Source organism: Acidimicrobiales bacterium (genome assembly GCA_022452035.1).
Taxonomy (GTDB): domain Bacteria; phylum Actinomycetota; class Acidimicrobiia; order Acidimicrobiales; family MedAcidi-G1; genus UBA9410.
In genome coordinates this window covers 1-54,669 of sequence record JAKURV010000015.1, presented here as the reverse complement: position 1 = coordinate 54,669, position 54,669 = coordinate 1, and the positions used below count along the sequence as shown (strand labels likewise).

59 protein-coding genes, 1 other RNA gene and 1 pseudogene are annotated in these 54,669 nt (G+C 66.8%); 45 read left to right on the top strand and 16 right to left on the bottom strand.

Annotated features, from left to right (window positions below):
- The 4 genes from MK181_06940 to MK181_06925 form a co-directional block, all read right to left on the bottom strand.
- Window positions 1-821 (bottom strand): FAD-dependent oxidoreductase (locus MK181_06940; protein MCH2419535.1); only part of this gene is annotated, 821 nt, incomplete at its 3' end.
- Between the two features lie 4 nt (window positions 822-825).
- A complete protein-coding gene (locus tag MK181_06935) occupies window positions 826-2,055 on the bottom strand; it encodes a 2-oxo acid dehydrogenase subunit E2 (protein ID MCH2419534.1) in 1,230 nt (409 codons plus the stop codon).
- A gap of 11 nt (window positions 2,056-2,066) precedes the next feature.
- Entirely contained in the window at window positions 2,067-3,056 is a 990-nt protein-coding gene (locus MK181_06930) for an alpha-ketoacid dehydrogenase subunit beta (GenBank protein MCH2419533.1), read from the bottom strand.
- A complete protein-coding gene (locus MK181_06925; GenBank protein ID MCH2419532.1) occupies window positions 3,053-4,054 on the bottom strand; it encodes a thiamine pyrophosphate-dependent enzyme in 1,002 nt (333 codons plus the stop codon). The genes MK181_06930 and MK181_06925 overlap by 4 nt, the downstream gene beginning before the upstream one ends.
- Window positions 4,055-4,360: 306 nt before the next feature.
- On the opposite strand from MK181_06925, the gene MK181_06920 reads away from it, so the two are divergent.
- The 4 genes from MK181_06920 (at window position 4,361) to MK181_06905 (ending at window position 6,680) form a co-directional block, all read left to right on the top strand.
- Window positions 4,361-4,834 (top strand): pyridoxamine 5'-phosphate oxidase family protein, encoded by a 474-nt coding sequence (locus MK181_06920; GenBank protein ID MCH2419531.1) that lies wholly within the window; start codon window positions 4,361-4,363, stop codon window positions 4,832-4,834.
- A 65-nt stretch (window positions 4,835-4,899) separates the two neighbouring features.
- On the top strand, window positions 4,900-5,604 hold the full coding sequence (locus tag MK181_06915; GenBank protein MCH2419530.1) for a hypothetical protein: 705 nt from the start codon (window positions 4,900-4,902) through the stop codon (window positions 5,602-5,604).
- Between the two features lie 15 nt (window positions 5,605-5,619).
- The gene (locus tag MK181_06910) at window positions 5,620-6,105 is read left to right on the top strand and encodes a hypothetical protein (GenBank protein ID MCH2419529.1); all 486 of its coding nucleotides are present in this window, start codon (window positions 5,620-5,622) and stop codon (window positions 6,103-6,105) included.
- Entirely contained in the window at window positions 6,105-6,680 is a 576-nt protein-coding gene (locus MK181_06905; protein ID MCH2419528.1) for a histidine phosphatase family protein, read from the top strand. The genes MK181_06910 and MK181_06905 overlap by 1 nt, the downstream gene beginning before the upstream one ends.
- 6 nt (window positions 6,681-6,686) lie before the next feature.
- Here the strand turns inward: MK181_06905 and MK181_06900 are convergent, their stop codons facing one another.
- Together MK181_06900 and MK181_06895 are read right to left on the bottom strand one after the other, a co-directional pair.
- Window positions 6,687-7,769 carry an ecdysteroid 22-kinase family protein gene (locus tag MK181_06900; GenBank protein ID MCH2419527.1) on the bottom strand — a complete coding sequence of 361 codons (1,083 nt, stop codon included), beginning with the start codon at window positions 7,767-7,769 and terminating at the stop codon, window positions 6,687-6,689.
- A gap of 76 nt (window positions 7,770-7,845) precedes the next feature.
- Window positions 7,846-8,541, bottom strand: a complete 696-nt coding sequence (locus MK181_06895) for a pentapeptide repeat-containing protein (GenBank protein ID MCH2419526.1) — start codon at window positions 8,539-8,541, stop codon at window positions 7,846-7,848.
- A 32-nt stretch (window positions 8,542-8,573) separates the two neighbouring features.
- On the opposite strand from MK181_06895, the gene MK181_06890 reads away from it, so the two are divergent.
- On the top strand, window positions 8,574-9,488 hold the full coding sequence (locus tag MK181_06890) for a hypothetical protein (protein ID MCH2419525.1): 915 nt from the start codon (window positions 8,574-8,576) through the stop codon (window positions 9,486-9,488).
- 129 nt (window positions 9,489-9,617) lie between these two features.
- Here the strand turns inward: MK181_06890 and MK181_06885 are convergent, their stop codons facing one another.
- Together MK181_06885 and rnpB are read right to left on the bottom strand one after the other, a co-directional pair.
- Window positions 9,618-9,938 carry a GYD domain-containing protein gene (locus tag MK181_06885; GenBank protein ID MCH2419524.1) on the bottom strand — a complete coding sequence of 107 codons (321 nt, stop codon included), beginning with the start codon at window positions 9,936-9,938 and terminating at the stop codon, window positions 9,618-9,620.
- A 122-nt stretch (window positions 9,939-10,060) separates the two neighbouring features.
- Window positions 10,061-10,421, bottom strand: an RNA gene (gene rnpB, locus MK181_06880) — RNase P RNA component class A.
- Window positions 10,422-10,492: 71 nt separating this feature from the next.
- Between rnpB and MK181_06875 the strand changes: the two genes are divergently transcribed.
- Window positions 10,493-10,798, top strand: a complete 306-nt coding sequence (locus MK181_06875) for a WhiB family transcriptional regulator (GenBank protein MCH2419523.1) — start codon at window positions 10,493-10,495, stop codon at window positions 10,796-10,798.
- 15 nt (window positions 10,799-10,813) lie between these two features.
- Window positions 10,814-11,842, top strand: a complete 1,029-nt coding sequence (gene trpD / locus MK181_06870) for an anthranilate phosphoribosyltransferase (protein ID MCH2419522.1) — start codon at window positions 10,814-10,816, stop codon at window positions 11,840-11,842.
- Between the two features lie 18 nt (window positions 11,843-11,860).
- On the opposite strand, the gene MK181_06865 is transcribed toward trpD, so the two are convergent.
- Window positions 11,861-13,270 (bottom strand): alpha/beta hydrolase, encoded by a 1,410-nt coding sequence (locus tag MK181_06865; GenBank protein MCH2419521.1) that lies wholly within the window; start codon window positions 13,268-13,270, stop codon window positions 11,861-11,863.
- 65 nt (window positions 13,271-13,335) lie between these two features.
- Here MK181_06865 and MK181_06860 point away from each other — a divergent pair, with 65 nt between their 5' ends.
- From MK181_06860 to MK181_06845, 4 genes are all read left to right on the top strand, one after another.
- Complete coding sequence (locus tag MK181_06860) at window positions 13,336-13,548, top strand: hypothetical protein (GenBank protein ID MCH2419520.1); 213 nt, start codon at window positions 13,336-13,338, stop codon at window positions 13,546-13,548.
- Between the two features lie 43 nt (window positions 13,549-13,591).
- Window positions 13,592-14,698: a tRNA epoxyqueuosine(34) reductase QueG gene (gene queG, locus MK181_06855; protein ID MCH2419519.1), complete on the top strand. Its 1,107-nt coding sequence runs from the start codon at window positions 13,592-13,594 to the stop codon at window positions 14,696-14,698.
- Entirely contained in the window at window positions 14,695-15,828 is a 1,134-nt protein-coding gene (locus MK181_06850) for a glycosyltransferase family 4 protein (protein ID MCH2419518.1), read from the top strand. The genes queG and MK181_06850 overlap by 4 nt, the downstream gene beginning before the upstream one ends.
- Before the next feature lie 64 nt (window positions 15,829-15,892).
- Entirely contained in the window at window positions 15,893-16,351 is a 459-nt protein-coding gene (locus MK181_06845; GenBank protein MCH2419517.1) for an SRPBCC family protein, read from the top strand.
- A 105-nt stretch (window positions 16,352-16,456) separates the two neighbouring features.
- Here the strand turns inward: MK181_06845 and MK181_06840 are convergent, their stop codons facing one another.
- From MK181_06840 to MK181_06820, 5 genes are all read right to left on the bottom strand, one after another.
- The gene (locus MK181_06840) at window positions 16,457-17,116 is read right to left on the bottom strand and encodes a GerMN domain-containing protein (GenBank protein MCH2419516.1); all 660 of its coding nucleotides are present in this window, start codon (window positions 17,114-17,116) and stop codon (window positions 16,457-16,459) included.
- Window positions 17,113-18,498, bottom strand: coding sequence for a HAMP domain-containing histidine kinase (locus MK181_06835; protein ID MCH2419515.1), 1,386 nt, complete (start codon window positions 18,496-18,498; stop codon window positions 17,113-17,115). The genes MK181_06840 and MK181_06835 overlap by 4 nt, the downstream gene beginning before the upstream one ends.
- Before the next feature lie 17 nt (window positions 18,499-18,515).
- A complete protein-coding gene (locus MK181_06830) occupies window positions 18,516-19,196 on the bottom strand; it encodes a response regulator transcription factor (GenBank protein MCH2419514.1) in 681 nt (226 codons plus the stop codon).
- 113 nt (window positions 19,197-19,309) lie between these two features.
- Entirely contained in the window at window positions 19,310-20,158 is an 849-nt protein-coding gene (locus MK181_06825) for an inositol monophosphatase (protein ID MCH2419513.1), read from the bottom strand.
- Between the two features lie 16 nt (window positions 20,159-20,174).
- Window positions 20,175-20,489, bottom strand: a complete 315-nt coding sequence (locus MK181_06820) for a hypothetical protein (protein MCH2419512.1) — start codon at window positions 20,487-20,489, stop codon at window positions 20,175-20,177.
- Window positions 20,490-20,559: 70 nt separating this feature from the next.
- On the opposite strand from MK181_06820, the gene MK181_06815 reads away from it, so the two are divergent.
- From MK181_06815 to MK181_06685, 27 genes are all read left to right on the top strand, one after another.
- A complete protein-coding gene (locus MK181_06815) occupies window positions 20,560-21,111 on the top strand; it encodes an NUDIX hydrolase (protein MCH2419511.1) in 552 nt (183 codons plus the stop codon).
- On the top strand, window positions 21,104-22,369 hold the full coding sequence (locus tag MK181_06810) for a DNA polymerase IV (GenBank protein ID MCH2419510.1): 1,266 nt from the start codon (window positions 21,104-21,106) through the stop codon (window positions 22,367-22,369). Before MK181_06815 ends, MK181_06810 begins: the two co-directional genes overlap by 8 nt.
- A 118-nt stretch (window positions 22,370-22,487) precedes the next feature.
- The gene (locus tag MK181_06805; protein ID MCH2419509.1) at window positions 22,488-22,886 is read left to right on the top strand and encodes a DUF3040 domain-containing protein; all 399 of its coding nucleotides are present in this window, start codon (window positions 22,488-22,490) and stop codon (window positions 22,884-22,886) included.
- A gap of 40 nt (window positions 22,887-22,926) precedes the next feature.
- Entirely contained in the window at window positions 22,927-23,817 is an 891-nt protein-coding gene (locus tag MK181_06800; protein MCH2419508.1) for an ROK family protein, read from the top strand.
- Window positions 23,814-24,089: a hypothetical protein gene (locus MK181_06795; protein ID MCH2419507.1), complete on the top strand. Its 276-nt coding sequence runs from the start codon at window positions 23,814-23,816 to the stop codon at window positions 24,087-24,089. Before MK181_06800 ends, MK181_06795 begins: the two co-directional genes overlap by 4 nt.
- 6 nt (window positions 24,090-24,095) lie before the next feature.
- The gene (locus MK181_06790; protein ID MCH2419506.1) at window positions 24,096-24,746 is read left to right on the top strand and encodes a hypothetical protein; all 651 of its coding nucleotides are present in this window, start codon (window positions 24,096-24,098) and stop codon (window positions 24,744-24,746) included.
- A gap of 250 nt (window positions 24,747-24,996) precedes the next feature.
- The gene (locus MK181_06785; protein MCH2419505.1) at window positions 24,997-25,422 is read left to right on the top strand and encodes a hypothetical protein; all 426 of its coding nucleotides are present in this window, start codon (window positions 24,997-24,999) and stop codon (window positions 25,420-25,422) included.
- Between the two features lie 248 nt (window positions 25,423-25,670).
- Window positions 25,671-26,630 (top strand): 16S rRNA (cytosine(1402)-N(4))-methyltransferase RsmH, encoded by a 960-nt coding sequence (gene rsmH, locus MK181_06780; protein MCH2419504.1) that lies wholly within the window; start codon window positions 25,671-25,673, stop codon window positions 26,628-26,630.
- The gene (locus tag MK181_06775) at window positions 26,627-27,043 is read left to right on the top strand and encodes a septum formation initiator family protein (GenBank protein ID MCH2419503.1); all 417 of its coding nucleotides are present in this window, start codon (window positions 26,627-26,629) and stop codon (window positions 27,041-27,043) included. Before rsmH ends, MK181_06775 begins: the two co-directional genes overlap by 4 nt.
- Window positions 27,040-28,908, top strand: coding sequence for a penicillin-binding protein 2 (locus MK181_06770; protein ID MCH2419502.1), 1,869 nt, complete (start codon window positions 27,040-27,042; stop codon window positions 28,906-28,908). The genes MK181_06775 and MK181_06770 overlap by 4 nt, the downstream gene beginning before the upstream one ends.
- A 1-nt stretch (window position 28,909) precedes the next feature.
- Window positions 28,910-30,319: a UDP-N-acetylmuramoyl-L-alanyl-D-glutamate--2,6-diaminopimelate ligase gene (locus MK181_06765; GenBank protein ID MCH2419501.1), complete on the top strand. Its 1,410-nt coding sequence runs from the start codon at window positions 28,910-28,912 to the stop codon at window positions 30,317-30,319.
- Window positions 30,316-31,362 (top strand): phospho-N-acetylmuramoyl-pentapeptide-transferase, encoded by a 1,047-nt coding sequence (gene mraY / locus MK181_06760; protein MCH2419500.1) that lies wholly within the window; start codon window positions 30,316-30,318, stop codon window positions 31,360-31,362. The genes MK181_06765 and mraY overlap by 4 nt, the downstream gene beginning before the upstream one ends.
- Window positions 31,359-32,669: a UDP-N-acetylmuramoyl-L-alanine--D-glutamate ligase gene (gene murD, locus MK181_06755; protein MCH2419499.1), complete on the top strand. Its 1,311-nt coding sequence runs from the start codon at window positions 31,359-31,361 to the stop codon at window positions 32,667-32,669. Before mraY ends, murD begins: the two co-directional genes overlap by 4 nt.
- Window positions 32,666-33,823 (top strand): putative lipid II flippase FtsW, encoded by a 1,158-nt coding sequence (ftsW, locus tag MK181_06750; protein ID MCH2419498.1) that lies wholly within the window; start codon window positions 32,666-32,668, stop codon window positions 33,821-33,823. The genes murD and ftsW overlap by 4 nt, the downstream gene beginning before the upstream one ends.
- A gap of 50 nt (window positions 33,824-33,873) precedes the next feature.
- Window positions 33,874-34,977, top strand: coding sequence for an undecaprenyldiphospho-muramoylpentapeptide beta-N-acetylglucosaminyltransferase (gene murG / locus MK181_06745; GenBank protein ID MCH2419497.1), 1,104 nt, complete (start codon window positions 33,874-33,876; stop codon window positions 34,975-34,977).
- Window positions 34,970-36,352 carry a UDP-N-acetylmuramate--L-alanine ligase gene (gene murC / locus MK181_06740; GenBank protein MCH2419496.1) on the top strand — a complete coding sequence of 461 codons (1,383 nt, stop codon included), beginning with the start codon at window positions 34,970-34,972 and terminating at the stop codon, window positions 36,350-36,352. Before murG ends, murC begins: the two co-directional genes overlap by 8 nt.
- The gene (gene murB, locus MK181_06735) at window positions 36,342-37,277 is read left to right on the top strand and encodes a UDP-N-acetylmuramate dehydrogenase (protein MCH2419495.1); all 936 of its coding nucleotides are present in this window, start codon (window positions 36,342-36,344) and stop codon (window positions 37,275-37,277) included. Before murC ends, murB begins: the two co-directional genes overlap by 11 nt.
- Window positions 37,277-38,071 carry an FtsQ-type POTRA domain-containing protein gene (locus MK181_06730; GenBank protein ID MCH2419494.1) on the top strand — a complete coding sequence of 265 codons (795 nt, stop codon included), beginning with the start codon at window positions 37,277-37,279 and terminating at the stop codon, window positions 38,069-38,071. The genes murB and MK181_06730 overlap by 1 nt, the downstream gene beginning before the upstream one ends.
- 177 nt (window positions 38,072-38,248) lie before the next feature.
- Complete coding sequence (gene ftsZ / locus MK181_06725) at window positions 38,249-39,310, top strand: cell division protein FtsZ (GenBank protein MCH2419493.1); 1,062 nt, start codon at window positions 38,249-38,251, stop codon at window positions 39,308-39,310.
- A gap of 6 nt (window positions 39,311-39,316) precedes the next feature.
- Window positions 39,317-40,009, top strand: a complete 693-nt coding sequence (locus MK181_06720) for a polyphenol oxidase family protein (GenBank protein ID MCH2419492.1) — start codon at window positions 39,317-39,319, stop codon at window positions 40,007-40,009.
- Complete coding sequence (locus tag MK181_06715; protein ID MCH2419491.1) at window positions 40,006-40,674, top strand: alanine racemase; 669 nt, start codon at window positions 40,006-40,008, stop codon at window positions 40,672-40,674. The genes MK181_06720 and MK181_06715 overlap by 4 nt, the downstream gene beginning before the upstream one ends.
- Window positions 40,675-40,746: 72 nt before the next feature.
- Entirely contained in the window at window positions 40,747-41,265 is a 519-nt protein-coding gene (locus MK181_06710) for a cell division protein SepF (protein MCH2419490.1), read from the top strand.
- A 12-nt stretch (window positions 41,266-41,277) separates the two neighbouring features.
- Window positions 41,278-41,535 carry a YggT family protein gene (locus tag MK181_06705; GenBank protein MCH2419489.1) on the top strand — a complete coding sequence of 86 codons (258 nt, stop codon included), beginning with the start codon at window positions 41,278-41,280 and terminating at the stop codon, window positions 41,533-41,535.
- A gap of 64 nt (window positions 41,536-41,599) precedes the next feature.
- Entirely contained in the window at window positions 41,600-42,289 is a 690-nt protein-coding gene (locus tag MK181_06700; GenBank protein MCH2419488.1) for a DivIVA domain-containing protein, read from the top strand.
- Window positions 42,290-42,442: 153 nt separating this feature from the next.
- Window positions 42,443-42,952 (top strand): hypothetical protein, encoded by a 510-nt coding sequence (locus tag MK181_06695; protein MCH2419487.1) that lies wholly within the window; start codon window positions 42,443-42,445, stop codon window positions 42,950-42,952.
- 29 nt (window positions 42,953-42,981) lie between these two features.
- The gene (lspA, locus tag MK181_06690) at window positions 42,982-43,419 is read left to right on the top strand and encodes a signal peptidase II (GenBank protein MCH2419486.1); all 438 of its coding nucleotides are present in this window, start codon (window positions 42,982-42,984) and stop codon (window positions 43,417-43,419) included.
- Window positions 43,416-44,381 (top strand): RluA family pseudouridine synthase, encoded by a 966-nt coding sequence (locus MK181_06685; GenBank protein ID MCH2419485.1) that lies wholly within the window; start codon window positions 43,416-43,418, stop codon window positions 44,379-44,381. Before lspA ends, MK181_06685 begins: the two co-directional genes overlap by 4 nt.
- Here MK181_06685 and MK181_06680 read toward each other — a convergent pair.
- Window positions 44,378-44,818 (bottom strand): Rrf2 family transcriptional regulator, encoded by a 441-nt coding sequence (locus tag MK181_06680; protein MCH2419484.1) that lies wholly within the window; start codon window positions 44,816-44,818, stop codon window positions 44,378-44,380. The genes MK181_06685 and MK181_06680 overlap by 4 nt on opposite strands.
- A gap of 93 nt (window positions 44,819-44,911) precedes the next feature.
- Between MK181_06680 and MK181_06675 the strand changes: the two genes are divergently transcribed.
- The 7 genes and pseudogenes from MK181_06675 (at window position 44,912) to MK181_06645 (ending at window position 53,313) form a co-directional block, all read left to right on the top strand.
- Window positions 44,912-46,048: an alkaline phosphatase family protein gene (locus MK181_06675; protein MCH2419483.1), complete on the top strand. Its 1,137-nt coding sequence runs from the start codon at window positions 44,912-44,914 to the stop codon at window positions 46,046-46,048.
- A 143-nt stretch (window positions 46,049-46,191) separates the two neighbouring features.
- Window positions 46,192-46,617: pseudogene (locus MK181_06670) on the top strand (bacterial proteasome activator family protein).
- Window positions 46,618-46,630: 13 nt separating this feature from the next.
- Window positions 46,631-50,179: a DNA polymerase III subunit alpha gene (gene dnaE / locus MK181_06665; protein MCH2419482.1), complete on the top strand. Its 3,549-nt coding sequence runs from the start codon at window positions 46,631-46,633 to the stop codon at window positions 50,177-50,179.
- A gap of 94 nt (window positions 50,180-50,273) precedes the next feature.
- A complete protein-coding gene (locus MK181_06660; GenBank protein MCH2419481.1) occupies window positions 50,274-50,942 on the top strand; it encodes a hypothetical protein in 669 nt (222 codons plus the stop codon).
- Window positions 50,943-50,980: 38 nt separating this feature from the next.
- Entirely contained in the window at window positions 50,981-51,583 is a 603-nt protein-coding gene (locus tag MK181_06655) for a nitroreductase family protein (GenBank protein MCH2419480.1), read from the top strand.
- Between the two features lie 85 nt (window positions 51,584-51,668).
- Entirely contained in the window at window positions 51,669-52,091 is a 423-nt protein-coding gene (locus tag MK181_06650; GenBank protein MCH2419479.1) for an OB-fold domain-containing protein, read from the top strand.
- A gap of 25 nt (window positions 52,092-52,116) precedes the next feature.
- Window positions 52,117-53,313, top strand: coding sequence for a thiolase family protein (locus MK181_06645; protein MCH2419478.1), 1,197 nt, complete (start codon window positions 52,117-52,119; stop codon window positions 53,311-53,313).
- A gap of 52 nt (window positions 53,314-53,365) precedes the next feature.
- Here MK181_06645 and MK181_06640 read toward each other — a convergent pair.
- Window positions 53,366-54,669 (bottom strand): hypothetical protein (locus MK181_06640; protein ID MCH2419477.1); only part of this gene is annotated, 1,304 nt, incomplete at its 5' end.

Sequence of the window (54,669 nt, the reverse complement as noted above, 5' to 3'; positions counted from 1 at the left end):
CGTCGTCCGACGACAACGCCGATCCGGTCGGCCGGAAGCGTCACCGTTGCGCCGTTGGGGTCACCGTCCTCCACAAGGAGGCCGTGTTCGTCGGTGCCAACTGCTCGGCAGCCGGTACAAAGGCCGACACCGAGGCGTCGGAGGCCCCGCTCTACTAGCCGGGCGGTCCGGGCGTCGAAGCCCGGTAGCACTCGGTCGGCCATCTCGACGACTGTCACTTCGCTGCCCAATTTGGCAAACGCGCAAGCCAGCTCAACACCCACATAGCCACCCCCTACGAGCACGAGGTGTTCAGGGAGCGAGTCTGACGTCAGCAGTTCGGCTGAACTCACTACCCGTGCACCATCCGGCGGAAGGTTGGGAAGTTCGATGGAGCGTGATCCGGTGGCCACGATGACGTCGGTGAAGTCGAGAAACTCGACGGTGTCCCCGTGTTCGACCGATACGCGGTTTGGTCTGGTGAAGCGGGCGTGCCCCGGCAGGACCTGTACGCCAGCAGCGGATAGCAGTCTGTCCACTCCGGAGGTCAACTCGCGGACCACGCCGTTGAGGTGGGCATGAACCTGTGCCATGTCGACCGTCGAGGTGGAATCGATGCCCCAACTGCCAATCCTGTCGGATATGGCGTAGGCATCAGCTACCTCGATTAGAGCTTTAGAGGGGATGCATCCCGAGTTCAGGCAGGTCCCTCCGATTGCATCGCGCTCCACAAGGGTCACCTCGCGACCCAGGCGGGCGGCGTGCAGCGCCGCGGTGTATCCACCTGGTCCGGCGCCGATAACCAGGAGGTCGACCGGAGTGGACACCTCTCCGACGACCATCAGATCAGCGTCCGATAAGCAGGTGGAGTGGCTCGGCGAGGTCGTCGGCCACGGCCCGTCGGAACGCCTCGGCGAGGTCGCCGTCGATCAGCCGGTGATCGGCTCCAAGGACCATGGGCAAGGTGGGTCGGGCCAATACCGCACCGTCGATGGCTACCGGTCGTTCAGCCACCGCCCCTAGGCCCAGGATCGCACCCTGTCCGGGCGGGATGATTGGGGTTGCGAACCGGCCGCCGAGAGAGCCGTAGTTGGTGATGGTGAATGTGGCACCTGATAGGTCCGCTGCGCTCAGGTCATCGGAGCGGGCCGCGCCAACGACTGAACTGATTCGCTCGGCCATGGTGAAGAGGTCGAGCGTGTCGGCGTGGTGCACCACTGGAACGACCAGACCCCTTTCAGTTGCTGTGGCGATTCCGAGGTGGATGTGTTCCGGGATGACCATGGCGTCACCGGGATGGCCGTCCACGTGCCCGTTGACCATCGGGAACCGACGGAGTGCCCGAGAGGCGGCTACGGCGGCCACCACCAGCACGTTGACCAGTGCGGCACCGGATCGATCCATGTCCCGGATCCGGTCCCGGAAGTTGATCAGTAGCGAGGCATCCACTTCGTCCATGGTGTGGATGTGGGGGATTTCCGACCAGGCCTGCACCATGTTGCGGGCCACGACACCTCGGATGCCACGGAGGTCGTGGCGACCGACCGGTGCCTGGCCGAGGCCATCTGATGTAGTCGGACGATCGTTCGAAAGTCTGGCGGGGCTGGTAGGCGAAGGTGCCGCGGCGTGGATGTCGTTGAGAGTGATCCGACCGCCCGGCCCCGTTCCAATCATCGTCGTCAGGTCCACGCCGAGGTCGAGGGCCAGGCGTCGGGTGGCTGGAGCCGCTTTGGGGCGGGCTGTTCGGGGAGCTACCTCAGGGATTGGCTCAGTGGGCTGGGATTTCGCCGTGCCGGTCTGGGTGGAGGTGGGTTCGGCGGCCACTCTCGGAGCAGTACTTCCGTCGTCGATCTCTATCAGCACCTCTCCCACCTGTAGTCGGGTTCCCTCGTTAGCCCCAAGCAGGAGCACAGTGCCGGCCACCGGGGAAGGCAGTTCCGAACTGGCTTTGTCGGTCAGCACCTCTACCAGAGGCTGGTCCCGGAGAACCTCGTCTCCGATGGCGACGAACCACTCGACGATTTCAGCCTCTTCGAGGCCCTCTCCGATATCAGGTAGGCGGAAGATGAAGGCCACGGAACGGTCCCTCAGGCCGTTTCAAGACTGCGGCGAATGGCGGCGGTTATTCGGGCCTCGTCAGGCACGTAGGCGTCCTCCAGCATCCCGACTGGATAGGGAACGTCGAAGCCGGACACCCTGACCACCGGCGCCTCCAACGCCCAGAAGCATTCCTCGACGATGGTGGCCACCACCTCGCCGGCAAAGCCGCCGGTCTGGGACGCCTCCTCCACGACCACGACCCGGCCGCAATGGTCCACGGCTGCCGCGATGGCAGCTAGGTCAAGGGGCGCCAGGCACCGAAGGTCCAGTACGGCCACCGAGAGTCCCTCGTCGGCCAGAGCGTCGGAAACCCGGCAGGCCATCTCGACCAGATAGCTCCAAGCGATAATCACCAGGTCGTCCCCCCGACGGGCCATTCGGGCCTCGCCCAGCGGGACGAGATGCTCACCGTCGGGGACGTCGCCCCTGATCCCCCGATAGCCGCGCAGTGGTTCCAAGAACAGCACCGGGTCGGGGTCGCGGATCGACGAGGACAGCAGGCCTTTGGCGTCGGAGGCTGTGGCTGGCATCACGACCTTCAGTCCTGGGATATTGGCCAACTGACCCTCCAGGGAGTCGGAGTGAAGCTCGGGGGTCCGGACGCCACCGCCGAACGGCGAGCGGATGGTGATGGCCGGCTCGAAGCGTCCCTGGCTGCGGTACCGGAGCCGGGCTACCTGGCCCGCCACCTGATGCATGGCCTGGTAGGAGAAACCCAGAAACTGGATCTCAGCCACCGGAACGAGGCCGGACATGGCCAGACCAACGGCCGCCCCGACGATCACCCCCTCGGAGAGAGGAGTGTCGACCACCCGGTCCTCGCCGAACTTCTCGAACAGGCCTTCGGTAGCCCGGAACACCCCGCCGTTACGGGCCACGTCCTGGCCCAGGACGACTACCCGGTCGTCCCGTGCCATCTCGAGGTGTAGGGCCTCATTGACAGCCTGGAGCATGGTCAGTTCGGAGGTGTCACTCACGACTCAGTTCCCTCAGGATCCAGCAGGAGGGCGCGTTGACGAGCTAGTCGCTGGCTGTCCACGGTCGTGCAGTGGTCGAGGACAGCGTCGGGGGCGATTGGGGTAGCTCGGGCCCGGTCGAACGCCTCGTCGAATCGAGCCAGGGACTCGGCCTCGGTGGCCGCATTGGCCTCGTCGTCCCATAGGCCCCGCTTGACGAGGCGGGCTCGGAGGCGGTCGATGGGGTCGTTGCGCCGGGCCTCTTCGAGTTCTTCGGCCGGGACGTATCGGGTGGGATCGTCAGCTGTGGTGTGGGCACCGAGGCGATAGAGGTGGGCCTCAATGAGCGTGGGGCCTTGGCCGGCCAGAGCCCGAGTCCGAGCCTCGTTTACGGCGTCGTACATAGCGGCTGCGTCGTTGCCGTCCACGGTGAGACCAGGCATCCCGAAGGCGGCAGCCTTGGCGGCGATGGTCTCGGCAGCCGTCTGCTGGTGCAACGGAGTGGAGATAGCCCACTGGTTGTTGATGCACACGAAGATCACCGGCACGCCCAGAACGCCGGCCAGGTTCCCTGCCTCGTAGAAGTCCCCCTCGGAACTGGAGCCGTCCCCGAAAAACACGGTGACCACGCCGGGCTGGTTCTGCAGGGTCATGCCCCAGGCCAAGCCGACAGCGTGGGGAATCTGGGTGGCCAGCGAGATCTGCAGGGGTGCGACACGAACCGTCGGCGGCAGGTGGCTTCCGGCCGGGTGGCCGACGTTGTAGAGCAGGTAGCGGTCTAGGACCTCTGAGCCAAAGCGCTGGAGGGCTAACGGCTCCCGGTACTGGGGGAGGATCCAGTCCTGTTCCGGGTCCAGGGCATGGGCGGTGGCGGCGATGGCGGCCTCGTGGCCGTCGATGGGGGCCAGTGTGCCGACCTGCCCCTGGCGTTGCAGGTTCCAGAGTCGCCGGGCCTGAACCCGGGCGCCGACCATGTCCACGAGGATTGCCCGGAGCTGATCGTCGGACGGTTGTGCCACGTTGGCGACCCTACCGGCCGGTCCCTATGTAGGTCAGGCGTCACAGGTGCCCGAAGTCACCGGAACGGGGCCAATTCACAGGGTTACCGGATGGTAGTTTCCATCGGGTAACGGCTCCTGGCCCCTCCCAGAGCCGACATAACCTCCGGCCGGAAACCCCCCCCGGTTCCGAAAGCCGAGAGCGACTGCACGCCCCGCCTGCCCGGTGGGGCGTGCGACGTTTTTCGGTGTCTACCATCCTGCGGTTCGACCGACCGACGAGAGAGACGGACGGCAGGCGTCGAGGAGCGTCGACGAGGAGGAATCATGACCACCAACCGCCGAGACCTGATCCGGATGACCGATGTCGATTTGGCGGCGTTCATTGAGGAGCAAAAGAGCCTCCAGGTGGCCTGCCGCGAGAGGGACGGTTCGATTCACCTGTCTACCCTCTGGTTCGCTGTGGTCGACGACCTGCTGGCTTTCGGGACCTACAGCAAGTCGCAGAAAATCCTGAACCTCCAACGGGACGACCGGATCACCGTGCTCCTGGAGGACGGTGAGACCTACGAGACGCTGCGCGGTGTGATGATCAAGGGGCGGGCTGTCCTCCGTGGCCAGGACAACCCCGACGGGGTGCGGGAGGTGGCACGTGCCGTCATGCGACGCAACCAACCCGAGATTCCAGAGGAGTTTTTCGAAGAAGCCTCAGAGGCCTGGGCCGCCAAGCGCACAGCGGTTCTGATCCGGCCGGAGAAGGTCGTCAGTTGGGACCACACGAAGCTGGACGGGGTCTACTGACCGGCTCCGAACTGCCAACCACCCTCACGGTCGAGCCTCCTGAGGATCCGCCTAGCATGACGGCTATGGATGCCCTCTTCGCCGTGCAGGACGAGGACGTCATCCGGGGCCAACTGGATTACCGCCGTGCTCACCTTTCCGAGCGTCAGGACGTGGTGGCCGCTGAGGTCGAGCGAGGTGAGACGGTGACCGCCATCGCAGCACTGGAACTAGAGCGGCTGGAACACTCTCGTCGACAGAACCGCCTGGAGGGCGAGGTGGTGGCCATCGAGGCCCGACTGGCTGAGCTGGACAAGAAACTCTATGGCTCCGCAATCACCTCGGCCCGGGAGGCGACGAGCCTCCAGGACGAGATCGGTCACCTGCGGCGACGCCAGGACGACCTCGAGGGCTCTGTTCTGGAGCTCATGGAGGTCCTCGAACCTATGGAGCAGGAGTTAGCCCGACTGGCCGACCAGGCATCGGCCGGGGACGCTGCCATCCACGCCGCTCAAACGTCTCTGGCTGAGGCCGAGGCAGCCGTGGACGGAGAGCTTTCCGAGTCGGCCTCGCGCCGAGAATTGGCTCTTCCCCAGGTCCCCGCCGACGTGCTGACCCGCTACGAGGGAAGCCGGGCCTCGTTTGGTTCAAGCACCGTGGTCCGGTTCTCCGGATCGGACTGCAGTGGATGCCCATACTCCATGCCAGCCGTGGAGGCCGATCGGGTGCGGAGCCTGACCGCAGGGACGCTCGCCGATTGCAGCGAGTGCGGTCGGCTCGTCGTCCGCTGACGCGGCCTGCCCATCGTGTTCATCTGGTTTGTCGTCGGCTCCGTGGTGGCCGTGACCCTTGTGTTCGACAGCCCGTCCATGGACGTCCGGCTGGTGGCCCTGGGAGCCGTTCTCCCGGTGGCTGAAGCCCTGGTCGGGGGCCCCTGGCTCCTCCACACGCCGATCCTGGGGGTAGCGGGGTTGGCCGTCGTGATGCTGGTGGCCCGGGGCCACCGCCTTGTCCAGCGAAGGTGGTTGGGGGTTCCCATCGGGCTGCTGAGCCACCACGTGCTGGATGGCACGTGGGCTGACACCGGGGTGTTTTGGTGGCCGGCCACCGGGTTCGATGCTCTGGGGGGATCACGGGTGCCGGAGTTCAGTCGAGGGGCGGGAGGCCTCCTGTTAGAGGCAGGCGGCCTCCTGTTGGGAGCCTGGGCCTGGCGCCGGTACCGATTAGCTGATCCCGACCGCCGGTCGGCGCTACTGCGGACTGGTCGTCTCAACGCTGGGGAGATCACCTGATGCTCTACGTGGTCCGACACGGACGGACGGCGGCCAACGCCTCCGGCCTTCTCCTGGGCCATCTCGACCCCGATCTGGATGACCTCGGAGTGCGGCAGGCCCGATTGTTAGCCGCTGCCCTCGGCCCGGTCGATCGGGTTGTGTCCAGCCCGTTGGCCCGAACCCGTCAGACCGCCGAGGCCTTCGGGATAGAGGTAGACGTGGATGACCGGTGGATTGAGATGAACTACGGCGAGTTCGACGGCCGTCCGGTGGCAGAGGTCCCCGCGGAGACGTGGGCCGTGTGGCGTGCTGACCTGGATTGGGCTCCGCCGGGCGGCGAGTCGCACCGGGACCTGGGGATCCGGGTCAGGGCTGCCATGGAAGACCTGTTCGACGCCTCGAGGACCTCGGACGTCGCGGTAGTCACCCACGTCTCCCCGGTGAAAGCCGCGCTGGCCTGGACCCTGGGGGTTGGTGACGAACTGGCCTGGCGGACCTATGTGGCCCCAGCCTCCGTGATGGTCGTCGGGGCTGGGCCCGCCGGACCGTCTCTTCGCAACTTCAACGACGTCGCCCATCTCGCCGAAGGGTGAGCCAACTCAGGGCATGAACTCTCCGGCGTCCAGGTCATGGATCGCTGCCACCACCCGGTCCAGCATCTGGCCGACCAACTCCACGGCCCGGTCGTTAACCAGTTCCACGCTGCCCCCGGCCTGAATGGGATAACAAAGGCAGAACAGGGCCGTCCGCCGGTAGTCCTCTAGAAGCTGGTTGACCGGATAGTCGATTCCCGAGTTGGCCAAGGTGTCCCGGTAGGCCTCCAGGAGCCGTTCCTCGTGGGCCCGCCGGTCCTCGGTGGTGAGACTTTGGCTGAGGAAATACCCGAGGTCGTAGGCGCCGACCGTACGGACGCAGATCTGCCAGTCGATGGCCACCACCTCGGGGCCCGGCCGAAAGAACAAGTTGTCCAACCGGAAGTCCCCGTGAGCCAGGGTGGTCTGTCGCTCCGGGAAGGTCATCATCTCCTCAACGACTAGGGGAAACCGTTCTCCGATAGCCCGGATCCGATCGTCCACCCGGTCCCCGAACGAGGCCAGGAACGGCTCCCAGGCCGTCGAGACTCCTTGCTGGACCCCCTGGGGCATCGGGGGGTCCCACCCGAACGGCACCCAGGACAACTCGTCGGTGAACAGCGGAGACTCCCAGAACTCGGCATGGTGGCCGGCGATTGAGCGGACCGCCGTCTCGGCAACCTCGACGGGGCAGCCGTCCAGCTGGCTGTGTACCTCGGCATCGCCGAGGTCCTCGAGTAGCAGCACGAAGTCGTCTGTCTCCGGATCGTGGGCAGATGCCAGACAACGGGGTGTAGCTAGTGGGCTCCGGGCGGCCGCCGTTCGGTAGAACTCGACCTCCTTGCCGTAGAACTGGAAGGTTCGGGCCACGAACCTTGTCATTTCGTGCTCCACGGGGGTCTTCAGCACGACCGTTTCCGGTCCCGGCTCGCCGTCATAGTTCGGTCGCAACCGATGAAGGATGCCCATGAGGCCCACACCCTGGCCGATCAGTTCCGACGTGAAACTGGTCACCGTGCCGTCGCCCAGGGCACCAGCGTCCCGCAGCGAGACTGTCAGCCAGTTAGCGGTGACGTCATCGACGGTCGTTGGGATTCCGTGTCCAGCCATGGCGTCCCCCGGTGTTCGGTGGGGCGCCCTGTGGAGACGCTCCGGCTAACGACGGTACCAGCCAGTCCGATGGCGATCAGTCGTGATCGTCGAGGTTGCCCGAGCTGGGTGGTTGGAAACCCTCGGGCCAGGTCGTCGTTTCGTCGTGGCGGATCCCGTCCAGGGACACCCCATCCATCTGGGCTCCGGTCAGGTCCGCCCCCACCAGATCGGCGAGGCTCAGGTCGGCGTCGATAAGCGAGGTTCCCCGCAGGATGGCTCCGGACAGGTTGGCCGCCCGGATCGTGGCTCCGTTCAGGATGGCCCCCCGGAGGTCGGCGCCTCCGGCGAAGGTCCCTGTGAGGTCGGTGTCGCGCATGCAGGTACGAGTCAAGGACGCACCGGCCAGCGTGGTGGCACAGAGGAGAGCGCCGGTGAGGTCGGCGGCGGTGAGCCACGCCCCTCCCAGGTCGGCACTCCGGAGGTCCGTTCCTCCCAGCCGGGCGTTTCCTAGCCACGCCCGGCTGAGGACGGCGCCCCCCAAGCGGGCATCGGTCAGGTCGGCGTTCCACAGGTTGGCGTGGTGCAAGTCCGCGTCAGCGAACACGGTTGCTCGGCAGATGGCATGCCGGAGGTCAGCGCCCACTAGCCGGGCGTCAGAGAGGTCCGATCCGCTCAGGACGGCCCCGCCCAACCAGGATCCGCTGAGGTCGACTGACCGGAGGTCGGCATCGGTGAGGTCGGCTCCCGCCAGGTCGGCTCCGATTTCGAGCTCGTATCCTCGGACCTTCATCGGATCGAGGCTAGGGCAGGAAGCCTGTCGCCGTGTCCGAGCGCCGGTCCGAGGTGGGTCCCGTCCCGGCGATCGGGCAGCATTCCTCGGTGACTGTCCTACTGGCTGCCGCGTCGGCTGTCTTCTTCGGTGTCGGCGACCTCTTGGGGGGTATCGCCATCCGCCGCTCGGGCCGCCCCGGTGCGGCAGTCTCGGTGGCCATGACGGCCACCGCGGTCGGAGCGGTGGTCGTCGGGTTGGTCCTGGTGGTGCGGCCACCAGAGGCGGTGAGCGTGGCCGACGTGATATGGCCGGTGATGGCCGGCCTGTTGATGGCCGCCACCCGGCCGTTGCTGTACCTCGGCATGGCCCGTGGCCCAGTCGCCGTCTTCGCTCCCGGCTACGGGCTGACCATGATCGCAGTGCCCGCACTCGTGGGTCCGTTCATTGGTCAGCACCTGACCGGTATCGAGGTGCTCGGGGTGCTACTGGCCGTTATGGCCGTCGTGCTTCTGTCAGGGGAGGGCAGGCTCCCCCGGATTGGCGACATCGTCCGGAGCCGGGTGGTGGGCATGGCGTTGGCGGTGGGATGCAGCATCGGCATGGCTGGGGTCCTCCTCACCCAGGCTGATTCGGCTGCCGGCGAGGTACCGGCCCTGTTGGTCCTTTTGACGGGCCTTGTGGTTTTGTCGACCTTTGCCCGGGTCCGGTCGGGATCAGTGTGGCCGGATCCGATAGTTCGACGGTTCGGGCTGGTGCTCGGCTTCACCAGTGGTACCGCTTTCGTTCTCAGCACGGCGGCCTACCTTCGGGGATCGGCGGCCGTGGTGACGGCCCTGATCGCCCTCTGCCCGGGGGTGAGCGTTGGTATCGCCTGGCGGTTCTTGGGGGAGAGAGTGGCGCCGCTCCAAGTGTTGGGAGGCGTCTTCGGCGTGGCGTCCGTGGTGGCCTTTGCCCTGGGGGCCTAACCGACCGGAAGCCGGGGGTGACGGTGGCCGGCCTGTAGGCGGGTTCTGTCATAACCAGCGAGCGTGCTGAGGCACGACCCGTAGGTGTGGATACGCGTAGGCGCGCTTGGGGTGCCCTGTTAAGCAGTGTCAGCTCCCCGGAGGGCGATAACTCTGACCTTCCACGGCGTCCCATTCCTCGGCGGTCATCAGAACGTCAGCCTCAGTCTCGATTACGGCACCTGAGGGGCCCACCATTTTCTTGATCGCAGCGAGGAGTCTTGCGTCGGCGTTGTTGAGAATCATGGTGAAGTCGTAGTTAGAGCCTGGAAGCATGTAGTAGCACTCGACTTCGGCGCCTAGTGATTCGAACATCGCGTGCATGTGGGTCTCCCGAGAGACAGCACCTTCAGCTGTGACTCCCTCCCAACCTCCTGGGCTGTACTTTCCGCAGATCTGGATTCGGGCCATCGGAGTCCACCTTTGTTGAAGTCGGTTTAGTGCGTGCCATGTTGGCGCTTAGACCGGACCCTCTACGACTCGGAGCCCCCAGGTGTAGATACGCGCAGGTGCACCCCGCAGGGGAGTGGGTGACGGTGAGCCGGCCTATAGGCGGGGTTCTGTCCACCGGCCCCTTGCGGGGGTCCGGATGGGTGACCATCCATCTGTGCGGCCTACCCGGGAGTGTCAGCGGGCGGGCAGCCCTCTCCCTGTTCGGCCTTGCTCCGGATGGGGTTTGCCTAGCCGGCCAGGTCACCCCGGCCGCTGGTGCGCTCTTACCGCACCGTTTCACCCTCACCTGTGCCCGATCCCAAGGGGCCGGGCCATCGGCGGTCTGTTCTCTGTGGCACTTTCCTGCGGGTCGCCCCGACTGGCCGCTAGCCAGCATCCTGCCCTGCGGAGCCCCGACCTTCCTCAGCGTGGAAACCACGCCGCGGCCACCCGGCCGGCTCACCGTCCCGACCAGTCTGGCGCCAGAATTCCCCTTGCGTCGCACCGGTTCTGCCACTAGCAACACTCCGGACATGGAAGCACTCGTCCGGACCCCGGGTCTGACCTCCCTGGCCGTCCGTCCGGCGCCCGTTGACGGCGATCGGACCGTCGAGCCGTGGTACCTGCGGGGGGCCTGTAGGGGCCTCGATTCGGCGATCTTTTACCCCGATCCGGTAGAGGAGTCCGCTATCGAGCATGCGCTTTCCGTATGCCAGAGGTGTGACGTTCGGCCAGAGTGCCTAGACCACGCCCTGTCAAGGCGAGAGCCCACAGGGATTTGGGGTGGGACCACCGAGCGGGACCGCCGCCGGATCCTGCGTCGCCGCCGGTCCGCCTGACCGGCCCAGCCTGCCATGGCCCTTGACGACTTCGGCGGTTGGCCCGGCCTGCTGGCCCGCCTGTGCGACGGCGAGGACCTGTCGGCCGACGAGGCTGAGGCCGTTCTGACCGAGATCCTGGGTGGAGAGGCCGAACCGGCCCAGATTGCCGGTTTCCTCGTCGGGCTGAAGGTCAAGGGGGAGACGGCCGAGGAGACGACCGGCCTGGTCCGGGCCATGGTGGCGGCCGCTGAGCCGCTGGACCTGCCGGAGGGGACCATTGACATCGTCGGGACAGGGGGCGGCCACGGACGACGGGTCGCGGCCCTGAACGTCTCGACCATGGCCTGCTTCGCGGCGGTTGGGGCGGGTGCCACAGTTTGCAAGCATGGCAACCGCCGAGCGTCGTCGACCTCAGGAGCCTTCGACCTGCTGGAGGCCCTCGGAGTAGATATCGAGATCGCCCCGAACCGCCTGGCCGTCCAGGTCGCCGAGCACCGGATCGGTTTTGCCTTCGCCCGGACGTTTCATCCGGCAATGCGCTTCGCCGGTCCTATCCGGGCCGGGCTGGGGATCCCGACTGTGTTCAACGTCTTGGGCCCCCTGTCCCATCCGGGTCAGCCGAAGCGACAGGTCATCGGGGCCGCCGATCCGGCACTGGCTGACCGAATGCTGGAAGTCTTTCGGACCGGCGGTTCGACGCACACCTGGTTGGTGACTGGCGACGCCGGTCTGGACGAGGTGGCCCTGACCGGCCCCACACGGATCCTGGAACTCCGTGACGGCGTGGCATCCGAGTGGACCCTGGATCCAACCGATCTTGGAATGACATTGGCCGAAGCATCGGACCTGGCTGGGGGGAGTCCGGAGGTCAACGCTGAGATCGCCCACGATTTGTTCGCCGGTCGGGAACGCGGCCCAAGGCGTGACATCGTGGCGCTGAACGCCGGGGCCGGGCTGGTGGTGGCCGGGGTGGCCGACGGGATCGCCGACGGCGTCGAACGGGCCATCGCTGCTCTGGAGGACGGGTCGGCGGCCGCCGTACTGGAGTCGATCAGCACCTGAGTGGTTCGGGGCCCACGGTCAGCAACGGGCGAATCCAGGCAGCGGTCGCTCTCCATCGAGGAAACGGGCTACCAGGTGGGCAGCGCACGGATCAGACATAGATGGTGCATGGGCCCAACGTTCGGATTCCACTAGGACCGCATCGCCCAACCTGTCGGCTAGCCGGCGAGCCCAGGCGATTGGGGTGATGGGGTCGAGGTGGCCAGACAGGATGAGCGTCGGCACATCACTGGGCACCGGCCAGTCGACGATGTCAGGTGACCTTTCGACCTGCCAGACAGCACACAGCGCCCGGACCTTGACCTCTCCGCGGGCCACCGCGTCCAGGAGGGGATCTCCCGTCAGCATCGGGTCGGCGTCGTTGAACGGAAGCTCGTCGGCGCATTCGGAGGAGAGCCTGGCGCCCTCGCTGGTCGGATCACCGGCCGATCGCCCGGTTGACGCCACCTCGGTAAGGGCAGCGATCGCTTCGGCCAGACGGCCCTCGGCAGCCAGGGCTACGGCCCCGTCGACCACGTTCAATCCGGCTGGGGCGGCCAGAGCGTCAGCCACCAGTCGGATGAGCCGGGCATCGTCGTAAGCGGAGGCCTCGCCGGACCAGATGGTGACGGCCACTGGACGATCGGCCAGGTCGTCCAGCACCGACCGCAGGGGGCCGACCAGCCCCCCAGGACAGGTGGCGTCGGCCCGGCAGAGGTTCTCCATCGAGGTGAGGGCGTATAGGACCCCTTCCGGTAGGTCATCGTAGAGGTCGACCTCGGGGGGCGTCGGGGAGTCGAGAACCGCAGAGGCAACGGAGGATCCGTCAATGCGGAGCAGCTCGAGGGCGATCCGGGTGCCGGACGAGACCCCGTGTAGATGCCAGGCGTCGATGCCCAGGGACCGGCGAAGGTGGACGAGGTCAGCGGCGGTGGATCCGACGGTGACTGACCCCCGGTCCACCCCCTTCTGGTCCAGCCGGTAGCGGCAGGCCTGAATGGCTTCGCCTGGGGGCGTGGCAGGGTCGTCCAGCTCGGGGCAGTCCAGAGACGGGGTCGAGGTTCCCCCACCTCGCTGGTCCACGAGAACGACGTCGTGGCCTTCGAGCACCTGGGATCGGGGGACCAGCCACCGGTAGCGGTCAGCGACCGCCCGTCCGCCCGGCCCACCGTGTAGGTGGAGTACCGGTAGCCCGGCGGGGTCCTCGGCCCAGAGGACGGCCACGCCGAGGGTTCCGTGGTCCAAATGGAGACGATGACAGGAGACGGTCAGGCGGGTGGGTACCGCCTCACCGGGACAGTCCTCGTCGACGAGAGAGAAGGCCGTTCCGGGGGCAGGGTTGTCGGTTGTTGCCGAGCCGCAGGACGCGGCGGCCAGCAAGAGGCCGACGGGAAGGAGGGGGCTAGCCAGCGTGCGCCACACCGCGGCCACCGTACCGATCGGCGACACGATGGGTCGATCAGCGGGTGGTTCGGGTCGGGTGGGCTGTCACACCCCGCAACGAGGATGGGGTCATGCGAGACGACACCCTGGTTATTGATTGTGGGACCTGCACCGAGCACGGGACCAAAACGTGTGACGACTGCGTGGTCACGTTCCTCTGTGGGCGCGACCCAGAAGACGCCGTGGTCGTCGATCTGGCCGAGTTCCGAGCTATCCGGATGCTCGGAGACGCTGGCTTGGTTCCGCCCCTGCGCCACACTGATTCGGTACGAGCCGAACACTGATCGCGGGTCCCTCTGCCGGGCCGTGTCGTGAGACGATGACCCGATGGAGTTGACCGCTAACCAGTTGGCCACCGAGTTGGTCGATCTTGGTCGCTCTGCCGGACTTGATGCCGTAGGTATGGCGGATGCCCGCCCCTTCCCCGAGGTCCGAGCGGAGCTGGAACGTCGACGAGCCGCCGGGCTGTCCGGAGGGATGCAGTTCACATACCGGAACCCAGAGCGTTCCACCGATCCCAGCCGCATCCTGGAAGGAGCCCGATCGTTGGTCGTAGCGGCCCGGCGAACGCCGGCTCCGCGGCTGGCTGATGTGGGTGCCGGTCGGTTACGCATCGCCGCTTACGCGCGTCACGACCACTATGCCGACCTGCGGCGGGGCCTGAGCCGCCTGGCCGATCACCTCCAGGCCGACGGATGGGCGGCCCGGGTGGTGGCCGACGACAATGCCCTGGTGGACAGGGCGGCCGCTGTCCGAGCCGGAATCGGCTGGTGGGGTCACAACGCCAACGTGCTCCTGCCAGGGCGGGGTAGTTGGTTCGTCCTGGGTGCCGTGGTAACCGATGCCCCGTTACCGGCATCCGAACCGGTCGACGACGGCTGTGGGACCTGCCGGCGTTGCCTCGACGGATGCCCGACTGGGGCCATTGTGGAACCGGGCGTGGTCGACGCCCGCCGGTGCTTGGCATGGCTGGTTCAGGCGCCGGGGTCAATCCCCCGGGAGTTCCGAGCCGCCTTGGGTGGCCGGCTCTACGGGTGCGACGACTGCCAGGAGGTTTGCCCCGTGGGGCGGTCGGACCGCATGGCCGACGGAACCGACGACCCGGCGGCCGACGTGGAGGCCGCCTGGGTGCTTCGGGCCAAGGACGACGAGCTCATGGACCGCTTCGGTCGGTGGTACATCGCCGACCGGGACCCGACCTACCTCCGCCGCAACGCCCTGGTGGCTCTCGGCAACACGGCGGCCGGTGAGGACCGGGCGGTCGCCGGGCTGCTCGAGGTCTACCTGGCCAGCGACGATTCGATCTTGCGCTCCCACGCTGTCTGGGCTGCCGACCGGCTGGGTCGTCCCGACCTGCTGGACGGCCTAGACGTCGGGGGTGACTTGATGGTGGCTGAGGAGTTAGCCGCCGTTCGGGACAGGGTTGAGGCGTGAGACGCCACCTACTGGTCACCAACGACTTCCCCCCGAAGGTCGGGGGGATCCAGTCCTACCTATGGGAGCTGTGGCGCCGGCTTCCGGCGGCCGACATCGCCGTGCACACCACCCCGCACGCCGAAGCACTTGCATTCGATTCTGAGCAGGCGTTCGTCGTCACCAGGTCCCGGGAGCCAGTCCTCCTACCCACCCCGACGGTGGTCCGACGGGTCCGCAACCTGGCCGAGCGACAAGGGGCGGAGTTGGTCGTATGGGATCCGGCGCTCCCCGTGGGCCACGCCGCCCGCCGGGTAGGCCGCCCCTACGCGGTAGTACTCCACGGATCAGAGGTCACGGTGCCCGGACGCCTCCCGATGGCCCGATCAATTCTGGCCCGGGTGCTTCGTGGGGCCTCCCTGGTGATCTGTGCCGGCAACTACCCGGCCGCTGAAGCAGAGCGTGCTGCCGGTTGCACCCTGCCCACCGTGGTTGTCCCGCCCGGCGTGGACACCGATCGTTTTCGGCCCCTGGACGAGGCAGAGCGGGCATCGGTACGTCGTGAACTGGGGCTACCCGTGGATGCTCCGCTCGTGGTCAGCGTCAGCCGCTTGGTGCCTCGCAAAGGGATGGACACCCTGATCCGATCAGCGGCCCGCCTCGGACGTACCGAGCCGGACCTGGTGGTGGCCATCGCCGGGTCCGGGCGGGACCGACGACGTCTGGAGGGCCTGGTGGCGTCGACCGGGGCGCCGGTCCGCCTCCTAGGCCGGGTACCCGAGGAACTCCTTCCCGGGCTTTACGGGGCCGGAGACGTCTTCGCCATGCTCTGTCGATCACGATGGGGAGGTCTGGAACAGGAGGGGTTCGGCATCGTGTTCCTTGAGGCCGCTGCCGCCGGGGTGCCCCAAGTGGCGGGCGAAAGTGGGGGGGCCGCCGAAGCCGTCGCCCACGAGAGGACGGGACTGGTGATGGGGCGACCGGACGCCGTCGAGCAGGTGGCTCGCACCCTGAGCGACTTGCTGGGTGATAGGGAGCGACGGACCGAGATGGGTCGGGAGGCCCGCCGGCGGGCTGAAGTTGAGTTCTCCTATGACGTCCTGGCTAGGCGTCTCCGGGCTGGCATCGACGAAGCGAGCCTGGTCGGCTGACCGGACCACGGGGACCCACCGCGACCGGCGTGGGACCGGTAGTGTCAAAGCCGAGGAGGCGGCTATGACCGACCATGCCAGCCAGCGCATCGTTGTTCGGGCGACGCCGCAACACTGCTTCGAGACGGTGCTCGACGTCGAGCGCCTGCCCGAGTGGGCTCCTGATATCAAGGAGGCCGTTGTGCTGGTCCGTGACGACGAGGGCCGTCCGGGCGACGTGTCCTTTCGCGCCGCGGCCATGGGTCGGAGCACCTCGTACACCCTGCGGTACAGCTACGGGTCCAATCCGCTTCGTATCTCGTGGCGGCTGATCGACGGCGACCTGCTGGAGCGGATGAGCGGGGAGTACGAGTTCCTGGCCGTGGAAGGGGATCCCGAGGCCACGCTCGTCGTTTACGACCTGGACGTTGATCTCCTGATCAGGCTTCCTGGTTTCGTAAGGCGTCGCCTGGAGGCCAAGGTTGTCCATGCCGCCATCGACGACCTGAAGACTCGGATCGAAGTCGGCGCTCGCTTGATCTGAGATCAGCCACGTTGCGACGCGACGATCGGCGTCGGGTTTAGACCGGGGGCGAGGGTTTCGTCTGCTTTTCCCTGATCGAGAACGAGCAGTGAACTGGCCAAGCGGTCAGGAATCTTCGGGGGGCTCTGAATCCTCTGGGTCCGTGAGGCCCTCGGCCCGGAAGCTGTCGTAGTTGGCGCACTCCACCGGTGAGCCTTCCTCGGGAGGATCACCGTCGCTGACCGGGACGTTGATAGCGGCCGGGCCGTCGTCTCCGTCGAGCAGGATGACCACGTGGTCGATTTCGGCGCCAACCACCAGATCAGTAGCCGTGCAGACCATCATGGCGAAGGCCAGCCGGTTACCTGTGCTGTCGTCTTGGGGGAAGCCTTCCAGGCTGTCAAGGTGGATCTGCAACAAGCCGGCCTCCAGGACGGTGCCGATCACCGATGAGCCCTCGGCGAACGGCGAGATGACTCCGGCGTCTTGCTCGGCGGGAGAGGGACCGGCCAGGACCTGATCCAGAATCACGGTGATGGAACCGTCGCCGACGATCTCACGGTCCACCGCCTCGAGCAGGAGTCGGTCGTCCCCGGCACCCCGGGCTAGGTAGATCTGCACGGTCTCGGTCATAGCCGGCGCTTCGGTGGTGGTCGATGCTGCCGGGAGTAAGACATCAGGCAACTCGGCGGCCAGGTCCCGGGCGCTGTCGTCGACAGGGATCGAGCAGCCGGTGAGCACCGCCAGCACGAGGAGGGCCGCCGCGATCCGGTATCCGGGGGTCATGAGTCCGCTCCCGGGAGGGGTAGTTCGAGCACGAATCGTGCTCCTTTCCGACCATCGGCCCGCTCCTCCACCCATACTCGACCGCCGTGGAGTCGGAGGTCCTCGGCTACGAGGCTCAGGCCCAGTCCCGTCCCGCCGTCGTTGCCCCGACGGCCACCGGCGGAGCCACGGGAGAACCGATCGAAGATGGCCTCCCGCTCGTCGGCGGGTACCCCGGGACCTTCGTCCTCGACCACTATCCGGATCACCTTGTCGGCTTCCAGGCCGATGGCAGTTGAACCGCCGCCGTAACGCCGGGCGTTATCCAACAGATTCGACATCACGCGAGCTAGGCGCCGCTTGTCGGCCACTATGACCAGCGAACCGGCTCCAGGGGGCAGCTGGACCGGGATGGCACCAGCCCCCTGAGCGGTGGCCTCCAGGAACAGCGCCAGGTTGACCTCCTCGGGGTCAAGGGAGGCAACCCCGGCGTCGTAGCCCGAGATTTCCAGCAGGTCGTTGACCAGCCGGTTGAAACGTTCCAGGTCACCGACCAGCAGGTCCAGAGCGGTACGAGAGCGGTCGGAGAGCTCGTCACGGCGCGCGTTCAAAACACCAACACTGGCCATCAGCGTGGTTAGCGGGCTGCGAAGTTCGTGGCTGACGTCCGACGCGAACCGGGCGTCGCGTTGGATGCGAGCCTCCAGCGCCCGGGCCATCTCATTGAACGAATCAGCAAGGCGGTCCAGGTCGGGGTCGGCCTGGCGGCTCAGCCGGGTGTCCAAGCGCCCCCCGGCAATGGCCTCGGCGGCCCCCCGGACCCGCCGGAGCGGGCTAAGCGCCCGTTGGCTGACCCAAGAGCCCAGCAGGGCGGCAAGCAGGGTGGTGGCCGCCCCGGCGCCCAACAGGACGAACTGGAGGGAGTCCAGGGTCCTTTCCACCTCCACAAGGTCTAGGACCGCGTAGTAGTCGGCGTCGAAGGCGACTAGTGGGATGGCCACCACGAGGTGGGGTTTGTCCCGGACGGTGGCCAGCATCTGTCCTGCCTCCCTCCGGGCCATTAGTTGGACGAGGGAAGGCGGCAGGTCGTTACGGTCCAGTTCGGGGGCCGGGAGCCAGGCCTCGCCGAGTCGAATGATGCGCTGACTGCCCTCGATCCGGGTAAGGGAGTCGGCGATGGTGGGGAGGTCCTCGATGGTCGAGTCGGGGGTGAGCTGGTTGGATAACCGGGTGGCGTTGCTGATCGCCATGGCCGCCGCGGCCTGCTCTCGTGTATCGAGGAGCTGCTGACGGGTGAGGAGCAGGGTGGCGGCCGCTAGCACCAGGGACACCAGCAGCCCGCCGACCGCGAAGAGCATGGAGATCCGGGCTCCGAGCCCGAGGTTGCTGGCCGTGTCGTTCATCCGGGGTCGGCCCCGCTTTAGGTCTGCAACTTGTAGCCCATGCCGCGCACGGTGACTACGTAACGGGGGTTGGCCGCGTCGGGTTCGATCTTGGTTCGGAGCCGGCGGACGTGAACGTCTACCAGGCGACCGTCGCCGAAGTAGTCATAGCCCCACACCCGTTCCAACAGGTCCTCCCGGCTTAGCACTCGCCCGGAGGAGGAGGCCAACTCCACCAGAAGGCGGAACTCGGTACGGGTGAGGTGAACCTCGGTTCCGTTCTGGCGGACCACCCCCTCGTCGGGGAGGATCTCCAACTGGTCGACCTGGATGAGGCTTGGGCGGGCCTCGTCGGGTCGGGCCCGCCGCAGCAGGGCCCGGATGCGGGCCGAAAGTTCCTTGGGGTCGAACGGCTTCCGTAGGTAGTCGTCGGCGCCCGCCTCCAGGCCCGCGACCACGTCGTGGCTGTCGGAGCGGGCGGTCACCATCACGATCGGTACGTCTCCCAGCCGGCGGATACTCCGGCACACCTCGAATCCGTCGATGCCGGGAAGCATGATGTCGATGAGTACCACGTCGGCCGGCGTCCGGTTGAAGGCGTCTAGGGCGGCCTCTCCACTGGCCGTCTCCTCGACGTCCCAACCCTCCTCCTCGAGGGCCATGCGCACCGCGGTGCGGATCCGCTCGTCATCCTCGACGGTCAGGATGCGGGTTCCCATTACCAAATGGTGCCCCATATGGGGTGCTGTTGTCCCGCACCGGGGTCTCTACGGCCCATCAGGGCAGGTGGCACTACGCACCTACTGGCAGAGGCTGGAGGTGAGGACCTGAGTTAAGGGCCCGAAAGGGCTCCGGCTTCAAGCAGGAGTTCAGTCAGCGGCGTTGCCAGATCACGGTTGGTGGCCATCACGACGAGGTCATCCGACCAGTTCATTGACGCCTCCTCCCCTGTGACTGCAACTGGGAATGGAGGAGCGGAAGTACTTGTCTTAAATAACGTGATCACTCCACCGGCCTCAGTCACCAGCACAGACCCCGCTGAACAGTCCCACGGACTGAGCCCCCACTCGAAGTAGGCGTCCACCCGACCGCAGGACACCGAAGCCAGGTCCAGGGCCGCTCCACCGACCCGCCGGACGTCGCGAACCCGGGGAAGGATGGTCACCAGGGCCTCGGCCTGTAGTCGTCGTCGCTCCGAGTCGTAAGCAAACCCGGTGGCCACCAGGGCGGCCGCTGGATCACTAACCGAACTAACCCGAACCGGACGACCGTTGCGGGTCGCGCCCTGGCCGTGAGCGGCACAGAACTCGTCTCCCAAGAGGGGGTCGACGACCACACCGGCCACCGGACGGTTGTCCACCTCGACGCCAATCGACACCGAGAACCCGGGATGCCCGTAAACGAAGTTGGTGGTCCCGTCGATGGGGTCCACCAACCAGCGGACACCCGACGTGCCGGCCACCCCAGCGCCCTCCTCGGCTAGGACGGCATCATCCGGCCGAGCGTCAAGGATCCGGGCCACGATTCGCTCCTCGGCCCAACAGTCAACCTCGGTGACAAGGTCGGTGACTGTGGACTTGGTAGCTGAGACGTCTACGCCGCCGGCCCGTCTCCGTAGTTCCGGCACTACCTCTCGGGCGATGCTCAGGGCGAGGTCGCGAAACTCGGCGGGATCCGACATAGTCCGGGTGGTCGAATTAGTCGACGGGATAGTGGTCCCGGGCGGCCTGCTGGATCTGGCCGGTCTTCCACTCAGCCATGGCTCGCAGCGCCAGGACGGCCACGATGCCCACCCCGAAGGCGGCCAGAACGGCGCCCAACAGGCCCAGAGACCCGGCAAGTACGGTGCATTCGTCGGAGCACTGGAGGTCAGTTACCGCGTAGCCCACGAGACCACCGCAGGCACCGGCCAACCCGATGGCCACGGCGGCGACGATACGGGCCGCCACGGACGGGGCGGCCGACTCCGGACCGGTAGTGGTGGGCGGAGGGCTCGGTTCGGCGGTGGTCACAGGTCGGAGGCTACCGCTGGCCGTCTGGGGCACCGGGAGGGCGATCGGCCCAAGGTGTCAGACTGCGCTGGTGGCAGCGGCTCGGACTCGACGGTGGCGGGTGGTTGGTGGGCTGCTTGTGGATCGGTCGACGGTCCTACTGGTAGCTAATCGGCGAGGTGCCTTTGACCGTACGATCGGTCGTCGCAACGGCCGCCTGGAGTGGACGCCGCCCGGCGGCGTGGTGGATCCGGGAGAGGAGCCCCTGGCTGCCTTGTCCCGCGAGGTGGTCGAGGAAACAGGCTTAATCGTGGAGCGGTGGTCTGAGGTCCTCTATCGCGTATCGGTTGAATTCCCGGACCGCGACATGGTCCTGGGGGTGGACGTACACCGAGCGCTCTCCTGGACCGGTGAGGTGGTGCTCGATGACCCGGACCACATTGTGGAAGACGCCCGCTTCGTGGACGCCGAGGCAGCCGGACTGCTACTGGCCACCGCCCCCCGCTGGGTGAGCGAACCGGTGACCGAATGGTTGGCCGGTTCCCAGGCCGGGGAGTTGGAGGTGCCCGAATTCTCTTACGTGGCCCGCGGATCAAACCCCGGAGATCTAACGGTAGAGCGGCTGGATCCTCCCGATGGCTGACCGAAGACGCCCACCGGTATCGGGAACGCCGATCCTGCATGTCGACATGGACGCCTTCTTCGTATCGGTAGAGCTGGTCCGCCGCCCGGAACTCCGGGGACGACCGGTGGTGGTCGGCGGGGAAGGTGACCGCGGGGTGGTTGCCGCCGCCTCCTACGAGGCTCGGACATTCGGCGTGCGGTCGGCGATGCCGTCGACGCGGGCCCGCCGAATGTGTCCGGACCTGACCTTCCTCCCGGGAGACCACCGGCACTACGGCGAAGTAAGCCGCCGGGTGATGGAGGTCTTCCGGCGGTACACGCCGCTTGTTGAGCCGATGTCGCTGGACGAGGCGTTTCTCGACGTGGCCGGGTCGGAACGCCTCCACGGGTCACCGACCGACGTGGCGGCGGCCATCCGAACCGACGTCCTGACTGAGGAGAAGCTGACGTGCAGCGTGGGGGTGGCCCCCAACAAGTTCCTGGCCAAACTGGCCAGCGAACAGGCCAAGCCATCTGCTGGTCTTGCAGGACCGGTCCCCGGGAGCGGCGTGCACGTGGTTCCGGCCGACAGCATCTGGGAGTTCCTCGACCCCCTGCCGGTAGAGGCGGTTTGGGGGGTGGGGCCTCGGACCCTCGAGCGCCTCCAGCGCCTCGGAGTTGCCACGGTGAGCGACCTGCGCCAGGTCCCCGAAGACACCCTGGTGTCCGCTGTAGGCCAGGCCGCCGGGACCCAGTTCTGGCGACTTTCCCGTGGGATCGATGACCGACCGGTGGACCCGGACCAGCCGACCCGATCGATTGGCCACGAGGAGACCTTCGTCCGAGACCTGGTGGATCCCGACGAGGTTCACCGGGAGCTGGTCCGGATGGTGGATGCGGTGGGCCGGAGGCTCCGCGAGGTCGGGGTAGCTGGCCGCACGGTCACCGTGAAGCTTAGGTATCCGGATTTCACGACGATCAGCCGATCGCAGACCCTTTCGGAGGCCACCGACCTGGTGGTTGAGGTCCTGGAGGTAGCCATGAACCTGCTCGACACCGTGGACACGTCGCCAGGCCTCCGCCTCCTGGGGGTATCGATGAGTGGCCTCCGGGACGCTTCCGTTCGCCAACTTCGGCTTGAGGACGTTGAGGATCCGGGATGGAGAGACGCCGAGGAGGCGGTGGAACAAATCCGGAAACGGTTTGGCACAGCCTCGATCGGTCCGGCGGCCACCGTCGGACCTGAGGGGCTGCAGCCCCGAGAACGAGGAGACGGACAGTGGGGTCCCGACGGCTGAGGGAGGCTTGGAGGGGTTGTCGCCCGGACCGGTGGGCCCGGTATGCGCGTTGTTGCTCGCGACGCGCTGTGCGATGCTGGAGGGGACCAGAACGGGTGTCGAGGCGAGGAACGACCGGGTGCCACTGTCGGAGGACGAGGAGAGGATCCTCAGTGAGATCGAGGAGCGGTTGTCCGAGACCGACCCAGATCTCGTACGCGAGGTGAGCGAAACCACGGTCTTCACGCAGCCCCTCCGCAGCATGAAGTGGGCGGTAGTTGGCTTCGTTGGCGGCGTACTGGTGATGGTCGTGACCCTCTCAACCTCTTTCGTCTTGGCCTTCGTGGGCTTCCTGGTGATGCTGGGCGCCTCCCTGGCCCTGGAGCGAAATGCCCGCCAGGTGGGGCGGACGGGACTGCGAGTTGTGGCCGGTTCGGGACGGACAGCGGGCATCCGTGAGGTTGTTGGTGGTACAGGCGCCCGGGTCCGGGAGCGCATGCGCGACCGATTCCGTCGGGGCGACCACGGCCGGGCCTGAGGCGACCTTCCCCGGAGGGGAGTTCGACCAGATCGGGACCATGGTCCGGGAACGTGTCCTGGCCGTAGACGTCGGAGGCACGAAGTTGGCTGCCGGCGTCATCGACCCAGATGGGCGGGTCCGGAGTCAGGCTCGTGTCCCCACCGGAGGCCGGGACGCCGACGAGCTTTTTGGATCCTTGGCCGATCTTGTTGAACCGCTGCTGGATGCCGAATCAGTGGCCGGAATCGGAGTCGGCTGCGGAGGCCCAATGTCGGCCGGTGGGGACCGGGTGTCACCGCTGAACATTCCGCAGTGGCGGGACTTCGCCCTTGCCGGGCGTCTGGCAGACCACACCGGCCTTCCGGTGGTGGTGGACAACGACGCCAAGGCCCTGGCCCTGGGAGAGGGGTGGTGTGGGGCGGCGATCGGCGAACGGGACTATCTGGCCATGGTGGTGTCTACGGGAGTGGGTGGCGGGCTGGTTGTAGATGGCCGCCTCCTAGATGGAGCGGCGGGCAATGCTGGCCACATCGGACACGTGGTGGTGGAGCCAGACGGTCCGAATTGCGCCTGCGGGCGTCGGGGGTGCTTGGAGGCGCTGGCCTCCGGCCCAGCCATCCGACGGGAGACCGGTCAGCCGGCTTCGGAGGCCGACCTGGAGGTCCGGCGTCGGACTGGAGACCTAGTCGGGCGGGCGGTGGCCACCGTGGTCAACCTGCTCGATATCCCCCTGGTCGTGGTGGCTGGCTCGGTTGCCCTGGGCTTTGGTGCTCCGTTTTTCGAAGCGGCCCAGGAGCGCCTGGATCGGGAGTGTGGGCTGGAATTCACACGAGGTGCGAAGATCGTGCCAGCCGGGCTGGGCGCCGACGGGCCGCTGGTCGGAGCGGCAGCCTTGTGGCACCACGTCCGCCGGAGGCCGGAGGGGACCGGCGTGGAGGGCACGTCGTGAACGGATGGATGGTTCGGGTGGCTGTGGCCGTTGCTGTTAGGCCGTGGCTCTGGTCGGTGGCCGTCCGCCAGACCGTCCGGCTGGCCGGTCGGGGGTGGTGGCGGCGCCCACCGTTCCTCCCCGTCCCTGCGGCCCCTTACGCCCGCTTCCGGGTTATTACCCAGTACGGCGATCCGGAGGCCCCCCCCACGGCGGGTGACGTGGTGGTGTGGTTGTCGTGGGTCCGGAGATTTCCGGACGCGGCACCCGTCGGCCACCGGGAGGATGGCTGACCAACCGTGAGCGGAACTGCCCAGTCATCGTGGGACGTCCGATGGCCAACCGGGACCGTGGCCGAACGCCATGAACTCCTCGACCCGATCGACGGTCGGGCTGTACTTGTCCATCAGGTGGACCATCCGACGATGGTGTTGGGTGCCGCCCAGCGTGACGTGGTTGTCCGCGGTGGTGTCGATGTGGTCCGGCGGCGGTCGGGTGGGGGAGCGGTCCTTCTTCGACCCGGCGAGGTGGTCTGGGTCGATCTCTTGGTGCCCCGAGGGGACCGGTTGTGGGATGACGATGTAGGTCGGTCGGCCTGGTGGGTGGGTGAGGTCTGGCGAGCGGCGCTTGCCGACCTGGGCGTTAGCGGGACGGTCCATCGAGGCGCCCTGAATGAGGGCCGGTGGGGCGGCCTGGTGTGCTTCGCCGGCCGAGGGCCCGGTGAGGTCCTGGTGGACGGCCGCAAGGTGGTCGGTATCTCCCAGCGGAGGGACCGGTTTGGGGCGCGGTTCCAGTGCACGGCGCTCCTGGCGTGGCCGACGGACGTCCTGGTGGACCTTCTGGGGCTGACGCCCACCGACGAGGCCCTTCGGGACCTGGCGGCCGCGGCTACCCCGGTGGGGGTGGATCCGGACGAACTCGTCGAGTCCCTTGTGTCGCACCTTCCCTGATCCACCCGAGCCCATCCCACCGGATCGCTTCGGTGCCCAGGCCTCCTAACGATCAAATCTTCCGGTTCCCGGTACCCCGCCGACAGCTCCAACCCCACGTTCCGCCGGGTGGAGCCCGCCCTTGTATTGGTGGGAGAAAGTGGGATATAATGGCAGATAATGTCAGCGATGTGGGAAATCGGGACAACGTTATACCCCGGTCGGTCGCATCGGTCCGGCCAGAGCGACGAGAGGGAAGGAGGGACCGGACATGGCAATTGTGGGAACCCACGAGCGTTCGCTGGACGACAAGGGCCGCCTGGTCCTCCCGGCCAGATTCCGGAGCCACTTCTCCGGTGTGGTCTATCTCTCCCCGGGCGACGGCTGTATTTCCCTTTGGCCCTCGGAGCGCTTCGACTCGATGGTGGCCAGCGTCGAGGAAAAGATCCGTTCCGGCGAGCTGGAGCCCAACGTGCGCCGCGGCGTCTCGTCTGGCTCCGTGGAGGTCAGTCCCGACGCCCAGGGACGGGTGATGCTCCCCGAGAAGTTGCGCGCTTTCGCCCGCTTGGAACACGAGGTGGTGGTCTGCGGGGCCATCGACCGGATCGAGATCTGGAACCCCATTACCTGGGCGGACATGGCACCGGACCTAGATCGTCTGGTGGCCGAGGCCATGGGGATGACCGGCGGGATCTAACCCACGGAATTTGGGCCGAGAGGAAGTACGCACCACGACAACCACAGACCACGACGACCGGTCACCGACCGGTTCGTCCCTGGACCGTCCCCCGGTCCGCAGGATGGGAGGCCCCTACTCCGCCCGCTTGCCATCCAGCCCGATTCGGGGAGACATCCCGACGTGCGCCAGCAGATCGGGGGACGGTCGAGGGACGGGCCATCGGGACCGGCTTCGTCGAGGTCCACGGATCGGCGGACCGAACGATGGTGAAACGAGGCGGGGAGGACAACGGGGAGCAGCCCGCTGGCTTCGAGCATCGGCCGGTCATGGTGGCCGAGGTCCTGGAAGCTCTGGCAGACGCGCCGTCCGGTGTGGTACTGGACGCCACGGTAGGCGGCGGAGGTCACGCCGAAGCCGTACTGGCAACGAGAGGCGACCTCCGGGTTCTCGGGCTTGACCGCGATGACCAGGCGCTGGTGGCGAGCACCTCCCGGCTGGCCCCATTCGGTGACCGGGTCGAGCTGCACCGGGCCGCCTTCATGGACCTTGGCTCCGTGCTGGACAGTGCTGGCGTCACCCACCTGGCCGGCTTCCTGTTTGACCTGGGCGTCTCCTCCCCGCAACTTGACCGGGTTGAGCGGGGATTTAGCTACCGGGAGGCGGGACCGCTGGATATGCGCATGGATCGTCGCCAGGCCGTGACGGCGGCCGACGTCGTGAACGGCTACGACGAGCGTTCCCTAGCCCGCCTGCTCGTTGATTATGCCGACGAGCGCCATGCCCGGCGCATTGCCCGTGCTGTCGTGGCCGCCCGCCCGGTGTTGGACACAGCCCATCTTGCCGAAGTCGTTCGTGACGCCATTCCCGCCGCGACGCGTCGCCGTGGTGGGCACCCAGCGAAGCGCACCTTCCAGGCCATCCGCATCGAGGTGAACGCCGAACTGGATCAGTTGGGCGCCGCCCTAGACGAGGCGGTCCGACGGCTGGTCCCGAGCGGTCGGGGAGCCGTTCTGTCGTACCACTCCGGCGAGGACCGTATCGTGAAGCACTGTTTCGACCGGGCAGCCACTGGCGGCTGTAACTGTCCGCGTCGGCTGCCGTGTACTTGTGGGGCGACCCCCCTCGTGGTGCTACCCCGACGGGCCGGCCGTGTCCCGTCGGAGGACGAGGCCCGAGATAACCCGCGGGCTGCCAGCGCACGCCTCCGAGTGCTAGAGCGCCGATGACTGCCGTCCTTAGCCCGGCACGCCTGCCCCGAACCACGACCGACCGCCGGGTTTCCGGGCCGTCGGCACGGACGGTCACCGGACCAGCCGTCGGGGTCTTCGGAGCGCTGGCCGTGGTCGGGTTTTTCGCCACCCTGCTGGCCCTGGCGGCTTTTCACAGCATTGTGGTCAGCGGACAGTTTGAGTTTGATCGCCTCCAGCGACGACTGGAGAACGGCCACGAACGGGCCCAAGTCCTCCGGGCGGAGGTGGCCCGCCTGGAGAGCCCGAGTCGGATCCTCGAAGTCGCCAACGGGCGATTAGGCATGGTGTTCCCGCCGGCCCGCGTGTACCTAGCGTCGGCGGCTTTCGACGACCGGCTGACCATCCTCGCGGCTCCCGAGGGCGACCCCTTCTCCGGATCGACCCGGTGAGCCGACAGCCCGACGGGTTGGCGGCCCGTGGGCGTGGAGCGGGGATCGACGTTCCCCGGTACGACACCTACCAGCGTTTCAGGCGTCGAGCGGTCCTGGTCGGTGTCCTCTTAGCGGGGATAGCCGGCCTCTTCGGGTGGCGCCTGGCCACCCTGCAGCTCCTCGATCCAGACCGATTCGTGGCTCACGGCGAGATGCAGCGCATCAAGACCGTTGCTCTCCAAGCGGCCCGGGGTGCCATTGTGGACCGTAACGGCGTTGATCTCGTCCTCTCGGTGCCTCGCACGTCAGTGTGGGCCAACCCCCTCCAGGTGGAGGACCCGGTCAGGGCAGCGCGGACGCTGTCCGGCATTCTGGACGCCGACGTGTCGCTGCTCGAGGAGCGGCTATCCAGGGATTCTCAGTTCGTCTGGTTGGGACGCCAGGTCTCCGACGAGGTGGCCGCAGCGACCCTTCGGTTGGGCGTGACCGGCGTTTACTTCGACGAGGAACGAGCGCGGGTCCGGCCGGGTGGCGACTCGGCTCTGGCCGTCCTGGGTCGGACGGACATCGACGCCAAGGGCATTAGCGGCATGGAGCTGGTTTACGACAGTCTCCTGTCGGGAACCGATGGCGAAAAGATCGTGGAGAGGGGACTCCAGGGCGTCTCCATCCCGGGTGGCGAGTATTCGGTGGAGCCTGCCGCCCACGGACGAACCCTGGTCCTGACCTTGGATCGGGCCCTCCAGTTTGAGGCGGAGAGGCTGCTGATTGAGGGGGTGGAGCGGGCCGACGCCGAGGGTGGAGTCCTGGTGGCTATGGACCCGGCGACCGGGCAGATCCTGGCCTCGACCACAGTCCGGAGAGACGAGGACGGTCGGGTCGGAATCTCCAGCGAACACAGGGCCGTCACCTGGACCTACGAGCCGGGCTCCATCATCAAGCCCCTGACCTTCTCGGCCATCCTGAACGGGGCAGTAGCCGCCCCCGCGACCGTACGCGAGGTACCGGGACGCCTGGAGGTCCACGACGCCACCTTTAAGGACACCCCAGCACACGACCCCGAGGAACTCACGGTGGCCGACATTGTCCGTCGATCCTCCAACGTGGGCACCATCCTGTGGGCTCAGGACCTAGGTCCGGAGGCTCTCCACGAAGAGTTTCGGGAGTTCGGACTGGGGTCGGTGACCGACCTGGATTTCCCAGGGGAGGCCCGGGGAATCCTGGAACCGGTGGGGCGCTGGTCCGGTACGTCGCTGCCCACCATCGCAATCGGCCAGGGGGTGGCCGTCACCCCGCTCCAGATGCTGACCGCCTACGCCACCCTGGCCAACGGCGGAATCAGGCCCGCGCCCACCTTGGTGCTCGGAACGCGAGACGATGGTGGGGTGTTCAGCCCCCGTCGTGTTCGGCCATCGATGACTGTCGTACCGGCTGCCGTCGCCTCCGAGGTGGTGGCCATGATGGAGCAGGTGGTGGAGTCGGGTACCGGGACGAGGGCCCAAGTGACCGGCTATCGCGTCGCCGGCAAAACCGGTACGGCATGGAAACCACATTCGTCTGGGGGATACGGCAGCAAAGGTGACCGGACCTACGTAGCCAGCTTCGCCGGCTTCCTCCCAGCAGAGGCACCCCGGCTGGCAGTGCTGGTGGTTGTCGACGAGCCGGCTGCGCACAGCTACTCGGGAGGGCGGGCGGCGGCCCCAGTGTTCGCCGAGTTCGCCCGGTTCGCAGTTCGCCAACTGCGAATTCCGTCGGTCGACGAGCGGGTCGGCTTGGACCATGCTGGTCGCGTGATGGCCATGACTCCGGCCCGCAACCGAATCCTCGTCGAAGCGGCCGAGGCAGCCCGTCTTGAGGCCGCCGGGGCCACGACCGGAGGCTGAGGTGCGCCTGGAGGCGCTGCTCCGCTCGGCCGGGCTCGACGATCCGGTAGAGGGCGGAGGCCCCGAAGTGGACCGCGTCGCACACGACTCGCGTGTCGTGGTCGCTGGCGACCTCTTCTGCTGTGTACCCGGTGACACCCACGACGGACACGACTTTGCCGAGGGAGCGGTGACGGCGGGAGCGGCGGCCGTGCTTGCCGAGCGGCCGTTGGACCTCCCGGTGCCCGTGGTCATCGTCAATTCGGTCCGGAGAGCCATGCCTCACCTAGTGGCGGCGGCTGAGGGATGGCCCTCTCGTGACCTCGACCTGGTCGGAGTCACCGGGACGAACGGTAAGACCAGCGTGGTCCACCTCCTGGACGCCGTCCTCGAATGTGCTGGCCGGACCACGGCGACCCACGGAACTCTGTCCGGTGGCCGCACGACCCCGGAAGCCACCGACCTTCAGCCCCTCCTGCGCTCCTGGGTGGCGACGGGCGTTGATGCGGCAGCTATCGAGGTTTCCTCCCACGCCCTGTCGCAACACCGGGTCGACGGGACGACCTTCACTGCCGTGGCCTTCACCAACCTCAGCCGGGATCACTTGGACTACCACGAATCGATGGACGATTACGAGGTTGCCAAGGCGCGACTGTTCAACGGGACCTTCGCTGACCATGCAGTGGTGGCCATCACTGGCCAGGCGGGACGCCGGATGGCCGATCGGGCCCGGGAAGCTGCGATGACGGTGGTCGAGGTCGGAGAGCCTTCGGATGTGGTGGTGGGCCCGGATGGAGTTCGTTTCGGCTGGCGGAGCCGGACGATCATGGTGAACACCGGTGGTCGATTTACCGTGGCTAACGCCCTGGTGGCCGCCGAGCTATCCGCCGTGTTGGGCATCCATGAGGACACGGTGGTCGAGGGGCTGGCTGCCGCCCGTCCGATTCCCGGCCGGTTCGAGTTGGTGGCCCTGGAAGGTGGACCCCAGGTGGTCGTGGACTACGCCCACACGCCCGACGCCCTCACCCATGCACTGGCCACGGCCCGCGAGATGACGACGGGCAATGTCCTGGTGGTCTTCGGCTGTGGTGGTGACCGGGACAGGGGTAAGCGGCCAGAGATGGGCCGGGTGGCTGAGAACGGGGCCGACCAGGTCGTCGTGACCTCGGATAACCCGCGGGGTGAACCACCCGAGGGGGTGATCGCGGACATCCTTACAGGGATGGAACGCCCGCCAACCCTCGTTGAACCAGACCGACGCCGGGCCATCTCCGGAGCCCTGGGGCTAGCCGGCCGCACGGACCTGGTACTCCTAGCCGGTCGGGGACACGAGGACGTTCAGGAGCTGGGCGACGAGAGGATCTCGTTCGACGACCGGATCGTCGCCCGAGAGGAGTGGGACGTGCTCGCCGTGGGCCGGGGTGACGGATGATCCGGCTACTCCTGGCGGCGGCGATCGCTATGGCCACCGCCCTACTCGGTACTCGGCTATTGATCGGGTGGCTAACCCGACTCCGGATAGGCCAGCCCATCCGCGACGATGGCCCCGAGGGCCACGCCACCAAGGCGGGGACCCCCACCATGGGCGGCCTTGCCATCGTTGGCGGGGCGTTTTTGGGCTACGTCCTCAGCGACCTCTACCGGGGGATCTATACGCGGAGCGGGATCTTCGTGATGCTGGCCATCATCGGGGCGGGTGCTGTTGGCCTGGTAGATGACTGGATCAAGGTCGTTCGTGAGCGCAGCTTGGGGCTCAGTAAGCGGGCCAAGATGCTCGGGCTCCTCGGGGTGGCGGCCGCGTTCGCGGTTCTGATGCTGGAGCATGCGCCGACCCACACCCAGCTCTCGTTCACCCGGTTCGACCAGCCTGGCCTGGAGATGGGTTCCGCCCTGTGGGCGGTCTGGGCCGTCCTCCTCATTACTGGTTCAGCCAACGCGGTGAACCTTACGGACGGCTTGGACGGACTGGCCGCTGGCGCTGGAACGTTCTGCTTCGGTGCCTACACGGTGGTGGGGTTTTGGCAGTTCCGGTATCCGGAGACCTACGACGTGGCCCACGCCCTGGATCTGGCGGTGGTCGCCGCGGCGATGGCCGGGGGCTGCCTGGGCTTTCTGTGGTGGAACGCCGCTCCGGCCCGGATCTTCATGGGAGACACGGGGTCGCTGGCCATCGGTACCGGCCTGGCTGCCCTGGCTCTGGCCACCAACACCCATCTGCTGCTTCCAGTCGTGGCCGGGTTGTTCGTGGTCGAGACGGTTTCTGTCATCCTCCAGGTTGGTAGCTACCGGCTGTTCGGGGGGCGTCGGGTGTTCCGCATGGCCCCGATCCACCATCACTTTGAGTTGGGAGGTCTTCCCGAGACCACTGTCATCATCCGGTTTTGGATCATGTCCGGCCTGTGTACGGCAGTTGGTCTTGGTATTTTCTATGCCGACTCCATCGCCACTGGGGTGACCGGCATGATCGGCCAGTGAGCAGCCGCGTACTGGTTCTCGGGCTGGGCGTGGCCGGCCGGGCCGCTCTGGAGGCGCTGGCCCGGCGCGAGATCGACACTCTGGCTGTGGACGACGCTCCCGGTGACGAGGCCCGGGCCTGTGCGGTCCGCTTGGGTATTGAGTTAGTGGAGGCGCCTCGACCCGGCTCGTGGCCTGAGCTGGTGGGGCAGGTCAACGAAGTGGTGATAGCTCCCGGTGTGCCGGACCGCCACCCGGTCTTCGCGGCGGCGCGGACGGCTGGGGTGGCTGTGCTTGATGAGTCGGACCTGGCCTTCCGTTGGGACGACCGACCCCGGTACGCGGTGACGGGAACGAACGGCAAGACCACCGTGGTCACCCTGGTGGCCGACATGCTCGAGCGTTCGGGGCGACGGGTCGTCCTGGCCGGTAATACCGACACCCCGTTGGTGGCGGCCATCGAAGATCCGGAGGCCGATGCCTTCGTCGTCGAGGCGTCTTCGTTTCGCCTGGGCCATGCTGAACGTTTCCGGGCCACCCCGGCGGCGTGGCTGAACTTCGCCCCCGACCACCTGGACGTCCACGCCGACCTAGCGGCCTACGAGGCGGCCAAAGCCCGGGTATGGGAGGGGATCGGGTCGCCGGCCGACGCGGTGGCCAATCTGGCTGACCCCGTGGTGGCCGCCCACGCTCCACCGGGCGCCACCGGCTTCGGGACTGACGACGCTGACTGCCGCGTGGAAGGGGGACGCTTGATGTTGGACGGGAATGAGGTGGTGGCAGTGGCCGACCTACCGCGCACCATGCCTCATGACCTCCTGAACGCTCAGGCGGCCTGTGCGCTGGCCGTCCGGGCTGGGGCCACGACGGAGGCCTGTGCCGGGTCGTTGACTGGCTTCACGGGTCTAGCCCACCGAATGGCCTTCGTGGCTGAGGTGGCCGGGGTCCGCTATGTGGACGACAGCAAGGCCACCACACCCCACGCCACCCTGGCCGCATTAGCTGGACTCACCGGGGCGGTGCTTATCGCCGGAGGGCGAAATAAGGGACTGGACCTGGCACCCCTGGCCGAGGGGTGTCCGCGAGCCGTGGTGGCCATCGGAGAGGCGGCCGGCGCCGTGGTGGTCGTCTACGAGGGCCGCTGTCCGGTGGTGACCGCGGAGAGCATGGACGAGGCGGTTTCCCTAGCTCATCGGTTGGCAGATGGGACGGGAACCGTGCTGCTTTCACCGGGCTGCTCCTCTTTCGACTGGTACGGCTCGTACGACGAAAGGGGCCGGGACTTCCAGCGACTGGTCGGTGCCCTGGCAGGGACGGTAGGGCGGTGAGTGCGGCGCGGGAAAAGGTGGCCGCCGACCGGGCTACCTCCAGGCCGACGGGGCCTGTTCGTGCCGGTTCCGGGCGCTCGGTCCGGTTCCTGGTTCTCTGGTCGACGGCCATGCTCCTGGGCCTCTTGGGCATGGTCATGGTCCTCTCGTCCTCGTCGGTTTCGGACCTTCGGGACTACGACGACGCCTGGTACCACCTGCGCCGCCAGGTGGTATGGGTGGCCCTTGGGCTAGCCGGTCTGTTTACTGCCCTGCGGTTCGACTACCGCCGCCTACGCCACCTAGCCCGACCCGGACTCATCCTGGCTGTGGTGCTGCTGGTGTTGGTCCTGATCCCCGGGGTGGGTACCCGGGTCAACGGTTCGGCCCGGTGGCTTGGTGTTCGGGACGTCACCTTCCAGCCGTCGGAGTTCGCCAAGTTGGCCGTCATCGTGTTCGGGGCCAACCTGCTGGCGAACCGGTCGTCAGGGTCCACCCGCCTGACACTGTGGCCCATGCTCGTCGTACTGATGGGTGTTGGCGGCCTCGTCTTCCTCGAACCAGACCTTGGAACGACGGTGGTCCTGGCTGCCATCGTGGCGTCGCTCCTGTTCTTCGCCGGCCTTCGGTTGGACGCCTTGCTCGTGACCGGCACAGTGGGCCTAGGGCTGGTGGCCGGGATGAGCATGAGTGCCAGCTACCGGCGGGACCGACTGTTCTCCCTCTTTGATCCCTGGAATGATCCTCTGAACACGGGTTGGCAGACCATCCAGGCCGGAGTGGCCATCTCCAGTGGGGGCCTCTGGGGGGCGGGTCTTGGCGCCAGCCGGGCCAAATGGGGCTTCCTGCCCTTCGCCCAAACCGACTTCATCTTCGCCATCGTGGCCGAGGAGCTCGGGTTTCTCGCTGCTATGGCAGTGATCCTGGCCTACCTAGTCCTCGGCGTGATGGGTCTCTCCACGGCGCTGCGAGCCCCAGACCGCTTCGGACAGCTGTTGGCGGCCGGGATCACCTCTTGGATCCTTATCCAGGCCTTCGTGAACATCGGTGCCGTCCTCGGCCTTCTCCCCATCACCGGAGTACCTCTCCCATTTGTGTCCTATGGCGGCAGTTCCACCATTCTGAGTCTCACGGCGTTCGGGATCTTGCTGAACATCGCTCGCCAGACGCCATGAGTCCAGAACCGGAGCTTCGGCCGCAAGGGATCTGTCGTGGGGGGTTTGTAGTGGCGGGAGGCGGGACGGCCGGCCACGTCCTGCCCGGGCTCGCCGTCGCCGAGGCGCTGGTCTCCACCGGCGTGGCAGCCGGACGACACGAGGTCCACATGGTCGGAAGCCGTCGTGGCATCGAGGTGGATCTGGTACCGGCGGCGGGCTTCGGCCTGACCGTGCTGCCTGGTCGAGGAATTCGACGCCGGTTTACCCCGGCCAACGTGGTGGCGGTGCTGGGGCTGCTGGTCGGAATGTTCCGCGCTGTCCTGCTGCTGGCCCGCCACAGGCCCCGGGTCGTCGTCTCGCTTGGCGGCTACGCCAGCGTTCCCTGTGGGGTAGCGGCGGTCCTGTTACGGATCCCCCTAGTGGTCGCCGAACAGAACGCGGTACCCGGAGCGGCGAACCGCCTGCTTGGGCGATTCGCCCGAGCCTGTGCGATCTCCTTCCCCAACACCGACCTGCCCCGCGCCGAACTCACCGGCAATCCGGTTCGGTCTGAGGTCCGATCCTTGGTGGGTCAGAGCGAGGAGGCCCGTCGTTCCCTTGGGCTGGATGACCGCCCTCTGGTAGTCGCTTTCGGGGGTTCGTTGGGGGCGCGGCGACTCAACCGTGCCGTAGTTGACCTGGTGGAGGGCTGGACCAGTGGCGCCGTGGTCATCCGACACGTCGTGGGTCCCCGAGGCTGGTTGGCCGGGGAGCAGGCTTCGGAGTACCCCACCGGGGTGGACTACCGGCCGGTGGACTACGAGCACGACCTACCAACCGTCCTGGCCGCCGCCGACCTGGTCGTCTGCCGTTCAGGAGCTACCACGGTGGCCGAGTTGGCCGTCCTCGGGGTGCCGGCGGTGTTGGTGCCCCTCCCAGGGGCTCCCGGCGACCACCAGACGGCCAACGCCCGGCAGCACGCTGATGCTGGGGGCGGGGTCTTCTTTGAAGACGACCGCCTCAAGGAAGGAGACTTGGGGAACCTGGTGGCCTCGCTGCTGGCCGACCCGGGGAGGCGCCGGGCCATGTCGATAGCGGCCTCGGCGGCGTCGAAGCCCGATGCCGCCGAACGGGTAGCGGGAATCATCGCCCACCACGCGGCCTCCCGGCGAGAGGATGAGCCTTATGGCTGACTGGGTCCCTGACCTCTCGCGGCCGACGAGCGTGCATGTGATTGGTGTGGGCGGAGCCGGGATGAGTGCCATCGCCGAGGTGCTGGCGACCATGGGTCACTCGGTGAGCGGGTCCGACCTGAAGGCCTCCTCGGGCCTCGATCGACTCTCCGCCCTAGGGGTAGACGTACGGGTCGGGCACGCGGCGGACAACTTGGGCGACGTAGCGTTCGTGACCCGTTCTACAGCGGTGCCCGACACCAACCCGGAGTGCCGAAAGGCCGTTGAGCGCGGCCTCCCTCTCCTCAGTCGAGCCGAAGTGCTGGGTGCTGTGAGCACCCTCCGGGACACCGTGGCCGTGGCCGGGACCCACGGCAAAACGACTACCTCGTCGATGCTGGCCTTAGTGCTAAGAGAAGCCGGGCTACGACCGTCGTTCGTGATCGGAGGCGACGTCAACGAAATTGGCACCGGAGCGGCGTGGGACGAAGGCGAGCTGTTCGTGGTGGAGGCCGATGAGAGCGACAGCTCCTTTCTAGAACTCTCTACTCAGTACGGGGTAGTTACCAACCTGGAGCCCGACCACCTAGAGCACCACGGCGGCTTCCAATCTCTTGTGGAGGCCTTCGACCGGTTCGTGGATGCCGTGGACGGTCCGGTGGTGGTCGGTTCAGACGACCAGGAGGGGGCGGCTCTTGCTGGTCGGCACGGCGCCGAGACGGTGGGGACAGCCGATGGTGCCGACTGGGTCATCTCGGCAGTGGAAGAGTCGTGGGAGGGGGTCCGCTTCAGCCTGTCGGATCCTGTAGGAGGATCGCTGGAAATTGTCCTGCCAGTTCCCGGCCTTCACAACGCCCGCAACGCAGCGACAGCCGCTGCGGCCGCTCGTCACGTAGGTGCCGATCCGGAAGCAGTGGTCGGCGCCCTGGCTCGGTTCGGCGGGGTGGCTCGACGCTTCGAGCACCGGGGACGGGCAGGCGGCGTGGTACTCGTTGATGACTACGCCCACCTGCCCACCGAGGTGGCGGCGACTGTGGAGGCGTCCCGGGCGGGAGGGTTTGGCCGAATAGTCTCGGTATTCCAGCCCCACAGGTATTCGCGGACCGAGTCCCTGTGGTCCTCGTTCGGAGGGGCGTTTGACGGCTCGGACGTCATTTTCGTGACTGACGTCTACCCATCCGGCGAGGCTCCACGGCCGGGGGTGTCCGGGCGCCTGATTGTCGACGCCGTTCTGCGCGACCGCCCTGGGAGTGATGTGAGGTACGTGGAGCGACGCGAAGACCTACTTGACGCCTTGGTGGGAGAACTCCGGGAGGGGGACCTCTGCCTGACCATGGGCGCCGGGGACCTGACCGCGGTTCCCGACGACCTCAGGCAGCGCCTTTATGACTCCTGACCTCGAAGCGGTAGTGAGGTTCGACCAGGCCATGGTGGGGGTGGAGCTGGCCGGGGGGATCCTGGTGGATCATCCGATTGGCCCCATGACCACCTACCGGGCGGGAGGTCGCGCAGCGCGCTTTGTTCGACCGGTCGACCGATCGGAGTTGGAGGCGGTGGCTGCCGGCGTGGCCTCGGCCGGCATTCCGGTCCTGGTCGTGGGTCGGGGCTCCAACCTGCTTGTGGCCGACGCCGGATTCGGTGGGCTGGCCTTGCAGTTGGGCCAGGCCTTCGAGAAGGTTCGAGCGGATGAGACCACGGTGGTGGCAGGCGCTGGGGTGAGCCTGCCAGTCCTTGCCCGTTGGACGGTGGCCCAATCCCTCACTGGCTTCGAGTGGGCGGTGGGCGTACCGGGTTCGTTGGGTGGAGCGGTCCGGATGAATGCCGGGGGTCATGGGTCGGACATGGCGTCGAGCCTCGTGTCGGCGGACACTGTGGACCTGGCGACGGGGGAGGGGCGACGTCGGACCGTCGCGGATCTGTCGCTGGGCTACCGGTCGTCGTCCATTGAGCAGGCTGAGGTTGTCGTGGAAGCCACCATCGCTCTGACGGTTGGGGACACGGCCTCCGGTGAGGAGAGGCTCGCCGATGTAGTGCGCTGGAGACGCGAGAACCAGCCCGGAGGGCAGAACGCTGGATCAGTGTTCACCAACCCGGTTGGTGACTCGGCGGGCCGGTTGATCGACGAGGCCGGCCTGAAGGGTTGGCGGTTCGGTTCGGCATCGGTATCGGAACGCCACGCCAACTTCATCCAGGTGGACGAGGGTGGATCGGCCGACGACGTGGTGGCCCTGATGGACGTGGTGGCCCGTCGGGTGATCGAGGTGCACGGCATCCGGTTAGAAGCCGAAACGATGATTGTCGGCTTTGCCGGTCAGCCCTGATGGACGACCATCCGCCAGCCAGCCCCACCGATGAGCCGGGCTCTCCGGACAAAGTGGAGGCTGAGTCCGTCGAGGAACAGCCAGCGGTTCGGCGCCTCTGGTGGGTGTGGTCCCTGCTGGCCCTGGTCGTCCTGACTGTCGGAGCGTTCGCAGCGACCCGGTCCGTCCTCCTGGACGTGGACGAAGTGCTGGTCGACGGCGTAGGTGACCGGCTGGACCGGCTGTTGGTCGTCGAGGTGAGCGGAATCCGGACGGGTGAGCCCATGGTCGACGTGTCATCGGAAGTAGCGGCCCATCGCGTGGCCACCCTTCCCTGGGTGGCCGAGGCCAAGGTGGTGCGTGACTGGCCGGGCACAGTGCGGATCTGGTTCGTGGAGCGTCAGGCGGTGGTCAATGCGGTGGACCCGACGGGGCGATGGGCATTGCTGGACGGTTCGGCCACGGTCCTGGAGACTCCAGTGATTCCAGAAGCTGATCTGCCGACTATTCGGGTGGATCGGTTGGGGGCGGAGGGCACCCGGGTGACGGGGATCGGCCCTTTGCTTGAGGCAGCCTCGGCGGTGACGGCCGACTTAAGGGCGTGGATCGTGGCGTTGGTTCCAGCGGGAAGCGGTGTCCGCGCTGAACTGGTCGGTGGGGTGGACGCTGACCTAGGTCGGGGCGACGACTACCGGGACGAGATGCGGTCGCTTACAACCATCTTGTCTCGAGTGGTACTTGGGTGTGTGGTGTCGATCGACGTGTCGATCCATGAGAACCCGGTGGTCCGACGAGACGAAGTTCGCTGCGGCTAAGGAGCGTTGTCGCACCACGCGCTGGATCACGAGGAGTTTCCCCGCCGGGTTGACGATGAACGACCACCACTCGTAGTCTTCTGACCACTGAACGAGGTCGAGGACCAAACCCTCAACCTTTACTTTAGGGTACGGGATCAACCCGTCTCCGGACCACGAGGAAACAGGACGACACTGATGGTGGGGAACCCACAGAACTACTTGGCCGTGATCAAGGTCGTCGGCATCGGTGGTGGCGGCGTGAACGCCATCAACCGAATGATCGATGCCGGCCTGAAGGGGGTCGAGTTTGTCGCCGTGAATACCGACGCCCAGGCACTTCTTATGAGTGACGCTGACGTGAAGTTAGATATCGGGAGAAATCTCACCCGGGGTCTCGGCGCCGGGAGTGACCCAGAGATCGGACGCCAGGCTGCTGAGGAGCACCGGGCAGAGATCGAGGAAGCGCTAGAGGGCGCCGACATGGTCTTCATCACGGCGGGCGAGGGTGGAGGCACCGGAACCGGTGGAGCCCCCATCGTGGCCGAGGTGGCGAAGGCTGCCGGTGCCCTGACAATCGGTGTGGTGACACGGCCATTCGGTTTCGAGGGCCGTCGGCGCTCCGTACAGGCAGAGCAAGGCATCGTTCACCTCAAGGACAAGGTCGATACACAGATAGTCATCCCCAACGATCGGCTTCTCGACATCTCTGACGAGTCGACACCACTGCTGAACGCTTTCGACACTGCCGACGAGATCCTTCTCCAGGGCGTCCAGGGAATCACGACGCTGATCACCACTCCCGGCCTGATCAACACCGACTTCGCCGACGTGAAGATGGTCATGAAGGACGCCGGGTCAGCCCTGATGGGTGTGGGAGAAGCCACCGGCGATGGCAGGGCCCTGAACGCGGCCCGCAAGGCCATCTCAAGCGCACTACTGGAAGCTTCGATTGAGGGTGCTCGCGGGATTCTCCTGAACATCTCCGGTCCACGTGACCTCGGCCTGTTTGAGGTCAACGAGGCGGCCAGCGTGGTCCACGGCGTGGCCCACCCCGACGCCAACATCATCTTCGGGACTGTGGTTGACGACGAGATGGGCAGCACCGTACGGGTGACGGTGATCGCCGCTGGCTTCGACCGGTGGGATGGCGATCGCCCGTCCGCTGCACCGGTTAACCCGATCCCCGGTTCCGACGCCATCAGCGACGTGTTCGCCGATGGCGGCGACGACCTGGACGTACCGAGCTTTCTCAGGTAGGGGCCGATGGCCCGGGAACTGGTCCGACGGAGTCTCCCGTCGGGCCAAACGGCCCGGGTCGTCATGTCCGAGGCCGCCGACGGCGATCTGGCCGTCGGCGGCCCGGAGGATGTACTGACCTTCCGCCGTAAGGCGGTCGTGGCTGGCCCGTGGGCGTGGCTTCACCAGGTCCACGGAACCACAGTGGTCGACGTGTCCGAACCCGGTGCGGGTTCCGGTAGGTCGGCCGATGCCCTCGTAACGGCGACAACCGTTGCCCCTTTGTCCGTCCAGGTGGCGGACTGTGTACCGGTGGCCCTTATCTCGCCCACCGGGGTGGTGGCCATTGCACACGCGGGTTGGAGGGGCCTGGCCGACGGCGTCCTGGAACAGACCGCCGAGGCGGTCCGGGCCCGGGGAGGTAGGGCAGTGGAGGCCGTCGTAGGCCCACACATCGGTGCCTGCTGCTATGAGTTCGGGCAGGATGACCTCCAGAACCTTGTGGATCGGCTTGGACCATCTGTTCGGTCCCGGACGAGCGACGGTCAGCCGGCCGCCGATCTGGCGGCAGGAGTCCGGGCGGTGCTTGACGGCCTGTCGATCCCAGTGGCGATAGCCGACGGCACCTGTACGTCGTGCGATGACCGTTATTGGTCCTACCGGGGAACCGGGACCGCCTGTCGCCAGGCCATGGTGGTCGTTCTGGAGGAGGCACGGTGAGCGGTCCTTCGATCGACCCAACAGCGGTTGCCGACCGTATCCATGACCTCGAGGAACGGCTGGCCAACCTAAGCGGCGGACGGACCCGCCTCCTCCCGGTGACCAAGGCATTCGGACCGGAGGCTGTGGAAGCGGTGTTGGCCGCTGGACACAGCGCGGTGGGGGAGAATTACGCCCAGGAGATCCTGGCCAAGGACGACGCCCTGGCTGGCTGGGACGTGGCGTGGCACGTCATCGGTAGCGTCCAGCGCAATAAGGTTCGACGCCTGGCCGGACGGGTGGCGGTCTGGCAGACCGTGGATCGGCCGACCCTGGTGTCCGAGATCGCCCGACGAGCTCCGGGAGACCGGATCATGGTGCAGGTCGATCCGCTCGGCCTTCCCGGCAAGGGAGGCTGCCCGCCCGGCGCCGTGGAGGACCTGGTCGGGCAGGCCCTGGATGCAGGGCTTCAGGTCGACGGCCTGATGACGGTCGGCGCCCAGGGCGATACCGCGGCCACCGGTCGGGCCTTCCGGGTGGTGGCTGACCTGGCCGACGCACTGGGTCTCGTAGAGCGCTCGATGGGGATGACCGAAGACCTCGAACAGGCCGTGGCGAGCGGCTCGACTCTGGTTCGGGTCGGTCGGGCACTTTTCGGAGACCGTCCTCCTCGGGGTGGGCGCTGACTGGGGACCGCTGGTGTCCTCATCGGCTCGGATCGGGCCAGTACGCTCGGAGCCATCGCCGACAGTTGGTCGGTGGCGGCGCCGGACGATCGGGTGCAGATGAAAAAGCTCATGATGTGGCTGGGCCTCGGGCCCGACGAGGCATATGAGGATTACGGCGACGAACCGGTCCTCCGTGGACCGCTGTCGTCCACCGAGTTCGCCGAGGCTCGTGCAGCCGCCGAGACCAGCGGAACGGTCGGCCCCCTCTTGACCAAGGTTGCACCATCGAACACAGTTCGAGCCATCCCGGCCGAACCGACAGGAACAGTTCGGCCCCTGAAGGCGGCGGCCACGGCCAAGCCCGTCACCGTCTCGCCGTCGTCGTTTAACGACGTCCAGGAAATGGCCGACCGCTTCATCGCCAAGCAGCCAGTGATCGTAAACCTCCAGGGCGTAGATGCTGACCTGTCTCGGCGGATCATCGACTTCGCCAGCGGGGTCTGTTATGGCGGAGAGGGCCAGATGGAGAAGGTCACCCACCAGGTGTACTTGATGACACCGGTGGACGTGGAGGTGTCGGTGGAAGACCGCCGACACCTCGCCAACTGAGAGGGGCGGGCGGTGGCGACCCTGGTTTGCTCGCTTCTCCAGTTGTACATGCTGGTCCTAATTGTGCGGGTGGTGTTGAGTTGGTTCCCGATCTCACCGGATGGTTCATTGGCCACAGTGGCCGGTTTCCTCTACCTGGTGACCGATCCCGTCCTCGGGCCACTGCGCCGTGTGCTCCCGCCGCTCCGCATGGGCGCCATGGCCCTAGACCTCTCACCCATCGTGGCGTTCTTTGGAATCTCCATCCTGATGGGCGTTTTGTGTAGTTGACCGGGTCAGCTGACGGCTGGCGAGGTGCCCCAAGCAGCCGGGGGCACGGCGGTAGTCTGGAGTAATGGACGAGGACATCCTGCACGAACTCGACGACGTCCATATCGCTACGAAGATGCGGGGCTACGACCCCGTTGAGGTCGACGACCTACTGGATCGGGCGCGTCGCGAGATCGAAGACCTGCGGACCACGGCACGACGTGCCGGAGAGCGCGCGGAGTTGGCCGAGCGCCAGCTGGCCGAAGAATTGGACGCTGCCCGTACCGCCCGAGCCGAGGCGGAAGCGGGGATCGCCACGGCGGCGGCCGAAGCGGCGAGCCTGATGGCTGATGCCCGGGCCGAAGCAGCCGACCTTCGAACGGCGGCCGACGCTGAGATCCGAGCATCTATCCAGGACGGTCGGGCCCGGATGCTGGAGCAGATGACCGGGCTGGAAGCCGAGCGGGACCTAGTTCGAGAAGAGATCGACGTGACGGCGCAGTTGGTAGCTGCCCATCGGGACCGCCTCCTGCGGGCCGTGGACGATCTCCGGACGCTTGTAGAGGGAGTGGAGGATCGGCCAGCAGTCGTGATGGAGGCCCGGCCGGAACCGACTTCGGTGGAACCCGCTGTTGCATCGCCCCCTGCTCCTGTGGTGGAGGCTCGCCGGCCTGCTGAGGTGGTGACGCGGCTTCACCCCGTGGCCCCGTCGGTCGGAGGCGTTGGTGGTGACGGCGAAGACCTTGACGCCTTCTTTGCCGACGACGGTTCCTGATCCGGACTCGAAGCCGTACGGGACCGATCAGGCTTTCCTATCCGAGCCTCGGGATCCCACCGGATCCATGGGGAGGCCGGTACGCTCCTCCGCCCATCGGACCCGCGTCCGATCGTCGGTCATCGTCCCGGCGGCACTTAGGAGGAGGCGGTGATGGCCGCTAAGAGCACAGCGAAGAAGGCTCCGGCCAAAAAGGCTGCCGCCAAGGCTCCGGCCAAAAAGGCTGCCGCCAAGGCTCCAGCGAAGAAGGCTCCGGCCAAAAAGGCTGCCGCCAAGGCTCCGAAGACTCCGTTTGGCAAAAAATTTCTGGACGAGCAGAAGAAGGCCCTCCTCGCAGAACGCGCCCGCTACGTGCAGAGCGCCGACATCCTCCAGGCTGAGGCGGACTCGCTGCTGGAGGACCGCGATCCTGGAGACGTCCAGTTCGACGACGAGTCGGGCGAAGGAGACACCCTTGCCGTGGAGCGTGACCTCGACCTGGCCCTGAGTGCCCAGGCACGGGCCGCCGTGGAAGAGATCGATGAAGCGCTGGACCGGATCCGTCGCAGGGTCTACGGGGTTTGCGTGAAGTCCGGCAAGAACATCCCGAAGGAGCGACTCAAGGCCATACCGTGGGCCGCTGAGCGGGTCGAGTTCAAGGCCGGAGGGCTGGGTCGGCGGTGACCGGTGGCACCGGCCGTCGGAGCCGGTGGATGGTGCCGGCCCTCGCCGGGGCCGCGGTTCTGATCCTGGATCAACTAACCAAGTGGTGGGCGTCTGACGTCCTGGCTGACCGAACCATCGATCTCGTCTGGACGCTACGACTCCACCTGGTCTTCAACACCGGTGCGGCGTTCAGCTTGGGTGAAGGCCGGGGTGCCCTGTTCGCCGTCCTGATCCTGCTCGTCATCGCCCTCCTGGTTCGTCAAGGTGCCAGTACGGCCGATCCGGTGGCGCGGATTGCCGTCGGGGCCATCATTGGAGGGGCCATCGGCAACCTGGCGGACCGGGTGTTCCGGGAGGGCGGGGGATTCTTCGGTGGTGCCGTGGTCGACTTCATAGACCTCCAATGGTGGCCGGTTTTCAACGTGGCAGATTCGGTGATCGTGGTGGGAGGGATCCTGGTCGTCTGGCGGGGTTGGCGCCGATGAGCGGGAACACTGGCCTTCGGGAGACCATCCCGGCGGCCCTGGACGGTGAGCGGTTGGACCGTGTAGTGGCTCTGCTCGGTGACGTCAGCCGAAGCCGTGCTAATGCCGCGCTGGAGGCGGAACGGGTCACCCTGGATGGGGAGGTGGTGACCCTCCGGTCCCACCGTGTCCGGGAAGGCGAGGAGTTGACAGTGACCGGGTTCGAGCGCGACGACGTGGGCGCTCCAGCCGCTGATGCAGCGGTGCCGGTGGTGGTCCTCTACGTCGACGAGGACGTCCTGGTGGTGGACAAACCGGCCGGTCTGGTGGTCCATCCTGGTGCAGGGAACCGCACCGGGACACTGGTGAACGGTCTGTTGGCCTCCTACCCGGAAATCGCAGGTGTTGGTTCGACGGCTCGCCCGGGCATCGTGCACCGGCTTGACCAGGGAACCTCGGGAGCGCTGGTCGTGGCCCGCTCCCAGGCGGGGTACGACTCCCTGGTCGCGCAGTTGGCTACTCGTTCGGTCGGACGACGGTACGAGGCACTGGCCTGGGGACGGCTTGAGACGGCCAACGGCGTGGTGGATGCACCTATCGGCCGTTCGACCCGAGACCGCACTCGGATGGCGGTGGTTGGATCGGGGCGCCCGGCTCGGACCGGATACGAGGTGGTGGCCACGTGGGACGACCCCGTGGTGTCCCACGTGGCCTGCCAGCTAGAGACGGGGCGCACCCACCAGATCCGGGTTCACATGTCGGCCATCGGCCATCCCCTCGTTGGGGACGGCGCCTATGGTGGCCATCGCGCTGGCTTGGAGTTGGGCCGACCGTTCCTTCATGCCGCCCACCTGTCATTCGACCATCCGGTTACCGGAGCCCGACTCTCCTTCGAGGCTGCCCTCCCGGAAGACCTCCAGAACCTGTTGGCGAGCCTGGGCCCCCCGACTGATGGGGGCCCGTCGAATCCCTTGCCGGCCTAGGCGTCGGGCCAGGGTGCCTCGCCGCGCGCCATGCCGGCGATGTCCTCGAGGGTGAACGAGTCGAGGTAGTTCCGCATGTGGCTCCCGGCGCTGGCCCAGATCGAGAGGAGTACGCACTGGCCTTCGTGATTGCAGGCCCCGTCGGTGTGCGGGTCGCTGAAGTCGCCGGCCACAATTGGGCCGTCGACTGCCGAGACAATCTGAGACAGCAGGATTGTCGACGGGTCCCGGGCCAGCACGTAGCCGCCACCGACCCCACGCTTCGAACGGACCAGGCCAGCGCCCTTCAGGGCCAAGAGGATCTGCTCGAGGTAGGGCTGAGGAAGGCCCGTCTGGTCTGCGATCTCGCGCACCGACCGAGGGTTCTGGCCGTCGCCGTGGAGGGCGAGGGACAAAAGGGCGCGGCTGGCGTAGTCGCCCCGCGTCGAGACCTTCACGTCGGTCGATCCTAGACGTGGACCGACCGAGGGGCCGATGTCGCTCCCACCCGGGCGTCGACGGTGCCCGACCACCGCTACGGTCGGGAAACCATGGACCACTCTGTCGGGGAAGCCACCACCCCGGTCGTTCCGGCCTACCACGACGCCTGCGTGACCGCCCTCGTGCCGGCCCTCCTGGAGGGTTCCGCGGCACCGACCTGGCTGCCAGCGAAGGTCCTGCAGGCCCGCCAAATCCTGCTCCTCGTGCTGGACGGGCTGGGCTGGCTCCAACTCCGGGATCGGACCGAGGTCGCCCCGACCCTGACCGATATGGCGGGAGGTCCGATTACCACCGTGGCTCCCAGCACCACGGCGGCGGCCCTGACATCCATCTCCACCGGCCTACCTCCGGGCGAGCACGGTGTGGTCGGGTACCGGATTGCCGTCGGTGGGTCTAGCGGGCCACCTCACGGGGAGATCCTCAACGCCTTGCGCTGGTCAACGGGAAACGGTGACGCCCGTCGCCGCCACGACCCCCGACTCTTCCAGCCGTGCGAGATGTTCGGATCCCAACGACCTCCGGTGGTGACTAGAGCCCAGTTCGCCGACTCCGGATTCACCGCGGCCCACCTGTCCGACACCCGCCTCTTCGGCTACGCCGATCGGGTGGGCCTGGTGGACCAGGTGCTAGGCGCTTTCGCACGAGAGGAACCGTTCGTCTACGCCTACTGGGACGACATCGACCGGACGGCCCACGAGTTCGGGCTGGCCGAGCGTTACAACGACGAGCTGGCGGCCTGTGACGCCATGGTGGCCGAACTCCTCCACCGGCTGCCGGCCGGGACGGCGGTTGTGGTTACGGCCGACCACGGCCAGGTGCATGTGGGAGAACGCTTGATCCACCTACCGGCAGAGGTCACCGGCCTGGTCGACGGCCAAAGCGGTGAGGCCCGCTTCCGGTGGCTCCACTCCCGACCGGGGGCTGCCTCGGACCTGCTGGCCGCCGCCCACCAGGCGTTCGACCACGTGGGTTGGGTCCGATCGGTGGACGAGGTGGTGTCGGCCGGGTGGCTAGGCGACCGAGTGACGTCGACGGCCCGGGGCCGGCTGGGTGACGTGGCCGTGGTGGCCAGGGACCCGGTGGCCTTCGTGGACCCAGCCGAGGTCAGCTCCATCGAGCTCATCGGCCGGCACGGATCGCTGACCGCCGCCGAGATGCTGGTGCCTGCCGTCTTTGCCCTGACGTGAGCCGCTGGGAGGTGCGCGAGGGGACCAACAGTTGACCGTCGCGGGGCATAGAGTCCGGACCGATGACGGCACAATCTGCGAGCCCCTCGGAGCCGGTCGAGCCGGAGGTGGTGGACGCCTCTGCGGATCCCCCCGAGACGGTCGACGATGACCTAATCGACGAGTCGATCGAGCACCCGGCCAAAGTCATGCGGGTGGGGACGATGATGCGCCAACTCCTGGACGAGGTCCGCTTGGCCACCCTGGACGAGCCCAGCCGGGATCGGCTCCGGGAGATCTACGAGACATCGGTAGCCGAGTTGGGCGCCGCGCTTTCGGTCGACCTCCGCGAAGAGCTAGGCCGGTTGGCCCTCCCGTTCGCCGACGACGTGGCGCCCACTTCTGACGAATTACGGATCGCCCAAGCACAGTTGGTCGGGTGGCTAGAGGGCCTTATCCAGGGGATCCAGGCCACCCTGTTCGCCCAGCAGATGGCCGCCCAGCAGCAGTTGGCCGGGATGCGACCCCCCGCGCTGCCGTCCGGAGAACCGGGCGACGGGCCGGAGATTCGGCCCGGCACTTACCTGTGAGGGGCGCTACCCGATGACCGCCGGTTTTGCCCACCTCCACGTCCATACCGAGTTCTCGATGTTGGACGGGGCAGCCCGGATCGGCGAGTTGGTGGACGCTGCGGCGGCTGACGGCCAGACGGCGCTCGGGATCACTGACCACGGGAACATGTACGGGATCCTGGACTTCTACCGGGCCTGTCGCGACCGGGGGGTCAAGCCGATTCTGGGCACCGAGGCATACATGGCCCATGACACCCGCTTCGAGCGTCCGTCGAGAAGAGGCCGAGTCGACGACTCGGGTGGTGAGACGGATGGCGGCCGCAAGTTGATGTACCACCTCACCTTGCTGGCGGAGAACGACGTGGGCTACCGGAACCTGATCCAGGTGGCCAGCCGGGCCTTCATGGAGGGGTACTACTACAAGCCCCGAGTCGACTGGGACGTACTGGCCGAGCACAGCGAGGGCCTGATCGCCACCACGGGTTGCCTGGGCGGCCATGTCCTCCAGGCCCTGCTCAGGGACGACTTCGACGACGCCCGGACCAAGGCGGCCCGACTACAAGAGATCTTCGGGAAGGACAACCTCTTCATCGAGCTCCAGGACCAGGGAATCCCGGAGCAGCATCGGACCAACCCCCAGTTGGAGAGAATCGCCAGAGAACTCGGAGCACCGCTGCTGGCTACCAATGACAGCCACTACACGCGGCGGGAGGACGCCCGGGCCCACGACGCCCTCCTCTGTGTCCAGACGGGCTCCCAGATGAGCGACCCCAACCGTTTCCGGTTCTCCGGCGAAGAGCACTACCTGAAGTCCACTCACGAAATGCGCGAGCTGTTCCGGGATCTGCCCGACGCGTGCGACAACACACTGTGGATCGCTGAGCGGTGCGGGGTGGAAATCGAGTTTGGCAATCCCCGGTTGCCCGACTTCCCGATTCCCGAGGGCTTCGAGGACGCTGACTCCTACCTTGAGCACCTGGCCTTCGAGGGGGCGAGAACGCGGTGGGGTAATCAGCTCGATGACCGGGTTGTGGAGCGCCTGGCCTACGAGCTGGCCACCATCCGCGACATGGGCTTCTCGTCGTACTTCCTCATTACCTGGGATCTCATCCGGCACGCCCGAGACCAGGGGATTCGCGTCGGCCCAGGCCGGGGCAGCGCTGCCGGGTGCGCGGTGGCCTACTCCCTCCGGATCACTGACTTGGATCCCATTCGGTACGACCTGTTGTTCGAGCGCTTCCTGAACCCCAGCCGAATCTCCATGCCCGATATCGACATGGACTTCGACTCTCGGTTCCGTGACGAGATGATCCGGTACGCGGCCGAAAAATACGGCCGGGATCACGTGGCCCAGATCGTGACCTTCTCGCAGATCAAGGCTCGAGCCGCTGTCCGAGATGCGGCCCGGGTGCTCGGCTACCCGTACGCCTTAGGCGACCGTGTCGCCAAGGCCATGCCACCGCTCATCATGGGACGCGACACCCCACTGGCCGCCTGCTTGGACGAAGACGAGCAGTACCCCGACGGCTTCAAGGTGGCTGCCGACCTGCGGGACATGTACAGCAATGACGACGACGTACGGGCCGTGGTGGACGTGGCCCGGGGTCTTGAGGGTCTCCGTCGCCAGGATGGGATCCACGCGGCGGCCGTGGTCATCACCCGGGAGCCGCTCACCGAGTATCTCCCCATTCAGCGTAAGCCGGAGTCTGGACAAGATCCTGAGGACGCCCCGGTCGTCACCCAGTACGACATGAACGGGGTTGCGGACCTCGGCCTACTGAAGATGGACTTTCTCGGTCTACGGAACCTGGACGTCATCACCGACACGCTCCAACTCATCGAACGGACCCGTGGCGAGATGGTGGACATCGATGCGGTGGACTTGGTGGACGAGCCGACACTGGCCATGCTGGCCCGGGGTGACTCCATCGGGGTGTTCCAACTCGAGTCGGGCCCTATGCGGGCCCTGATGCGCTCCCTGGCTCCGAGCTCATTCGAGGACGTAGCCGCCCTGGTCGCCCTGTACCGGCCCGGCCCGATGGCGGCCAATATGCACAACGACTACGCCGACCGCAAGAACGGGCGACAGCAGGTAGTCCACCTCCACCCAGATGCCGAGGAGATCCTGGGAGACACCTACGGCCTCATGATCTACCAGGAGTCGGTAATGCGAGTGGCCCAAAAGTTCGCCGGTTACTCCCTGGCTGAGGCAGACAACCTTCGGAAGGCCTGCGGCAAGAAGGACCGGGAACTCATGCAGCATGAGCGAGCCGCCTTTGTGGGGGGCTGCGAGGCCACCGGCTACGGGTCGGCACTCGGCGACGAGATGTTCGACATCATCGAGCAATTCGCCGACTATGCATTCAATAAGAGCCACTCCTACGGATACGGCTTCATCGCCTATCAGATCGCCTACCTAAAGGCCCACTATCCGGTGGAGTATCTGGCCGCCTTATTGACCAGCGTGAGGTCCAACCTGGATAAGGCTGCCGTCTACCTCAACGAATGCCGGGTGTTGGATATCGAAGTAGGCGTACCTGACATAAATGTGGCCCGCTCGAACTTCGAGCCGGTTCCAGACCTGGCCGCCGAGCCGAACGCATCGCCCGGGAGGATCGTCTTCGGGCTTTCCGCAGTACGAAACGTAGGCGAGGGCCTGGTGGAACTAATCGAAGCCGAACGGGCGGCCAACGGTCCGTTCGCCGACTTCTACGACTTTGCCGAACGGTGCAACACAACTGTGCTCAACAAGAGGACCATCGAGTCCCTGATTAAAGCAGGGGCCTTCGACGCCCTTGGCCACCCGCGCCAGGGCCTGTTACACGCCCACGAGCAGATCATCGACCACACGGTGGCGCGTCGAAAGGAACACGACATGGGGGTCATGTCGCTGTTCGGGGAGAGCTCTGAGGGCCCGTCGTTCGACGAGCGGGCCGAGGTGGCCGACGTCGAGTTCGACAAGGCCACCCGTCTGGCCTTCGAAAAGGAGATGCTCGGCCTCTACGTGTCCGACCACCCGCTATTGGGTTACGAGTCGGCCCTCCGACGTCGAGCCGACTCCACTATCGGCGAGTTGGAGGACGCGGACGACGGCGTCTTCAGGGTGGTAGGTGGGGTGGTAACCAACCTGGCCAAAAAGTGGACCCGTCGGGGCGACCTGATGGCCACCTTCGACCTGGAGGACTTAGGCGGGACCATAGAGGTCATGGTTTTCCCGAAGACGATGGCCGACCACGGCCACAAGTTGGCCGACGACGCCATCGTGCTAGTCAGGGGTCGAATCGACCGACGAGAGGACCTCCCGAAGGTGATCTGCCAGGACGTGGAGGTCCTCGAGACCACACAACTGGACCAGTCCCGTCCGGTCCGGGTCCAGCTGCCGATGAACCGGGTCTACGAGGAAACCATCGAGGAACTCAAGGAACTTTTAGCCACCCATCCTGGAGATTCCGAGGTATACCTCCACCTGGGTGACCGTCAGGTACTCCGACTGCCCGACGACTTCTCGGTCGACCCGGCCAGCGGTCTAGTGGCCGAAATCCGGATCCTCCTGGGTGCTGACGCCGTTCTGGCCGGCTGAGCTGGAACCAGAGAGCAGCCACGGGTTGGGAACACCCCGGTCGTCCGGCAGGATGGAGGGGGACCAGCAGGCGGAATCGGAGGCATCGGGGCTGATGGCGATCGAGGTCGAGACCAAGGACTGCACGATGCTCGGCGATGCCGAGATCGAAGAGATGGCCGACCTCTGTGCCGAGGGGCCTAACCCGTTCGGCATCGGCCTGATCTCTAAGCAGACCGAAGAGTGGGTGCTCATCACCACCGCTAGGGCGGGCGGGCGTCTCAAGGGATTCTCGTTCAGCACGCTGGAGCGCATCGGAGGGACCCCGGCCGTGATCGTTGGCATGGCGTCCATCCACCGCACCTCCAAGCGAGACACCGTGCTTCGGGCCCTTGTGGCCGAGCAGCTCCGACGAGCTGTCCTGGCCTTCCCCGACGAGGACGTGGTAATCGGATCCCGCTTCAATGAGCCATCGGGATTCGAGGCCCTTCGGGCCTTGACCGAGATCGTGCCCCGTCCCGGCCACAGGGCCTCGGGCGAGGAGAGGGCGTGGGGCCGACGATTCGTCAAGCGATTTGGCCTGTCGACCCTGTCCTACGACGAGCGACGGTTCGTGTCGCCAGGCAAAGGTACCCAGGCCTGCGTCTTCGACCACACCAGCCTGAAACCCGAGAAGCTGGACGCCGATGTGGCGGCCTACTTCGACAGCCTTGACGTGGCCAAGGGCGACGTCCTGGTGGCTTTCGGTTGGGCCCTGGCCGAGGACCTCGAGAAGCACCTCTGAGCTCCGGGGCGCCGGAACCGATCCGGGTGGCGCCGTCGATGACCGTTTCTGACGCCCTCCGGGACCGACGCTCCTGTCGATCCTTTGCAATGACACCCCTGGCCGCCGGGACCCTCGACGACTTGGTGGACCGGGCTCGCCGAACCCCGACGGCCGGGAACTGCCAGGGTGTGGAGTTCTTGACCCTGGAGGGGGCGGACGTATCTGCGTACTGGGACACCACACTTCCGCCCGACCGACGAGCAGTCTTCCCGTGGCCAGGTCTGGTAAACGCCCCGGCCCTGGTGCTCGCGTTCGGCCTGCCGGCCCGTTATCTGAACCGCTACGCCGAACCCGACAAAGAGAGCTCCAGTCTGAGCGGGTCAGCCTCCGACTGGCCGGTGCCGTACTGGCTGACCGACGCCGCCTTCGCGGCCATGGCCCTCCAGCTGCTGGCCGTCGAGGCCGGCCTAGGGTGCTGCTTCTTTGGCCTCTTCGAGCACGAGGAGGCGGTCCGGGAACGGTTCGGAGTGCCCGACGACGCCCAGGCGATCGGCACGGTGGCTCTAGGACATCCGGCGCTAATAGACGGCCGGGCCAGTGCCTCGACGTCCCGGGCTCGGCGACCTCTGGACGAGGTACTTCATCGCGGAACTTGGTGACTAGTTAGTCCCGGATGGGAGCCGGTCCGACGGTGCCAGTACTGTCCGACGCAGTGGGGCATCGAGTACCTCCCGGAGGACCGACATGACCGAAGAGGCTGACGGTACCGCTGAGGTCCCGGAGTATCTGCCCATCGTTGACTACCTGCGGATTGGCGATGACCCACACCTAGTGGCCAACGAGTGCACCAACTGCGGAGCGCGCTACTTCGACCGGCGAAACGCGTGTGCGAAGTGCGGCAGGGCGGCATTCGCCGACGTCCGCGTGGCCGGCGAGGCCACGCTGCGGGCCTTTAGCATCGTGCACCGGGCTGCTCCGGGGATCCCGGTTCCCTACGTTTCGGCCATCGTGCAGACCGATGACGGGACGTCGGTGCGGGCCAACGTGGTGGGGCTCGACGACCCCCTGAAGGCCGAGTTAGGGATGCGCCTACGGTTCACCACCTACGGGTGCGGAACGGATGACAACGGGACCGAGTGCGTAGCCTTTGGCTACGTAGCGGTCTGAGAAACGGAACAGGAGGGAGTACTCGATGGCGGACGCAGTCTGGGTCCTCGGGACGAGCATGACGAGGTTCGGGCGCTATCCCGAGTTGGACGCGGTGGACCTCGCCGCCCGGGCATGCCTAGATGCCCTGGACGATGGAGGCGTGTCGATCCACGACATGGACGTGATGGGGGCCGGCACCCTGTTCCAAGCCCAGTCGGGCATGGGCCAACGGGTCCAGAAGCAGATCGGACAGACCGGCATCCCGGTGTTCAATGTCACCAATGCGTGTGCCACCGGGGCCACCGCCCTGCGTACCGTCTACCTAGCCATCAGGGCCGGGGAGGCCCAGATGGGCCTGGCTTTCGGCGTCGAGCAGATGGGCAAGATGGGGCTACTACGAGGCGGCGCCAAGGACGACGCCAACGTCTACGAGCCGTCAGGCCGGTACGGAGCGGTGACCGGCGTCGACGGGATCCTGGGCACTGAGACGATGCCGGGCGTGTTCGCCCAGGCAGGCATGGAGTACGCCTACGAGAACGAAGGGGTGGGCTTCGAGCAGTTCGCCCGGGTGGCCTACAAGAACCACCTGCACTCCACTCTGAACCCGCTGGCCCAGTACCGCAAGGAGTTCTCCATGGAGGAGATCATGGGCTCCCCGGTGCAGAGTTATCCAAATACTTTGCTGATGTGCTGCCCGACCGGCGACGGAGCGGCGGCGGCCGTACTGGTGTCTGAGGAGCGCCTCAGGTCTCTGCCCGACGAGGTCCAGAAGCGGGCGGTGAAGATCTCAGCTTCGGTCCTTACCTCTGACCCGTGGGTGGAGAGCGGCCAGGTGCAGCCCGACGTGAACACCCTGACCCGGAACGCTGCTACTCAGGCCTATGAGGCGGCGGGGGTGGGTCCCGAAGACCTCGACCTGGTGGAGTTGCACGACTGCTTCGCGACCGCCGAGCTCATTCACTACGACAACCTCGGCCTTTGCGAGCGGGGCGGAGCCGGTGAGTTCATCGACTCTGGAGGTCCGTTCCGCGACGGGCGGACCCCGGTCAACGTGTCTGGTGGACTGATCTCCAAAGGGCATCCGATTGGGGCGACCGGTGTGGCCAACGTCTACGAGGTAACCACCCACCTGCGAGGCGAGGCCGGAGACCGTCAGGTCGAGGGCGCCAGGATTGGCCTCACCCACGTGATCGGCCTTGGTTCGGCCTGCGGTATCCACATCCTGGAGAAGGCCGCCTAGCCATCGTCGCGGACGGTGGTTGCTTTCGACAATTCCCGGGACCGAGATCAACTCAGGCCAACTCGGCCCGGAGGTCGTCGGGCGAATCGACCGGGGCCCGACAGGCGAACTCGCGACATACCCAGGCTCGGTCGCCGTCGCGTCCTTCCCAGAGTGGCCCGCCGAAAGGCTCGCCCCAGGCTAGGACCGTGTTCGGCCGCCAGGTTCCGGCCACCGCGGCGACAAGGTCGGGGCGATCTCCGGTCACCACCACCTCGGTGATACCGGTGTGGTGGAGGTCGACGGCTCCCAACAAGTGTCCGAAGGCAGTGGGGTGTCCGGTGACCGAATCGCCCAACAGCCGTAGTACCCCCGCGGCAACCTCGACGTAGCGGGAGTCTCCGACCAGCGCTCCGAGGCGCAGCAGGGCCACCGCGGCCAGGCTGTTGGCTGACGGCTGGGCGTTGTCCAGCAAGTCCTTGGGCCGGCGAACCAGGGCTTCAGCGTCATCTCCGGTACCGTGGAATCCGCCGTTCTCCCTGTCCAGGAAACGGTCCAGGAGGACGTCGGCCGTTGACACGGCCAACTCGGTCCATCGGGCCTCACCGGAAGCCTCACCGAGCCGGGTCAGGCCGTCCACCATGGCTGCGTGGTCTGCCGCGTAGCCCAGAGTGTGGGCTCCGGCGTCAGCCTGCCAGGAGCGCAGCCACCGGCCGTCCGGCCGCCTGAGAGTCCGACAGAGGAAGTCGGCGTTCGCCGTGGCCGCTTCCAGCCAGTCCTCCCGCCCCACAGTCAGGGCGGCCTCGGCCAGAGTCGCCAGCATCAGGCCGTTCCACTCGGTCAGGACCTTGTCATCCAGCCCCGGTCGAACCCGGGTCTCCCGATGAGCGAAGAGGGCTACTCGGGCCCGTTCAACCGCATCAGGGCGCTCCAGGTCGCCTCGCACCGGCCGGTGGAGAATGTTGCTCCCCTCAAAGTTGCCGGCCTCGCTTACCCCGTACCACTCGATGGCCTCATCGGCGTCCTCCCCACACACCGAACGGACTTCATCCAGCGACCACAGGTAGAACGTGCCCTCGGCCCCCTCCGAGTCGGCGTCCTCGGCTGAGAAGAAACCGCCGTCCGGGTGACGGAGGTCCCGCAGTACGTAGTCGATTCCGGCGGTGGCTACCTGAAGCCAGCGGCGGTGGCCGAGCACCCGCCACCCGTGCAGGTAGGCGCGGGCCAGGAGGGCGTTGTCGTAGAGCATCTTCTCGAAATGGGGGACCAGCCAGTAGGGGTCAACCGAGTAGCGGGCGAACCCGCCGCCCAAGTGGTCGTGCATGCCGCCGGCGGCCATGGCGTCCAGGGTGGTCGTGAGGACTCGGATTGGCTCAG

Coding starts and splice junctions, on each gene's coding strand:
- MK181_06720 (MCH2419492.1), top strand. CDS start 39,317: ATGGCCCGGGAACTGGTCCGACGGAGTCTCCCGTCGGGCCAAACGGCC.
- MK181_06675 (MCH2419483.1), top strand. CDS start 44,912: ATGGACCACTCTGTCGGGGAAGCCACCACCCCGGTCGTTCCGGCCTAC.
- MK181_06860 (MCH2419520.1), top strand. CDS start 13,336: ATGCGAGACGACACCCTGGTTATTGATTGTGGGACCTGCACCGAGCAC.
- MK181_06830 (MCH2419514.1), bottom strand. CDS start 19,196: ATGGGAACCCGCATCCTGACCGTCGAGGATGACGAGCGGATCCGCACC.
- MK181_06905 (MCH2419528.1), top strand. CDS start 6,105: ATGCTCTACGTGGTCCGACACGGACGGACGGCGGCCAACGCCTCCGGC.
- queG (MCH2419519.1), top strand. CDS start 13,592: ATGGAGTTGACCGCTAACCAGTTGGCCACCGAGTTGGTCGATCTTGGT.
- MK181_06695 (MCH2419487.1), top strand. CDS start 42,443: ATGGCCGCTAAGAGCACAGCGAAGAAGGCTCCGGCCAAAAAGGCTGCC.
- MK181_06920 (MCH2419531.1), top strand. CDS start 4,361: ATGACCACCAACCGCCGAGACCTGATCCGGATGACCGATGTCGATTTG.
- MK181_06775 (MCH2419503.1), top strand. CDS start 26,627: ATGACTGCCGTCCTTAGCCCGGCACGCCTGCCCCGAACCACGACCGAC.
- MK181_06810 (MCH2419510.1), top strand. CDS start 21,104: ATGGCTGACCGAAGACGCCCACCGGTATCGGGAACGCCGATCCTGCAT.
- MK181_06825 (MCH2419513.1), bottom strand. CDS start 20,158: ATGTCGGATCCCGCCGAGTTTCGCGACCTCGCCCTGAGCATCGCCCGA.
- MK181_06800 (MCH2419508.1), top strand. CDS start 22,927: ATGGTCCGGGAACGTGTCCTGGCCGTAGACGTCGGAGGCACGAAGTTG.
- MK181_06845 (MCH2419517.1), top strand. CDS start 15,893: ATGACCGACCATGCCAGCCAGCGCATCGTTGTTCGGGCGACGCCGCAA.
- MK181_06840 (MCH2419516.1), bottom strand. CDS start 17,116: ATGACCCCCGGATACCGGATCGCGGCGGCCCTCCTCGTGCTGGCGGTG.
- MK181_06895 (MCH2419526.1), bottom strand. CDS start 8,541: ATGAAGGTCCGAGGATACGAGCTCGAAATCGGAGCCGACCTGGCGGGA.
- murC (MCH2419496.1), top strand. CDS start 34,970: ATGGCTGACTGGGTCCCTGACCTCTCGCGGCCGACGAGCGTGCATGTG.
- MK181_06645 (MCH2419478.1), top strand. CDS start 52,117: ATGGCGGACGCAGTCTGGGTCCTCGGGACGAGCATGACGAGGTTCGGG.
- MK181_06685 (MCH2419485.1), top strand. CDS start 43,416: ATGAGCGGGAACACTGGCCTTCGGGAGACCATCCCGGCGGCCCTGGAC.
- MK181_06835 (MCH2419515.1), bottom strand. CDS start 18,498: ATGAACGACACGGCCAGCAACCTCGGGCTCGGAGCCCGGATCTCCATG.
- MK181_06655 (MCH2419480.1), top strand. CDS start 50,981: ATGACCGTTTCTGACGCCCTCCGGGACCGACGCTCCTGTCGATCCTTT.
- MK181_06700 (MCH2419488.1), top strand. CDS start 41,600: ATGGACGAGGACATCCTGCACGAACTCGACGACGTCCATATCGCTACG.
- mraY (MCH2419500.1), top strand. CDS start 30,316: ATGATCCGGCTACTCCTGGCGGCGGCGATCGCTATGGCCACCGCCCTA.
- trpD (MCH2419522.1), top strand. CDS start 10,814: ATGGCCCTTGACGACTTCGGCGGTTGGCCCGGCCTGCTGGCCCGCCTG.
- MK181_06885 (MCH2419524.1), bottom strand. CDS start 9,938: ATGGCCCGAATCCAGATCTGCGGAAAGTACAGCCCAGGAGGTTGGGAG.
- MK181_06915 (MCH2419530.1), top strand. CDS start 4,900: ATGGATGCCCTCTTCGCCGTGCAGGACGAGGACGTCATCCGGGGCCAA.
- MK181_06875 (MCH2419523.1), top strand. CDS start 10,493: ATGGAAGCACTCGTCCGGACCCCGGGTCTGACCTCCCTGGCCGTCCGT.
- lspA (MCH2419486.1), top strand. CDS start 42,982: ATGGTGCCGGCCCTCGCCGGGGCCGCGGTTCTGATCCTGGATCAACTA.
- MK181_06650 (MCH2419479.1), top strand. CDS start 51,669: ATGACCGAAGAGGCTGACGGTACCGCTGAGGTCCCGGAGTATCTGCCC.
- MK181_06900 (MCH2419527.1), bottom strand. CDS start 7,769: ATGGCTGGACACGGAATCCCAACGACCGTCGATGACGTCACCGCTAAC.
- murB (MCH2419495.1), top strand. CDS start 36,342: ATGACTCCTGACCTCGAAGCGGTAGTGAGGTTCGACCAGGCCATGGTG.
- dnaE (MCH2419482.1), top strand. CDS start 46,631: ATGACCGCCGGTTTTGCCCACCTCCACGTCCATACCGAGTTCTCGATG.
- ftsZ (MCH2419493.1), top strand. CDS start 38,249: ATGGTGGGGAACCCACAGAACTACTTGGCCGTGATCAAGGTCGTCGGC.
- MK181_06785 (MCH2419505.1), top strand. CDS start 24,997: ATGGCAATTGTGGGAACCCACGAGCGTTCGCTGGACGACAAGGGCCGC.
- MK181_06730 (MCH2419494.1), top strand. CDS start 37,277: ATGGACGACCATCCGCCAGCCAGCCCCACCGATGAGCCGGGCTCTCCG.
- MK181_06660 (MCH2419481.1), top strand. CDS start 50,274: ATGGCGATCGAGGTCGAGACCAAGGACTGCACGATGCTCGGCGATGCC.